The organism is Dactylosporangium sp. NPDC006015 (assembly GCF_040614215.1).
Lineage (GTDB): Bacteria > Actinomycetota > Actinomycetes > Mycobacteriales > Micromonosporaceae > Dactylosporangium > Dactylosporangium maewongense.
On sequence record NZ_JBEXUD010000011.1, the window covers coordinates 57463 to 115133 of the forward strand.

Here is a 57671-nt window from a genome sequence, read left to right on the forward strand (position 1 = left end):
CCGTAGATGACGACGGATGGTTCAAGCCCGAGCCGCTTGACGTACGCGCGAACGCCGTCGAGTTCGGGGCCGTCGCCGACCAGGTGCAGCTCCAGCTCGCCCACTACGGTCCTGGCCTTGGCGAAGGCCTCGAGCACGAGGTCCATCCGTTTGTGTGGCACGAGGCGACTGACGCAGACGATGCGCGGCTGGGCCGCCCGGCGTCCGATGTCCGGTACGACGGGGCGGTCCATCCCGCACGGGACGATGAAGACCTTCCCCTTGAGCCCGAGCTCCCGGCGAATCGCGTTCCGGGAGGAGGGCGAGACGGTCACGATCGCCCGGTGGCCGTAGACCAGTCCGGTGGCGGTCTTCTCCAGCCACCGGCCGATCCACCGCATCGGCCAGCCGAAGTACTCCGCGAACTGTCGCTGGTGGACGTGGTGGATCAGGAGGACCACCGGGACCCGACGCCCGACTGCGAGTGGGGCGAAGAACGGAATCCCGTTCTGGGAGTCGACGACACCGTCGATGTGCTTGCGGTGTCGCCAGAGCCACACCAGCACCGCGAGGTAGACCGTGAACGTCCCCCCCATGCGGACGATGCGAAAGCCGTGTCGCTCCTCGACGGCCGGGCGACCGGATACTCGAGCCGTCAGGTATGTGACCTTCACGCCCTGCCGCACAAGGTGCTGGGCAACCTGCTCGCAGTACAGTTCGGCGCCGCCGGCACGCGGGTGACTCCTGTCCCGCCAATTGAGCACAGCGACGTGCTGAACCGTCACCGCGTTTCCTCCCTGGGTCGAATGAACGAGTTTCTGTCAGCGGACGCAAATCATGGTTCGAGAAGCATTCGTTCCCGCTCCCGTGGCTGGGCGATAATTGCGGGTCGCAGCACCAGCGGGTCGCCGGGGCCGCTGCCGAGAATGCGGAGGCTGATCAATTCCAGATAGGCGCGGGCGCCGTCTCTGACCAGACGCAACGTCGAGCCTCCGCGCTCCGTCCAGTCGACCGGCAGTTCGGTGATCGGAATGTTCGCCCGGTGTGCCAGGGCGAGTAATTCGAGGTCGAACGCAAATCCTGACAGACGTGATTGCATGAACAGTTGCCGAGCGAGCGGCGCCTGGAAGAATTTGAAGCCGCACTGCGTGTCGGACAGGTCACCGACCATGCCCCGGCTCAGCGACCGGAATCCGATGCTGCCCATGCGCCGGATCAGGGGCTGGCGGACGAGGAGCCGGCCGCCACTGCAGTACCTGGATCCGACGATGATCCGGTGACCGGCGGACAGAAGTCCGACGACGCCTGGGATTAGATCGGCGGGTGTCGACGAGTCGGCGTCGCAGAACCCGACCCAACGCGCCCGCGAGGTCAGAATTCCGCGCCGGACGGCGGCTCCCTTCCCCTGGCGTGAGCAGCCGATCACGTGGACGCGCAGACCGTCGCAGGCGTGGTCGGCGACGTCCGCGGTCCGATCCGTGCTGCCGTTGTCGACGACCACGATGCCGACGCTCCACGGCAGCCGGGCGGTCTTGTTCGCCAGGTCCCGAAGCGTCGCGCCGAGACGGGTCTCCTCGTTGTATGCCGGGATGATGATTTCGAGGTCCACCGCGGGTCGCGCGACGTCGGAGATGAGGGATCCGCCGACAGCACGGGCCTCGACAGAACGTTCGGAATCTTCCTGACTTCCTCGTTGCTGCAGGCGCAATTTAACAACCTTACCTGTGCGGAATTCGATCGATGATTTGGTGCGACCTTCAATAGCCGAAGAATCGTTGATTCCCTTGCTGCCGGCTCTTGAATCGAGTCCGCATCCGACCAGGGCCTACGCCCAATTCTTGGGCTTTGTCGCCGAGCCTAGCAGCCTCCTGTACCCGCCTGCGGAAGAATGCGGAGTTCGCCTAGCCGGGAAGGCCGGCCGTCGGAGTGTTCAGCGACGGCGGAAGCGATGCCGAATACCTGCCGATAAGGCCCGCCGATGCGCCGCGGATCGGACCGGGGTCGTCGAGATAGTGATCCGGCATGAAGTTCCACGCGAAGAGCCCGTCGTTCGTCAGCGCCGCCATCGAGGAGTCCGTCAACACCGTCTCGGTGAACTTGGTGAAGGCTTTCACCTGGCATTCGGGGCTGCCCCACAGCTTGAAATGCGAAATCATGACCCGCTTGCCGTACGAGCCCAACTGTCGTACGGAAGTCTGGATCTGGGGAACCAGCGCGCTCTGCCCGTCGTGCTCGTAGTCGCAGGCGTGCATCTGCTGGACCGCGGTGAAGTCGCTCGCGGCGATCGCGTCGGACCAGAACGACAGGTCGCGGTCGCCCCAGCTGCCCCACAGGTAGCCGCCGAAGCCGAGTGCGACACGTGCGCCGGCGTATTCAGCGCGGACGGCAGCGGCCGCCTCGAGGTATGCCGCCTTCAGGCGGGCGGGGTACCCGGGGTCGGACGAGTAGGTCTCCCACTCGGTGAAGAGGACGACGTAGAGCGGCCCGAAGTGCGGCCCGCTGCCCTTCAACGCCGAGGTGACGACCTTGATGTCGCGTTGGAACTGTTCACTGACCGCGTACTCCGGGTGGTCCGCGAGCCACACCACCAGCTCGACCGCCTTGCCGGATCCGTAGAGATCAGAAATCGTCGACGGCCGGGCGTACCCGCTGATCCACGCCAGATCGCCGGGGCCGTTGTACCAGGTCGTGACCATGCCCATGCCAGTGTCGCGGTACAGCGGGGCCGCGACGGCGTCCCCGATTCCGGGTCCCAGGCCCCAGAGCACCCGGGCCTGTGCGCGCGGCGACGACGCCGGGTCCGACGTATCGAAGACGGCGCGGTCAAGGTGGAGGTTGCGATCGCACGCGTCGGTGGCGAGGTCGTTCGCGAAGCTCAGGGACAGCGTGTGCGCACCTGCTCCCCAAGAGCCGGCGATGGCGTAGTCGGCCCATGAGGACGCGTGCACCTGGACCGTCTCGACCAGCCGGCCGTCCACCTGTACCCGCATGGCCGGGGCGCCGGAGCACTGGTCGCCGCGAGCACGTACAACGAGCTGGGCCCCCGCCGGCACGGTGAGTTCCGCGCTTGCGGTCGCGTCCGTCCACATCTGCAGGGCTTTTCCGCCGTTGGCCTCGGGATCGCGGTACGTGCCGGCCGCGCCGGACGTCACCCGCATCGACTCCGCCTCCAGATCCACGGTGGTGAGACCGGTTCCCGTAGCGTGCACGAACAAGCCGTACCCCAGCAGCACGGTTGTGATGGACACATACTGGATCCACCGCATTCTCGTCATGTGCCTGTTCACGCCTGAGCGGCCCGTCGCTTCGGTCGCAACCGCCGCAGGAACGTCCGGACGCGGGCCACTTCGTCGTCCCGCAGCAGCCGCGCCTGGACGGCGGCGACCGCATAGAGGGCGAGGCCGACTGCGATCACCGCCAGGGCGGGCAGCTCCGGCACGACATCGGCCGCCGCGAGCAGTACCACCAGCGGCGCAAGGGTCAGCGGGTATCGCAAGGCGACCCTCCGGCTCGGCCAGGACGTGCCGTAGTGGCTGACGAAGAGTTGACCGAGCACTATCGCCCCGGTCCAACTCCCCACGGCGAAGGCGACAGCGGCGCCCGTCGTTCCCCACCGGGGCACGGCCACGGCGAGGGCGATCGCCTCGACCATCAGCGCGATGGGGACCCGCCGCGCCAACGACGCCGTCAGGCCGCGCGCGTAGAGCGTCTTGAGCAGCATGTCGGCGGTCAGCAGCCCCAGGGTGCCGACGGCAAGGATGCGCAGCAGGTCCGCGCCGCGTTCGTACGGTGCGGGAAAGAACAACGCCAGCGCGGTTTCCGGGGCGACCAGCAGGATCAACTGCAAGGGCACCAGCGCGAGCGGCACCCATCGGTAGGCGGCGAGAAACCAGGATCTCACCGCGGCCGCGGTCTCCGCCTTCGCGATGAAGGGGAACACGGCGCTGCTGAGGGTCTCGGCCACGAAGTACGGCGCCCGCGCGAGCACCGCCGCCGCCTGGTAGACCGCGATGTCGCCCGCGCTCACACCGTGCCGCTGGCCGATGAGGCTCAGGGCGACGACATCGGTCGTCAGGATCAGGCTGACCGCGGAGGTGGCGATGCCCATCGACACTGCTCGGGATGTGGTGGCGCGCCAGGCTATCGGGCCGGGCCGGGGCAGCCGGTCCCGCAGTGCCCAGGCGCCGACAACCGCCGCCGCGATCGCGCCACCAAGGAATCCGACGGCGGCCCCGCCGATCCGCAGCGGCATCAGGCTTACGAGCATCAGCGTCAACGCGACCTTCATGCCGATGCCCGTCGTCTGCATGAAGCCCAGGCCGTCGAAGCGCCGCTCTCCGTGCAACGCTCCCTGCAGGGTCGTGCTCACCGAGGCTATCGCGATCGTCGCCGCGATCACCGCTGCCGTCGCGACGGAGATGCCAGGCACCACGCCGCGAGTGATCTGCGCACCCACGAAGACGAGCGCGAGCAGGGCGCCGAAGCCGAGATTGCCCACCAGAGCAGCCCGATACGCCGCGTCGACGCCGAGGCGGCCGTCCGCCTGCGCGATGACGCCCGTGAGGGCCCAAGGGAAGCCGGCGGACAGCAGCGCGGAGCAGAGGAACTGGACATTCTGGAGGACACTGACGGAACCGAACTGCGACGGCGTCAGCATCCAGGCCAAGGCGACCCCGAGGCTGTAGTTGAGGACGGCGCCGACCCCGAACCGGAGCATGAGAACGACCCCGCTGGCCGCGGCCGAGCGTTGCCGGGTGAGACTAGGCATGGCGCGGGATCGATCCTTCGCGGGCCAGCACCCACCGGGCGCGACCACTGGCGGCGATGTACGCGACGGTCCGGTCGAGCACCTCGATGCGGTTCGATGTGCCGATGGTCCAGTCGTGGAAGTTGAGGTTGAAGTGCTCGCGGGCCTCGTCGAAGAGGCGGCAGAGGCTGTTCACCATGTGGTCGACCTCGCTCTGTAACGACGGCTTCGCGGGGTCGACGCGAGCGCTCAGGAAGTCGACGTCCAGGGGCGACAGTACGGGGATCTCGGTCAGCTGCCTGCGCCGGAACGGAGCCGGCCGCATGAGCCAGACGAGGTTGGCGACGCGGCTCGCGGAATGCCTCGTCCGATCGCGCCAGACGAGGTCCAGGTTGAGCAGGACGAACCCCGCCCGGCGCAGCAGCCGGACCCGGTCGAGACCGAGGCGGCTGATGAGCTTGCCGACCAGGCCGATGACGTCGCCACGGCCGATGACGAGGGGCGAGGTGGCTTCGTCGACGAAGCGGATCTCCCGGTTCGAGGCCCAGGCGTAGCCCCGGCGCTCGAAGATGTCGTACGTGGCGGCGTCGAAGAATCTCGGCGCGCCGAGGTGTGGCGAGCGAAAACCGACCGGACGGGTGCCGGTGAGCTCGACGATCCTGGCCTCCACGGCCGCCAGGTCGGCCTCGAACTGCCGGTTGTCGGCGGCGGTCATGTGTGCCGGGTTGGTGTGGTCATACCCGTGGATGGCGATCTCGTGCCCGGCGTCCGCGATGCGGGTGATCAGTTCCGGCTGCTCCTCCACGATCTTGCCGGTGGTGTTGAATACCGCTCTGGCGCCGTGGCGCCCGAGCACGCCGAGCAGGGCGGTGGTGGCGGAGGCCAGGTCGTAGGGCATCGCGGCGGGCATGCCCCACGTGCTCTCATAGTCGAAGAAGATTGTCGTGTTCACTGCTCGGTGGTGCATGACGCGATACCAAGTTCCTTGGTCGACGTGGCGATGTCCCAGGTGACGTCGGGTTTCCTACCGATGTGCACGCGGGTGTGGACGGTCAGGACGACGTATCCGACGAGCGCGAGGGGTCGTCTGCGCAGCTGCGTCAGGAAGGCGCGGACGAGGATGCCGCGGGGGACGCGGTACGACGTGGGGATGCTGAGGTCCGCGAGCGCCCGAGCCAGCTCGGCGCTCGAATGCTGGAAGCGCTCCGACTGGCGCAGGTGGTCGCGAATGGTGGCGGGGACCCGGAACCGCACCCGGATCTCGCGGGCGTACTTCGGTGTGTAGCCGAGCTGACGGGCGCAGAAGTAGACGTAGGCGTCGTTGCTGACGAGCGACGCCGGCAGCTCGAGCCGTCGGGCGAATTCCTGTCCCAGGACCAGGCATGCGCCCCGGAACGCCAGATAGTTCGAGCCACCGTCCCAGTGGGCGGCGGCCTGCTCGACCGCCGATGAGCCTGCGACCACGCACTTCTCGACAAGGGTGCGGCCAGCGAGCGGCACGGCGTTGACGGCCATCACCCCGTACTTGGGCCGGAAGTCTCGGGCGGCGCACGAGACGAAGTCCGGCGCGCCGACCGCCACGTCGGCGTCGAGGAGGATGAGGATGTCACCGTCGAAGTCCGACAGGAGCTGGTTCATGCGGGTCGTCTTGCCGAGCCGCTCCCGCGAGTCGCGGAGCTTGACGCGCTGGTCGGAAAAGCCCTGCACGATGGCGGCGGTGTCGTCTGATGAGCCGTCGGAGGCGACGACGATCTCGACGAGTTCGTAGCCGGTCTCGTCCTGCGCGAGGAGGCCGCGTACGAGGCGGCCGATGTTGGCGGCCTCGTTGTATGCGGGAATGCCGATGGAGACCCGTGGGGTCCGTAGCGAGGTCACCGGCTGCCCCCTGGACGGCCCGCATGTGATCGGAGCTTGGTGGAGGTCCGCGAGCGTCCGGCCAGCCGCAGCCGCACCCGGCGGTAGGCAGCGCGGGACACCGAGGCGACGGCCTGCCCGCCGAAGCGGAGCACCATCGCGAGCACCGGCAGCGGATCCGGCCCGCTCCCCTCGAGCCAGGCACCGTGGCTGCGAACACCCGGCGACGCGGCCGGCGCCGGCAGGCGGGCCAGCCGGTGCAGTACCTTGGCCGGGGCATAGAGATTTTCCACGATCAGCCGACGCGAGCAGTCCTGATCGCCTGCCGGCACGGTTCGGCCGGTCATGCCCAGGTGCAGGGCGCGCACCACATCGACGCCGTCCTCGGTCTGGCCGAACCTGAACTGCGCGCCGACGCGAGGGTTGAAGTCCACCAACTTGAGGCGGCCGTCGCGCCGGTCGTACCTCCAGTCGAGGTCATTCACCCCGCGGTAACCGATCTCCTTGCAGAACCTCTCGGTCAACGCGTTCAGCGCCGGGTTCCGGGCCGAGCGCGCGTCGGCGGTGCTCCCGCGTCCCGGCGGCCACGCGTACGCCTTCCGGCCGACGAAACTCAACACCGTCGCCGATCCCTCGTCACAGTAGGCGTGCACGAACCAGTCCTCGGCCTGCTCGTGCGGGATGTACTCCTGCAGCAGCACGCGTGAGAGGTCGTCGAACCCGGCGAAGCGGTTCAGGAGTTCATGAGCGCTGGACACGATGGTTGTCGTCGGCACCGCCGCCGCTCGCAGCCGCGTCCACGGCGCCACGTTCTTGGCGACCACCGGGAACGTCAGCTCGCCCGCGAGCCTGAGTAGGTCCTCGCGGGAGGTGGGAAAGACGGTGTGCGGCGTCGGGACGTCGTGGGCCGCGCACAGCTCGAACAGCCCGCGTTTGCTCGCCAGTCGCCTCGGCAGGGTCGGCGCCACCCGCGGCAGCAGGAAGTGCTCCCCGAGCGTGGCAGCGTGCTCTGCCAGCAGTACGGCGGCTTCGTCGTCGGTGGCCACCGGAACGACGGGCCGTCCAAGCGAGCGGCCGATCGCGCACAGGTTCTCGACCAGCTGCCCGGTGTCGTGCCACTGGCTGTCCGGCCACACGAAGCGACCGACGACGTAGCGCGAGAGCGCGATCGGGGTGAGGCGGTCTTCGGTGATCACGTACACCGGGACGCCGAGCCGGCCTAACGAGCGGACCACACCGAGCGTGCCGGCGTGTACCGGATAGTGGCCGATCCTGACGAGCAGGGCGGGTACTGAGGTATCGAGCCGCACTGCCGGCATGCGGTTTCTGTCGGGCATCACGAAGCTCCTGCTGGGGCACGGCCACGTCGCCTTTCCGGCGGTCGGGGCTCGTCAGGTGGTCGGCTCGGCGGCGCGCAGCGCCTCCGTACGGCGGACAGCCATCTGCCCAGAGCCGACCTCGCAAACCTCCATGCGTAGGTGAGAACAAGAGCGGGTGGGCAATCACCCGTCGCACTACAGCGCTCATCATCGACGCGATCGTCGCGGCGCTGAGCTACCTCGCTGTCAATCCGGTCTCGCTGTGCAACAGTGACGAAGTCTTCCCTCACGTACAGGTTTCTCGGACGCTCACGCTGTGGCCGGGCGCTGGTGTAGCCGTGCCGGCACCGGTACGCCGCCCGCCCGTGCGACCAGCACGGGTTCAGCACCCGCCCACACCGACCACACCACAGCAGACCGACCAACTCGTAGCGATGCACCGGACCGCCATCAGCGGCAGCCGCGGCGAGCTGCTGCTGTCCCACGACGGCGGCGGCACCTTCGCGGCATCCACATTGGACCTGGCCGGCGGGGGCGCGCGGGCGGCGCATTTCCGCGACGAACGGCAGGGATGGGTGGCCTCGACCGGGTCCGGCGGCATCGCGGTCGCGCGTACCCGCGACGGCGCCGCGACGTGGCGTACCACCACCATCCCGACGCGCTCCGAAATCGGCGCACTGCATCTCGCGTTCCGCGACGCGACGCACGGCGCCCTGCTCGCGCAGATCACCACCAGCAAGGCGTTCTCGCGGGCCGAGCTGTTCACCACCGCAGACGGCGGCGTCACCTGGACCGCACGTACCGCACCCGTGGCCGGCGACATCGCCGTCGACCCGGACGGCCGGCTCCGGCTCACCGGCGGCGTCGAGCACGACCAGGTGTACACCTCGAGCGACGACGGGCGGACCTGGAGCCGCGTCTTCCCGGTACGTGCCGAGGCCCCCGCCGCCTCGCGCACCTCTGCAGGATCAGGCCGCGGGACGGCGGCGCGCTGTCGGGCGCCCGCCGGTCAGTATCGAGGCCAAGACCAAGGTCGTTGCTCAGCAGGCCCGCCTCGCCCGGGCGCAGGCCGCGTTGCTACGACGCGGGAGGTACTGCGATACCTGAACGCGGCCGACTACCCGGCGGACAGGGAGGCGCTGCTGCGGGAGGCGGAACGGGAGGGCGCACCACCCGACGTCCTCGCGGCGATCCGCGGGATGCCACCGGTCGTGTATCGCAACAAGGAAGAGGTCGGGCGCTCCGCGAAGACCCCGATCGCCGAGGAGACGGCCGCGGAGAAGGCGGCGAAGGCCCGCGACCGCAAGCACCAGAACGTTGCTGAGTATCTGCGCCGGCCCGGGCCGTAACACCGCCGCGGCGTCCGGCGAGGTAGGGCGCCGCGGGACCGTTGCAGGCGACGACCGACCGAACTCTTCGCCGACCGCGGCTACGACCACGACAAGCACCGCAACGCCGTCCGCCCACATCGCCCGCCGCGGCACACCTCACGGCCCAGGCGTCGGCATCTACCGGTAGGCCGTCGAGCGAACCATCGCCCCCCGCCGCGACGGGCGGCGGGGGTGACAGGTGCACGCCCCCGCGCTCGCGTCGCGGCGTCGCGGTCGCGGACGATCGACGAGCTCATGCCCGGCGTGCAGCTCCGGCGGACGCCGGGGCTTTGGCGAACTCCTGCACGATGCGCTCGCAGAACGCGGGCAGGTCGTCGGGCGACCGGCTCGTGGTGATGTTGCCGTCGGTGACGACTTGCTCGTCGACCACCTCCGCACCGGCGTTGCGCAGGTCGGTGCGCACGCTCGGCCACGAGGTCAGCCGGCGACCCCGCGCGACGTCGGCCTCGACGAAGTTCCACGGGCCGTGGCAGATGGCAGCGACCGGCTTGCCCGACTGGACGAAGTCCCGGACGAACCGCACCGCGGCAGGTTCCATCCGCAGCTTGTCCGGGTTCACGGTCCCGCCCGGCAGGAGCAGCGCCTCGTAGTCGTCGATCGAAGTCGTGCCGACCAGTTGGTCGACCGTGAAGGTGCCGGCATCGTCGAGGTCGTGGTCGCGGGCCCGGATCTCGCCGGTGGCGATGGAGACGACGGCGGTGTGAGCGCCGGCGTCCTCCAGCGCCTGCCGCGGCCGCTCCAGCTCGACCCGCTCCACCCCGTCGGCCGCGAGGATGGCGACGCGGCGTCCGTTCAGCACTCCAGCCATGTCACGCACCCGCCCCTGCCATCGCCGGGTGCAGGACGACCTTCGTCCAGCCCTTGTCCCGCTTGTCGAAGTGCTCGTAGGCCTCCGGCGCGCGGTCGAGGGGCAGCTCGTGGCTGACGATGAAGGACGGCTCGGCCTTGCCCGCGACGATGAGGTCGCGCAGCTGGCGGTTGTACTTCTTGACCGGCGCCTGGCCGCTGCCGATGTGCTGGCCCTTGAACCAGAACATGCCGTAGTCGAAGGCGAGCTTGCCCTGCTTCGCCAGCTCGTCGTTGGCTCCGGGGTCCTGGGGTACGAAGACGCCGACGTTGCCGATCTTCCCGGTGAAGCGGACCGAGGCGACCAACCGGTTCATCGTCAGGTTGGCGTGTTCCTCGCCGTTGGGCTCGTGCGCCTGGTAGCCGACGCACTCGCAGCCGTTGTCGGCGCCCAGCCCCATCGTCTCGTCGAGAACGGCCTGCACCGGATCGACCTTCGAGTCGTCGATGGCGATCGCGCCGATCGACTCGGCCAGTCGCAGCCGGTCGGGATGCCGGTCGACGACCATCACCTTGCTCGCCCCGCGGATGGTCGCCGAGAGGGCCGCCATCAGCCCGACCGGGCCCGCGCCGTAGATGACCGTCTGGTCACCGGGCTGCACGCCGGCCATCTCGGTGGCGTGGTACCCGGTCGGGAAGATGTCGGCCAGCATCACGTAGTCCGTCTGGCGCTGTTCGGCGTCCTCACCCAGCCGCAGGCAGTTGAAGTCCCCCCAGGGCACGCGCAACAGCTCCGCCTGCCCGCCGCCGTACGGGCCCATGTCGGCGAAGCCGTACGCGGCGCCGGCCATGTTCGGCTCCGGCTGGGCGGTCAGGCAGTAGTTCGTCAGCTGCCGCTCGCAGTTCTTGCAGTGTCCGCACGAGATGTTGAACGGCAGGACGACCCAGTCGCCCACCCGAATCTTGTCGACGCCGGCGCCGACCTCGACCACCTGACCCAGGTTCTCGTGCCCGAACCAGCGGCCCCGCTCGAAATCGGTCCGGCCCTCGTACATGTGCAGGTCCGAGCCGCAGATGTTCGCCGAGGTGATGCGAACCAGGACGTCGGTCGGCCGCTCGATCCGCGCGTCCGGCACATCCTTGACGCTGACCTGCCGCGGCCCCTCGTACACTACTGCCTTCATTAGGCGTTCCCCGTTCGTCGATGCCTCCCTCGGCTCCGGACCTGGGCCGAGATCCTCAGTACATACTCGAAGCGAATCGCCCCGTGCCCGTATCGGCGTTTGTGCAACCGATCTGGCTGCGGTCCGGCGGCTCCGTGACCGTGCTGCAGGCCAATGGTGGCTCTGCGCCACGTCGAGGGCCTGACCTACAGCGAGTGAGCAGGGCGAACGTGCTCGGTTAGGTGACACCGCGGTGGGTATTGGTGGCTGGAATGACGCGCCCCGGCACATGGGTGACGCGGTGGACCGACGACGACCTGCGTCGGCTCAAGCCCTGACGGGCACCCGCGTTGGGCCGCCCGGCGAACGCGGCGGCCCAACGCGGCATCCGTCCGGCGCCGGCCCTGGGACTACGCGTCCTTCTCGTCCCGCCAGCCGCCGGGCTCGGGGTGGTAGCCGTACGCGGCGGCCCGCACCGTGTCCTCGTCCTCCAGCCCGGAGCCGATCGCGCCGCCGACGGTGGCCAGTGAGCTGATGATCCAGGCGAGTGTCAGATAGTCGGTGAGACCGACCGGCCGCTGCAGGGCCTGTCGCAGCACCGACGTGTCGATCAGGAGCCCCGCGGCGAGGACTGTGCCGGTGAACAGCACGAGGTAGGAGACCGTGGTGGCCAGGGTGAGCGTGATGACGGTGCCCAGGTTGAACAGCCGGGCCACCTCGGCCGGGGTCTGTTCGTCCGGTCGCTCCCACAGGTCGTGCGCGACGATCAGCCAGGTCACCAGCGCGGTCAGCCCGACCAGCATGATCACGGTGAGGCGGAGTCCGCCGAGTGCGTCGCCCATCTTCCAGATGGTGTTCGAGGCGAGCGCGAACGCGGCCGAGCCGAAGGCGCCGACCAGGAGTTTGGACAGGCCCAGCAGGGCGCGCCCGGGGCGGTTGGCCCGGACCATGCCGGACACCAGCCGGATTCGGCCGGTCAGCGGCGAAGCCAGGCAACTCAGCTCCGCGGTCTCCTCGCCCACCACGCGGCGGACGGCGGCAACCCGGCTGGTCAGTTCGGCCGGCGCCCAGCCGGCCGGCGACACCCGGTCGTCGGAGGCATCCGTGAGTAGCCGGCTCACGAGATCCGGGACGGCTGCGCGGACCGCGCGGAGCTGGCACAGTCCCAGCGCGGGCAAGGACACCGCCGCAACCCGTCGCCGAGCGGAGACGTGCGCGACAAGCGGCACCCGCTCGCTGTACAGCGGGAGGTCCGTCAGGCAGATCGCGACGTCCCACCGGGCATCGGCGCAACGGCGACCAAGATCGTCGATCAGGGCCTCGACGCCGCCGTCGCGGCGCGGCGCCACGTCACCCCACCCTTCCCGGACGGTCCAGAGCACCTCCGCGTCCACCCGCTCGGCGAGCCGATCGGCCAGCTCGGCGGCGAGCCGCGCAACCACCTGGGCCGGGTAGTCCGGCGGGGTCGCCACCAGGCCGACGACGATCTCCGGACGACGCCGAGCAATGGTGGCCATCGATACCCCTCACTCGTCTGCCGACCGAGATCACTCGTCCGACTACCCGGTCACGGGAGAGACATGCGGGGGCTGTCCACATTCACCGGCTGGTCTTGGTTGAGGTCTTGGACCGCATGGCGAAGGGCAAGCTCAAGACCGAGCACCTGGCGACTCACACCATGCCGCTGGAACAGGGTCCGACCGGCTACGACATCTTCAAGGACAAGAAGGACGGCTGCGTCCGGACCGTCTTCGTGCCGTGAGGCAAGCCGGTGAATGCGACCCCCGGCCCGTCCGGCGAACCCGGACGGCCCGGGCGGAGGACTTCCGCGTCAAGGGTCATCCGACAGGTCGCATGCGCGGAGGTGGACTATCTGGGTGAGTCTGTCGGCAGCCGGCTGAGCATCTCGCGGGCCTGGTCTGCCACGTCGGCGTCGACGGTGATGGTGTAGTTGTCGGCTTGCAGTGTGGGGGTGGAAGTGAAGTCGCGCTGTCCCCGGGTCATGGCGTGGGCGAGCGCGCCGAAGGCGGCGCCCCAGACCGCGCCGGCGACGACCGCGAAGACCAGGACCCGCCACCAGGCGCCGACGGCGAACGCGCCGAAGAGGATACCGATCAGCAGACCGAACCATGCGCCGGTGCCGGCGCCGGCGAGTGCCGCCCGGCCGGTCGTCATCCGGCCGTGGACCTGTTCGACCAGTCGGAGGTCGGAGCCGACGATCCGGACGCGGTCGACCGGGAATTGGCTGTCGGAGAGGAAGTCGACGGCGCGTTGTGCGCGGGCGTAGTCGGGGTAGCTGGCGACCGCTATGGTTGCCCGTCCGGTGCCGTCGCGCCTGTCAGCGGTGTTGTCGTCGTGGGTTGCCGGGCGGGTGCCTGACGGCCCCCGTGGCACGGTGTCGTTGTTGCGCAGGCTGGATGCGCTGCGGTTCGGGTAGGTCATGTCGTCCTCCTGCCGGTCCGGGGTTGAGCTCCGATCTCCTGAGCCCCCGTGCCCTATGGCTGGTCGGTCCGGATGGGACAGCCACGCTCTGTCAGCGTGGGGCGGCGCCGGTCAGCGTTACGGACGCGGCGGGAGCGGAAAGCGCAGTGCCGCCGCGACACGATGCGGGCGCAGCTGCGAGTTGTCCGCGACGTGTTCCACCGCGCCGCCCTCCTCGATGACGAATTCGGCCAGCTCGTCGAGGACGTCCGGGGTCTCCCGGGTGGGCTGCCCGCACAGCGGGCACTGCCGGCCGGTGGTACCCAGCCAGCCGGACTCGTCGCAGACCACGCCGGGAACGGCCGTACCCTCGTCGATCACGAGCTGTTGCACGGCGGCCACGGAGCCGGCCCAGAGGCACGGCTCCAGCCCGGTCGCGGCGGGCCGGCCTTCTGCGACCGCCTCGAAGATCTCGTCGACCAGCCGTTGCTCCTCTTGGCGCTCGTAGCGTTCCATGATGGCTTCGGCGCTGCGCCGGATGTCGGCTGCGGTCGCGGTGTCCGGGTCGACGGTGAAGGTTCCGGCCACCCGGGAGGCTACGTCGCGGGACAGGAACCCGGTGACGGCCGTCATCTCGTGCGGATGCCCGCCGAGGGCGACCACGTCGAATCCTTCGGTACGCAGCAGTTCGTCGAGCACGGAGCCGACCCGCCGGTAGTGGTGCTTGCTCAGTTCGTCGGCCTTGTTGCGGACCCGGTACTCCGCCCTGCCGGCGGCGAAGTTGGGTTTGCGCAGCGCCGGGTCCTTGATCTGGGTGACTTCCCGCATCTCGCCCAGGTAGAGTTCCCAGACCTGCGCCCAGGCCTTGTCCACCAGCACCACACACATGCGGTGGTACTCGTCGAGGACCGCCAGCATCGGGCGGACCCACGGCGTCGCGTCCACCACGATGCGGTCTCGGACCGGCCGGGGCAGCGAGACCTGCTCGAACAGTCCGTTGCCGCCGCTGGCGAAGATGCCGAGGCCGCCGGGTTGCAGCCGTTCCTCGTGGGCGAGCTCGTCGATGCGCTGCATATCGGCCCGTACCGACAGCCGTACGTCGTGTTCCAGCGCCATGTCCTCGCTCAGCGGCTTGATCTGGTGCAGCAGGCTCGCAACCTGGCTGGGAGCGGACTTGTCCGGCCCGATCCCGACATACATCGAGATCACCGGGAAGCGGCCACCCTGGAACCGGATGATGCGGTTGACGACGTCCTGGGAGATCATGCGAAGGTCCCTCCGGTGTGGGACAGCGCGGCATGGGTCGCGCGGGGAACTCGGCGCTGCTACCCGGATCGGCACCGCCTAACCGCGCCTGCGGCCGCGCACTGCGACGGAAGATCCGGGTCAGTTGTCGTGCGGCTTTCCAGCCCACGTCCGGAGCGCGGCGCGCCGGGTGGAGCGGCTCGCACCTCATGATTCCCGGACGTGCAATGGATGAGCGGCGCCGGGCGGCTGCGGTCAGCCGAGCGCGTCGGTGATGGGCGTGTCCGCGGGCATGGTCACGACCAGCTTCCGGTTGGCGAACTCCTTGAAGCCGACGGAGGACAGCTCCCGTCCGTACCCGGACAGCTTGATGCCGCCGAAGGGCAGGTGCGGCTCGGACGACGTCGGGTGGTTGATCCACACCATCCCGCTGTCGATCCGGTGTGCGACCGACCGGGCCCGCTCCAGATCGCTGCCGAACACGGCACCGCCGAGGCCGTAGGGCGAGTCGTTGGCGAGCGCGACCGCCTCGTCATCGCTGTCCACCTGATGGACAACGGCGACCGGACCGAACAGTTCCTCGTGGTAGGCGCGCATCGCCGGGGTGACACCGACGAGGACCGTGGGTTGCATGAATGCGCCGGGGCGATCGACCCGACCGCCACCGACGACCGCGATGGCGCCCTTGTCGAGGGCATCGAGGACCTGGTCCGACAGCTTGTCGGCGGCGCGATCCGAGGACAGCGGTGCCAGCGTGGTGGCCTCGTCCGCGGGATCGCCGGGCTGCAGCACGCGCATACGCTGGGCAAGCGCGGCCACGAACCGGTCGAACGCGCCTGACAGCACGATCAGCCGCTTGGCGCTCACGCAGCTCTGCCCCATGTTGTGCATGCGCCCCGCCATGGCCGCATCGACGGTGTGCTCGAGGTTGTCGCCGTCGAGGACGACGAACGGATCGCTGCCGCCCAGCTCCAGGACACTCTTCTTCGTGGCGCGCCCGGCTGCGGCCCCGACGCTGGCGCCGCCGCGCTCGCTGCCGGTCAGCGATGCGCCGCGCACCACGTCGAGTTCCACGACGCGATCGACCTCGGAGCCGGTGATCAACAGGTTGGTGTACACCCCCTGCGGTATCCCCGCGTCGGTGAACAGTCGCTCCATGGCCAGCGCCGACTGCGGGGTGTTGCTCGCGTGCTTGAGCAGGATCGTGTTGCCCAGCACCAGATTCGGTCCGGCGAACCGCACCACCTGGTACACCGGGAAGTTCCACGGCTGGGCGCCCACGATCACACCCAGGGGATCGTTGACGACGGCGGCCGACCCGCCGTCGAGCTCCAACGGCTCGTCGGCGAGCAGCCCGGGCCCTTCATCGGCGCAGTACTGCAGGATCCTCGCGGACAGGTCCATCTCGGCACGGCTGTGCCCGATGAGCTTGCCCATCTCCAGCGTCACCAGCTGGGCCAGCTCCTCGCCGCGCTCGCGGAGCAGCCGTGCGGCCCGGCCGACCAACGCGGCCCGTTCGTCGACGCCGACCCGGCGCCAGGACTGGAACGCGTGGTGGGCGCGCTGCGCCGCGTTGTCGACGGCCTCCCGGCTCATGGGCGGGAACTCACGGACGAGCTGGTTGTTGTAGGGGTTGACGGTGGCGATCGGGCTGTGCCGGACCGCCGAGGACGTAGACATGGGGTACTCCCTCGCGCAACGGGTCGGGGGACCATGACTGCTACCCTGCGAGCACCGTCTGAACCGGCTTGGGGTTTGCCTGCCCGGGGCCGAGGTAGTGCGCCGCAATGAAGACGTTGAGCACGCGGATGGTGGACCTGCCGGCCGGCGAACAGATTCCCGTGCTGGGACAGGGGACGTGGGGCCTCGGTGAGGACCCGATGCGCCGCGACGAGGAGCTCACCGCGCTGCGGCTGGGCCTCGACCTGGAGATGACCCTCATCGACACCGCCGAGATGTACGGCGACGGCGCCGCCGAACGCCTCGTCGGTGACGTGGTCTTCGACCGCCGCGACGAGGTGTTCCTGGTGACGAAGGTGCTGCCGGAGCACGCCGACCGGGCGGGCGCGATCGAGGCGTGCGACCGCAGCCTGCACCGGCTGCGGACCGATCACATCGACCTGTACCTGCTGCACTGGCCCGGCCCGGTACCCGTCGAGGAGACCGTCGAGGCGTTCACGACCCTGCAGCAGCAGGGCAAGATCCGGTTCTGGGGTGTCAGCAACTTCGACACCATCGACCTGCGAGAGGCCACCGCGGTGCCTGACGGCCACGCGGCGCAGACGGACCAGGTGCTGTACAACCTGGCCCGCCGCGGCATCGAGTGGGATCTGCTGCCGGCGTGCCAGCGGTCCGGGCTGACCGTCATGGCCTACGCGCCGTTCGACCACCGGGGAACCGTCCTGCGCCATCCGGCGGTCATCGCCGTCGCCGAGCGGCACGGCGTCACCCCGGGACAGGTGGCGCTGGCCTGGGTGATCCGCCAGGACGGGATCACCACGATCCCGAAGGCCGCCCATCCGGAACACACCGCGGAGAACCGTGCCGCCCTGGATGTGCGACTCACCGCCGACGACTTCGCCGATCTGGACCGCGCGTTCCCGCCGCCGGACGGCCCCACTCCGCTCGAGGTGCTCTGACCTCGACCACCGCGCCGGGCTTCCCGTGACGAGCACCCGGCCGGTCCTCGTTTCCCCAGGAGCCGTGACTGGCAGATCGTGCCGACGCGTGACCAGGCGAAACGTGTCGCCGTGCCGGGGATCTGACGTTGGCGCATACCTGCATGACCGCCACAACTCCGGGTAGGCCCCGCGCATGAGCGGTGAGATCGTCGTCTGCTCGCACTGCGGGCGCCGCAACCGCGTCCCCGCGGCGTCCCCCGGAGTCCCGCGGTGCGGCAACTGCCATCAGCCCCTGCCGTGGATCGCCGACGCGACCGACACCACGTTCGCCACAGTGGCCGAGCAGTCGGCCCTCCCGGTGGTGGTCGACCTGTGGGCGACCTGGTGCGGGCCTTGCCGCATGGTGACGCCCGCCCTGGAGCAGGTCGCCCGGGACCTCGCAGGCAACCTGAAGCTCGTCAAGGTCGACGTGGACGCCGCTCCGACGCTGTCCCGACGCTTCGACGTGAAGGCAGTGCCGACGCTGCTGATCATGCACGACGGCAAGGTCCTGGCGCGCAAGTCGGGCGCCGCGCCCGCGCCGGTGTTGCGGCAATGGGCCGACACGGCCCTTGCGGGCATCCGCTGATCACTCGGGTGGCCAGGTGCCCTGCAGGACGTGATGGACGTCGGTTTCGAGCACTGACCAGTGAACGGGCCGCGCGTCCTGGTCGTTCCTTTACTGGCATCGGGTCAGGCTGGCTTACCCGGCAGGTTCGGACGAGAGCTCGCCGTCGTCCACGGTGCGGGTCGGTCGCCCTGGGCGGACGCTCGTTGCCGCACGTTCGTGTACCGCTGGTGTGGCGGCGGGCCGCCCACCTCGAGAGGGTGATTCGGTGGCCCCGAAGCGCGCCGACGATTGTTGCCATGTCGAGGGGACGAGGGCTGCGGGGCGCCGCGAGGCGAACCAGGCGCGCCGAGATGAGCAGGAGGACGAGACGCCATGACAACGCCACTGCAGAGCGCGAGTGCCCGGCTCGTCGTGCCGGTCAGCGAACGCGATCACACGCTCGGCCCCGTCGACGCGCCGGTCACGCTCGTCGAGTACGGCGACTACCAGTGCCCGTACTGCGCGATGGCGCATCCGATCGTCGGTGAGCTGCTGCACCGGCGCCAGGGCGCGGTCCGGTTCGTGTATCGGCACTTCCCACTGACGAACGTCCACCCGTCCGCGGAGATGGCGGCGGAAGCCGCCGAGGCGGCCGGCAGCAAGCGCCGCTTCTGGCAGATGCACGACTGGCTCTTCGAACACCAGGACGAGCTCGACGCGATGACCATCCTCGCGGGCGCCGCGGCCATAGGGCTCGACGACGAGGCGATCGCCGGGGCGATCCGCAGCCACCAGTACCTGGACAAGATCCGTTCGGACTTCGTCGGCGGGGTCCACAGCGGGGTCAACGGCACGCCGACGTTCTTCATCAACGGCGACCGGCACGACGGCGGCTACTCACTGGAGGAACTGGAATTCGCCGTCGACGAGGCCGCCGCTGACGCCGAACGCTGACGCCGGCTGCGCCGGCCGCGGAGCGGAACCCACCGTGGAGTCACCGGTCCGGAGTGCGAGGTCAGATGGCGGCCATGCTGGATGAACGCGGGTATCGGTATGCCCGGCACGGGCAGGCCCGCCGCGACAACGCGAGGCTGACCCGGTGATCGTCGGGCTGGTCGCGTCACCCGGACCGGCCGCGAACCTGGCCGGCCAGGTCGTCGACCAGCTGCCGGACATGCTCGCCAGGAGTTCGCCGGGCGTTGCGTGGACCGTTCGCGTCATCATCGATCGGCTGGTCGATCGCCCGGCGGAGCTGTCACAGCTGATCGACGCCGCCCGCCGTCGCATGTTGCAGGAGGGTTGGCAGCTCACGGTGTGCTTGACCGATCTGCCGTTGCAGACGTCCCGGAGGCCGGTTGTCGCGCACGCCAGCGCAACCCATTCGGTCGCGGTACTGTCCGTTCCGGCGCTCGGTCCGATCGCGGTCGCCGGCCGTGCGCGCGAGACGATCGTCCGGCTCGTCACCGCCCTGCTCGCCGGTGACGACGAGCGCACCGCCCGCCAGTTCGGCGGGCCGCCACGGGCCGACCACGGCGGCATCGGTCTGGTCGCCGGTGTGGTGACCGGAAACCTGCGTCTCCTGCTCGGCATGCTGCGTGCCAATCGGCCGTGGCGGCTGACGATCGGGCTGTCGAGGGCGCTCGTCGCGGCGATCACCGCCGGGGTTTTCGCACTGGTCACCAGCGACATCTGGCGGCTCGCGGTGGAGTACAGCCGGGTGCGGCTGCTCCTGCTCAGCGCCGGTGCGGTGCTCGCGGTCGTGGTGACCATCATCGTGGGCGCCTCGCTGTGGGAGCGCACACCGTCGGGTGCGACGGGCAGGTCGCCCGCAGGTGAGCAGGTGATCCTGTTCAACATCGTCACCGTGCTGACCGTGGTGATCGGTGTGCTCGCACTGTATCTGGCGCTGTTCGTACTGGCGCTCGGCGGCGTCCTGCTGCTGGTCCCCGAGGCCGGCTTGACCGACGCGCTCGGCCGTCCGGCCGGCACTGGTGATTTCCTGGCCATCGCCTGGTTGGCGTGCTCGGTGGCCACGATCGGCGGCGCACTCGGCGCAGGCCTGGAGAGCGACGAGTCGGTCCGGGAGGCGGCGTACCTCTACCAGCCGGACGAGGTCATCGATGAGCGCCAGAGCTGAGCGGGCCGTGCCGACCGCATGGCCGTGTACCGGCCGGGTAGAGCACCCTCCTACCGGTTCCCCTCCGGGGAATCACCGCAGTCCACCGATGCGGTGTGCTGCTCGGCGAGTCGAGCCGCGGCAGGCACAGCCACTCCATATTTCCGCAGTGACCAACGGACTGCTTGCGATCGACGTGGCACTGCAGCGCTGAAGCGAGAGCGCAGAAGCGAACAGGAGGCCAGGACATGTCGTCACGCCCCGAGTACGACCGGAAGGCCCCGCGACCGGAGCTCTCGGTGAACCCGCTGTTCACCCGGGAGCCGGTCCGGATCCCGCGGGACCGGCTGCCGCACACCGAGCTCGACCCACAGGTCGCCTACCAGGTGGTCCACGACGAGCTGCTGCTCGACGGCAACCCGCGGCTCAACCTCGCCACGTTCGTCACCACCTGGATGGAGCCTGAGGCCACTCGGCTGGCGACCGAAAGCCTCACCAAGAACATGATCGACCGCGACGAGTACCCGCGCACCGCCGATCTCGAGACCCGTTGCGTACGGATGCTGGCCCGGCTCTGGCACGCCCCCGACGCAGGGCAGGCGCCCGGCTGTTCGACGTCCGGTTCGAGCGAGGCGTGCATGCTCGGTGGACTGGCCCTCAAGCGCCGCTGGCAGCGTACGCGCCAGGCCGCCGGACTGCCGACCGAGCGGCCGAACATCGTGATGGGCATCAACACCCAGGTCTGCTGGCAGAAGTTCGCCAACTACTGGGACGTGGACGCTCGGCTGGTACCGATGGAGGGGGATCGGTTCCATCTGTCGGGGCCCGCTGCGGTGGAGCACTGCGACGAGAACACCATCGGCGTGGTGGTGATCCTGGGCTCCACATTCGACGGCAGCTACGAGCCGGTCGCGGAAATCTGCGCCGCCTTGGACGAGTTGCACGGGCGCACCGGATGGGACATCCCGGTGCACGTCGACGCCGCGTCCGGCGGGATGATCGCGCCGTTCTGCGACCCGGACCTGGACTGGGACTTCCAGCTGCCCAGGGTCGCCTCGATCAACGTGTCCGGGCACAAGTACGGCCTCGTCTGTCCGGGCCTCGGCTGGGTGGTCTGGCGCGCCGCCGCCGCACTGCCGGAGGATCTGGTGTACCGGGTCAACTATCTGGGTGGCGAGACGCCGACGTTCGCGCTCACGTTCTCCCGTCCTGGCTCGCAGGTCGTCGCGCAGTACTACAACTTCCTGCGCCTCGGCTTCGAGGGGTATCGCAGAGTGCAGCTCTACAGCCGGGACATCGCGACGACCCTGGCGGACCGGATTGCCGGGCTGGGGCCGTTCCGGGTGCTCACCAGGGGTGACGAGCTGCCGGTGCTGGCGGTCACGCTGCGCAAGGACATCACCGCGTACAGCGTGTTCGACGTCTCATTGGCGCTGCGTGAGAGCGGCTGGATCGTGCCGGCGTACACGTTCCCCGAGCACCGCACCGACCTGGCGGTGCTGCGCATCGTGGTGCGCAACGGATTCAGCCACGATCTGGCCGGCCTGCTGCTGAGCGACCTGCGTCGGGCGCTGCGCCGGCTGGAGCGGCAGGCCGCCCCGGTCCACGGCCCGGAGTCGGTGTCGTTCGCGCACGGCGCCGGCCCCCATTGATCACGGATGGGAGCTTCCGGTAGGCCTCGATCGGGTTGCGGGCGTTCAGGACGTGAACAGAAGCCGGTAGGGGCTGACCAGCTCTGCTCGAGGCAGGTGAGGGCGTCTTGAGCCGATGACCTGCCGGCATGCGCGGCCCGATTGCGGGTAGCACCCGAGAACCCGACAGGACAGGAGGTACCGCGATGCCGGTGGTAGCCATTGATCGGTTTGAGCGCTTCTTCCGGGCGGCGGCGAGCCTGGACGTGGACAAGAGCGACCTCAAACGCTACGGAGACTTCGTCGATGAGAAGGTCTACGACCTGCTGCTGATCGCACAGGCGAAGGCGAAGGCGAACGGTCGTGACGTCATCGCGGCCCACGACATACCGGTGACGAAGGGCCTGCAGGAGTGCATCCACGAGTTCCGGCACCTGGACGAGGAGATCGAGCTGCGCCCCATCCTGGACACGCTCACCGCCCGGCCGCCGCTGGACCTGGCACTCGGCGAGGACGCCGAGCGCCGGCTGCCGGACATCGTCGGTGGCCTGAGCGTCGCGCTCGCGCGTACCTTCAAGATCATGGATCCGGATCTGAAGAACCCGCAGACCGCACACTGGGAGCGGGCGCTGCGGATATTCAACCTACTGCTCTGAACTACCGCACCGGGCCCCGGAGCTACGAGCGCTTCGACAAGCGCGAGCGCGGCAGGACCAAGGTGATCATGCACCCGGACCTCTGACGCGGGACGAGGGGTTCGCGGGCAAGGCTCCGGGTAGCTCGCATCCCTGCTTTGGGGGTGGTGGATGTGAACATGCTGGTCGAGACCCCGGACAACTATGGCGGCTACCCGTCCCTGGATGACACCCACATCGAGGCCCTGTCCTCGGAGGGGCAGCGTCATCAGACGCAGATGGGCGAGGTACTCATCCGGGAGGGCGAGGAACACTACGACTTCTTCGTGGTGCTCGCCGGCAAGGTGGCCGATGTCGACGGGTTCGGCGGCGACGAACGCGTCATCAGCGTGCACGGCCCCAAGCGGTTTCTTGGTGAGCTGAGCTTGATCACCGGTGAGGCGGCCTTCTGCACCTCGCAGGTGCGCGAGCCCGGCGAGGTCCTCAGGGTGCCGGTCGACCGTCTCAAGGCCGTTGTCGCACAGGACCCCACCCTGGGTGACCTGATCCTGAAGGCGTACCTGAGCCGCCGTTCCCTGCTCATCGGCCGCGGCACCGGGCTGCGGATCATCGGATCCCAGTTCTCGTCCGACAACCGGCGGCTGCGCGAGTTCGCGGCTCGCAACCGCATTCCCTACCAGTGGGTCAATCTGGAGAAGGATCAGGACGCCGAGACGCTGCTGCGCGAGCTGCACGTGCGACCGGAGCAGACCCCGGTGGTGATCTGCCCGGCCGGGCAGGTGCTGCGGAACCCCAGCAACGCGGATCTGGCACACGCGGTGGGCCTGCCCGCGCCCGGACCGGGCGTCACGGTGTGCGACCTTGCCGTCGTCGGGTCCGGTCCGGCCGGCCTCGCCGCCGCCGTCTACGGCGCCTCGGAAGGGCTGGTGACGGTCGCCCTCGACGAGTTCGCCACCGGCGGCCAGGCCGGCCGAACGTCGCGGATCGAGAACTATCCCGGCTTTCCCACCGGGATCTCCGGCGGCGAGCTGGCCGAACGGGCGGTCGTGCAGGCGGAGAAGTTCGGAGCCACGTTCAGTGTGCCTGCTCGGGCGTGCGGGCTCCGGGAACGGGAAGGCAACCTTGTCATCGAGCTCGACACCGGCGGTGAGGTCACGGCCCGGACCGTCCTGATCGCCACCGGCGTCCGGTATCGCAAACTCGACGTTCCGCGGTTCGAGGAGTTCGAAGCGAGCAGCATCTACTACGCGGCCACCCTGTCCGAGGCCTTGTTCTGCCGCGACGACCCGGTCGCGGTCGTGGGTGGTGGAAACTCGGCGGGCCAGGCGGCGCTGTTCCTGTCGAGGTACACGCGGGTCGTGCACCTGCTTGCCCGCAGGGACCTCGATGAGACCATGTCGCGCTACCTGGTTGACCGGATCGGGACGACACCGGGCATTGAGACGCACCTCGGCACCGAGGTGCGCGAACTGCTGGGCGGCGACTGCCTCGAAAGGCTCGTGGTGGAGGACAAGGGCACCGGCCAGCGCCGCGAACTTCCCGCCCGTGCGCTGTTCGTCTTCATCGGTGCGCGGCCGTGCACCGACTGGCTGGCCGGCGAGGTCACCACCGACGAGGACGGCTTCATCCTCACCGGCCCGGACAGCGACGAGCCGGACACGCAGCGCCGGCCGCTGCTGCAGACCAGCCTGCCCGGCGTGTTCGCCGCCGGTGACGTGCGCAGCGGGTCGATCAAGCGGGTCACCTCCGCCGTGGGCGAAGGCGCCACGGCAGTGCAACTGGTCTGGAAGTACCTGCAAAGCACCGGCCGCGCGGCCGACGACACCGCCGCCATCCTCCGGTAGTCGCCGGGGCCCGTGCCGACCCCCTCGCAGGGTCGCGGATCGCGCTTCCCGCTGTCGTGATGCCAATTGGGATTACCGCCCACCTCATTCTGTGCGGGTGGTACGGCGTTGGTCGGGTCGACGAACCGTTGAACGTGGTCCGACGGAAGGAGCAGCACCCGAGGAGCAGCACGGAAGGAGCAGGCATGAGTACCGCAACCTTCACGCGCGCAGACGCCGACATCGAGCGGGACGTGATCGAGGAACTGCGGTGGGATTCCCGCCTGCAGCCCAACGCCATAGCGGTCGGGGTGCACCACGGCGTGGTGACGTTGGCCGGATGGGTCGACAGCTACCAGAAGAAGTTGGCCGCCGAGCGTGCGGTGCACCGGATTCGCGGGGTGAAGGCGGTCGCCGACGACATCGAGGTCCGGTTGCCGATCGCGGCGCAACTGCCGGACTCCGAGATCGCCGCGTCAGCCGTCCGCGCGTTGGAGTGGGACGCGTTCATCCCGATCGAGCGCGTCGAGGTGACGGTATCGAAAGGCTGGGTCACGCTGCGTGGTGAGGTCGAATGGGAGCATCAGCGCAGGGCCGCGCAACGCGCGGTGGACAAGCTGCCCGGTGTGCGCGGAGTGACCAATCTGCTCTCGGTGCGTCCGCGTCCGCGGGTGCAGCCGTCACCGAAAGACCTGCGCACGCGGATCGAGGAGGCACTGGTACGCAGCGCCGAGACCGACGCCGAGCACGTGAACGTCGACGTGCAGAACGACAAGGTCGTGCTCACCGGTCAAGTCCGTTCGTGGGCCGAGCGGGAGGAAGCCGAACGCGTCGCCTGGTCGGCGCCGGGCGTGACCGCCGTCGAGAACCGCATCGTCATCGCCCCGTGAGGTGGATCGCCGCAGCCGCGGTCGTGGCTCGCGATGCAGACCGCGACTCATCGAGTCCAGCAAGGTCGGTGATGCCTGACGACACTCGTCGAAGCACCGACCCGGCGGTCGTCCGGGGGCAGGGAAGTGGATTCACCTGAGTCCGGACAACGGTTGGGGAAATGCCAGAGTTCGCGCTCGGAAAGGAAACCGATCACGATGACACTCGCACCCTTCTCGTCCCGGCAGCGCCGCGGCGGGCTGCTGGTTGGCACGCCGGCGTACCGCTGGGACCCGCGCCGCGAGGTGGACGAGCTCAACAGCAGGTTCGGTCAACTCATCCAGTCGCTCATCAGCGGTGAAGCCGGGATCGGCGGATCGGCCGACTGGTCGCCGCCGGTCGACGTGGAGGAGACCGAGGACGCCTTTGTCGTCGACGTCGACCTGCCAAACGTGAACCCGGAGGACGTCAATCTCGAGATGCGCGGCGAGGAGCTGCGGATCTCCGGCGCGTTCCAGGAGCGCAGCCGCGGTGGCGTCGTGCGCCGCCAGGGGCGTCGGACCGGTGAGTTCGAGTACATGATCGACCTGCCCAGCGACATCGACAGCGACCAGGTGCAGGCCGCCTACAGCAACGGCGTGCTCACGGTGACGGTTCCGAAGGCCAGGAACGCGCAGCCACGCCGGATCGAGATCCAGGCGCAGGGCGACCAGCAGGGCCGCCAGCGACTGAGCCAGCAGCAGACGGGCCAGCAGCAGACAGGCCAGTCCGCCACGGGACAGCAGCAGGGCACCCAGCGGTCCGGATCGCAGCAGTCCGGCGGCCCGCAGCGAAGCGGTCAGAACCCAGGCCAGCGGAGCTGACCGGGCCGTGCCGCCGACGTGCATCGACATGGTGTAAGGCACGGCGCGAGGGCGCCCTGGCCAACGTGGCGCGACGTCACGCAGCCGGGGTGCTCACGGGCCGCAGCCGGGCCGAGGCGCCCGTCGGCGACCTCAGACCCGCGCAGCGAGCCGTGCCCGCGCGGCGGATGGGTCAGAGCATCAGTCATCTGCGTCGGAGGAAGTCGCCCCGACTGCGAGAACGACAGGCTTTCGGCGACGCACCAGCCCCATTCCGAGAGGAGCCGGTCATGGCCAGAGCTGTAGGTATCGATCTCGGCACGACCAATTCGGTGATCGCCGCGTTCGAGGGTGGCCAGCCGACCGTCATGCCGAATGCGGAGGGCAGCCGGACCACGCCGTCGGTCGTCGCGTACACCGACACCGGTGAGCGGCTCGTCGGTCAGCTCGCCAGACGGCAGTCGGTGCTGAACCCCAAGGGCACCGTGTACTCCGCGAAGCGGTTCATCGGCCGGAAGTTCGACGAGATCACCGAAGAGGCCAGGACGGTCACGTACGACGTCGTGCCCGGGCCCGACGGGGCGGTCCGGTTCGACATCCGCGGCAAGCAGGTCTCGCCGGAGGAGGTCTCCGCACAGATCCTGCGCAAGCTCGCCGACGACGCCGCGAAGTACCTCGGCGAGAAGGTCACCGAAGCCGTCATCACCGTCCCGGCCTACTTCAACGACGCTCAACGGCAGGCGACCAAGGACGCCGGCCGGATCGCCGGCCTCGAAGTCCTGCGGATCATCAACGAGCCCACCGCGGCCGCCCTCGCCTACGGCCTGGACAAGAAGGGCCACGAGACGGTCCTCGTCTTCGACCTGGGTGGCGGCACGTTCGACGTGAGCATCCTCGACGTCGGCGACGGCGTGGTCGAGGTCCGGGCCACGGCCGGCGACACGCACCTCGGCGGCGACAACTTCGACCACCGCCTGGTCGACCACCTCGCCGATACGTTCCGCAAGGAGCAGGGCATCGACCTGCGTCAGGACCCGCAGGCGCTGCAGCGGCTCACCGAGGCCGCCGAACGGGCGAAGATCGAGCTGTCGTCGGTGACGCAGACCCAGGTGAACCTGCCGTTCATCACCGCCGACGCGTCCGGCCCGAAGCACCTCACGGCGACCGTCACCCGCTCGACGTTCGAGGGGCTCACCCACGACCTGCTGGAGCGCACCAACGGCCCGGTGCGGCAGGCCATGAGCGACGCCGGCGTCAAGGCCGACGACCTCGACGAGGTGATCCTCGTCGGCGGCGCGACCCGGATGCCGGCGGTGCAGGCACTGGTCCGCCGGCTCACCGGCGGCAAGGACCCCAACATGACGGTGAACCCGGACGAGGTCGTCGCGCTCGGCGCCGCGATCCAGGCCGGCGTGCTCAAGGGCGACGTCCGCGACGTCGTGCTGCTCGACGTCACTCCGCTGTCGCTGGGCGTGGAGACCCTCGGCGGGCTCATGACGAAGGTCATCGACCGGAACACGACGATCCCGACCCGCCGCACCGAGACGTTCTCCACGGCGCAGGACAACCAGCCCGCCGTCGACGTGGTGGTGCTGCAGGGCGAGCGGGAACGCGCCGCCGACAACCGGGTCCTGGGCCGCATGCGGCTGGAGAACATCCGCCCGGCGCCGCGCGGCGAACCACAGATCGAGGTCACCTACGACATCGACGCCAACGGCATCCTCAACGTGTCCGCACGCGACAAGGACACCGGCGCCGAGCAGAAGATCACCGTCACCGAGAGCGGCACGCTGGACAAGGGCGAGGTCGAGCGGATGGTCCGCGAAGCCGAGCAGCACCGCGCCGCGGACCAGCGGGCGCGTCAGGAGATCGACGCCCGCAACGAGCTCGACAGCGTCGCCCACCAGGTGCAGCGCCGCCTCGACGAACTCGGCGATCAGGTCCCCGAACATGAGCGGGCCCGCGCCGACATGCTCGTGCAGGAAGCCCGGCAGGCCGTCGACGGGCAGGCACCGATGGATCGGGTGCAGAACCTCACCAACGACCTCCGGCAGGTCCTGTTCGCGCTGCAGTCCGCCGAGCAGCAGCCGGCCGGTGGGGGACAGCCCACGGGCCGGGAAGCAGGGCAGGCCGCTGGGCGGCCCGGCGGGTCGGCTCCGGCCGATGACGTCATCGACGCCGACTTCAGCGGAGGGTGAGCCATGGCTGAGCCGAACGGCGAGAGGATCCACGCCGCCACCGATGACCCGGCCCGACAGGCGAACCGGCCCGAGACCGAGTCGGCGGCCCGGCCGGAGGACCCGGCGCTCGCCGAGGTGCGGGAGCGGGCGCAGCGGGCGATCGCCGACGCCGACAACGCCCGCAAGCGGGCCGAGCGGACGGCCGCCGACCGGGTCACCGCCGAGCGGCAGCGGGTCGCCGCGGCGTGGCTTCCCGTGCTGGACAACCTCGACCTCGCGCTGCGCCACGCCGGCGCGGACCCCGAGGCGATCGTGCAGGGAGTGGCACAGGTCAGGGAACAGGCCGCGGACATCCTGGCCCGGCTCGGCTTCGGCCCGGTCGGTGCGGTCGGCGAGCCGTTCGACCCGGCCCGGCACGAGGCGGCCGAAGCGGTTGAGGAGCCGGACGTACCGGCCGGCACGATCGTGCGGGTCATCCGCCCGGGCTACGGCGGCGACACGCTCCTGCTGCGCCCGGCCGTCGTAGCCGTGGCCCGCGCAGGCGGCGGGCGTGCCGAGGGGGCGGACGCGGAGCGGGGATCCGATGGCGGCTGACCGGCGCGACTTCTACGCGGTCCTCGGCGTCCCGCGGACTGCGACGGCGGAGGAGATCCAGCGCGCGTACCGCACGCTGGCCCGCCGCAACCATCCGGACGTCAACAAGGAGCCGGGCGCCGAGGACCGGTTCAAAGACATCACCGAGGCCTACGATGTGCTCTCGGATCCGAAGAGCCGCCGCAAGTACGACCGGTTCGGCGCCCAGTGGCGGCAGGTGCCCGACGACGTCGAGCAGCGGGCCGGGGCCCGGCAGCGTGCGTCGGCCGGCGCCGGGTTCCCCGGTCAGGGCGCCGGCTTCGGCGGTCGGGGCGGCATCGGCGAGGAAGTCGACCTCGAGGACCTGCTCGGCAGCATCTTCGGCGGGCGACCGAGCGGTGCCGGCGACCGTTTCGGACGTGGGCCGGTGCCCGGCGCCGACACCGAGGCCGAGATCACCATCAGTGTCGAGGACGCCTACCACGGCGGCCGGCGCCAGATCACGCTGCCCGGCGCCCCCGGCGGCCGCACCCGCGAGTACGAGGTCAACGTCCCGGCCGGGGTCACCGAGGGGCAGCGGATCCGGCTCGCGGGCCAAGGCTCCGGCGGCGCCCGCGGCGGCCCGCCCGGCGACCTGTACCTGGTGGTGCACATCGCGCCGCACCCCCGATACAAGCTCAGCGGCCGCGACATCACGGTGGAGACCCCGGTGGCGCCGTGGGAGGCGGCCCTGGGCGCCACAGTGCCGGTCGAGACGCCCGGTGGCACCCTGCGGGTCGACGTCCCAGCAGGCACACCGTCAGGGCGGCGGCTGCGGCTGCGCGGCCGGGGCCTGCCGAACCCGCGCGGCGCCCCCGGCGACTTCTACGCCGAGATCAGGATCATGGTGCCGGCGCAGTTGAGCGACGCCGAACGGCGACTGTTCGAGGAACTTGCGACGGTGTCGTCGTACAACCCGCGAGGTGACCGATGACCTACGCCCTGATGCGCCGCCCCTACCTGTCCACGGAGGCGTTCGCCGCCGCCGCCGGCCTGCACCCGGACCTGATCTCCCGGCTGGTCGCGCTCGGCCTGCTGGAGCCGCACATCGACGAGCTCGGCAACCGCTGGTTCGCCCGGGCGCAACTCATCCGGCTCGCCCGGATCCGCCGGCTGCACGCTGGACTGCCGCTGAACTACGCGGCAGTCGGCATCGTGCTCGACCTGCTCACCCGCATCGACGAACTTGAGGCGCAACTCAGGAGGCGGACATGGACCTGAACCGACTCACCGAGAAGTCCCAGCAGGCGCTGCACGACGCCCAGACGAAGGCGATGCGGCACGGCCACACCGAAGTCGACGGCGAGCACCTGCTGCTCGGCCTGCTCGACCAGCCTGACGGTGTCACGGTGCGGCTGCTCACCGGCCTGGGCGTCGACATCGAACAGCTGCGCGATCGCGTCGAACGCGACCTGCAGCGCCGGCCGAGCGTGACCGGGCCCGGCGCGCAGCCCGGCCAGGTGACGGTCACCCGCCGGCTCGCCGCGGACCTCGACGCCGCCGAACGTGAGGCCGGCCGGCTCAAGGACGAGTACATCTCCGTCGAGCACCTGCTCCTGGCGCTCGTCGACGAGGGCGCCTCCACCGACGCCGGCCGGGCCCTGCACGACCTCGGCGTCACCCGGGAACGGCTGCTCAACCAGCTCACGCAGGTGCGCGGGGCGCAGCGGGTCACCTCCGCGAACCCGGAGGCCGCCTACGAGGCCCTCACCAAGTACGGCCGGGACCTCGTCGCCGACGCCCGCGCCGGCCGGCTCGACCCCGTCATCGGGCGCGACGAGGAGATCCGCCGCGTCGTGCAGATCGTGTCGCGCAAGACGAAGAACAACCCCGTCCTCATCGGCGACCCGGGTGTGGGCAAGACCGCGATCGTCGAGGGCCTCGCCCAGCGGATCGTCAACAACGACGTGCCGGAAGGGCTGCGCGACAAGACGGTCTTCGCGCTGGACATGGGCTCCCTGGTGGCCGGGGCGAAGTACCGCGGCGAGTTCGAGGAGCGGCTCAAGGCCGTGCTCGCCGAGGTGACCGCCGCGCAGGGCCGGATCCTGGTGTTCGTCGACGAGCTGCACACCGTGCTGGGCGCCGGGGCCGCCGAGGGGTCGATGGACGCCGGGAACATGCTCAAGCCGATGCTCGCCCGCGGCGAGCTGCGCATGATCGGGGCGACCACCCTCGACGAGTACCGCAAGCACATCGAGAAGGACGCCGCGTTCGAACGCCGGGTCCAGCCCATCCTGGTGCCGGAACCCAGCCCGGACGACGCGGTCACCATCCTGCGCGGGCTGCGGGAACGCCTCGAGGTGTTCCACGGCGTGCGCATCCAGGACGGCGCCCTCATCGCCGCGGTCCAGCTGTCCCACCGGTACATCGCCGACCGGTTCCTGCCGGACAAGGCCATCGACCTCGTCGACGAGGCCTGCGCGATGCTACGCACCGAGATCGACTCACAGCCGGCCGAGCTCGACGAGGCCGCCCGGCGCCTGCTGCGGCTGGAGATGGAGGATGCCGCACTGTCCAAGGAGGACGACCCGGCCAGCACCGCCCGGCTGGACCAGATCCGGCGGGAGATCACCGACCTGCGCGGCGAGGTCGATGCGATGCGCGCCCAGTGGAACGCCGAACGCCAGGCGATCCGCAAGGTGCAGAGCCTGCGCGAGGAGATCGAGCGGATCCGGCGGGAGGCGGAGGCGGCCGAACGCGGCTACGACCTGGACCGCGCCGCGGAGCTGCGCCTGGGCAGGCTGCCGGAGCTGGAGCGGCGGCTGCGCGCCGAGGAGGAGCGGCTCACCGCCAAGCAGAGCGGGCACCGGCTGCTGCGCGAGGTCGTCACGCCCGACGAGATCGCCGGGATCGTGGCCCGCTGGACCGGCATCCCCGTCAACCGGCTGCTGGAGGGCGAACGGGACAAGCTGCTGCGCCTGGAGGACATCCTGCACGAGCGGGTCGTCGGCCAGGACGAGGCCGTCCAGGTCGTCGCCGACGCTGTCATCCGCGCCCGCTCCGGTATCAAGGACCCGCGCCGCCCGATCGGTTCGTTCCTGTTCCTGGGCCCCACCGGCGTCGGCAAGACCGAACTGGCCAAGACCCTCGCCGCAGCACTGTTCGACACCGAAGACAACATGGTCCGGCTCGACATGAGCGAATACCAGGAACGGCACACCGTCTCCCGGCTCGTCGGCGCGCCGCCCGGCTACGTCGGCTACGAGGAGGGCGGACAGCTGACCGAGGCGGTGCGTCGCAAGCCCTACTCGGTCGTCCTGCTCGACGAGATCGAGAAGGCCCACCCCGACGTGTTCAACACCCTGCTGCAGCTGCTCGACGACGGACGACTCACCGACGCCCAAGGGCGCACCGTCGACTTCCGCAACACCGTCGTCATCATGACCAGCAACCTCGGATCGCAGCACCTCCTGCAGGGCGTCACCCCGGACGGACAGCTCACCGACCAGGCCCGCACCGCGGTCATGACGGCACTGCGCGAATACTTCCGCCCGGAGTTCCTCAACCGCATCGACGAGACGGTGCTGTTCAAGCCGCTGACCCTGCCGGAGATCGAGCGGATCGTCGACCTGCTCCTCGACGACCTCCGCGCCCGCCTCGCCGACCGGCGGATCACCGTCGAGGTCACCGAAGCAGCCCGACGCTTCATCGCCGAAGCGGGGTTCGACCCGGTCTTCGGCGCCCGGCCACTGCGCCGCTTCCTGCAGCGGGAGATCGAGACCCGCATCGCCCGCACGCTCCTGACCGGCGACGTCCTCGACGGAGCCACCATCACCGTCGACCGGGCGCCCGACGGGATCGCCATCGACTGGAGCAACGAGCCGGCGACCGTCACGGCAGCCGCATAGCCGCTCAGCTTGACGGCCCCGATGAGCAGCCTTCGCGAGCTTCAGCCGCGCAAGGTCTGTGACGGCGGGACGCCGTACCGGGCGCGGTAGGCGGCGGCGAACCGGCCCAGGTGAGCGAAACCGGCGGCGTAGGCGACCTGCGCGACGGTGGTCTCCTCCGGCCCGGCGCGGTGCAGCTCCCGGTGTGCGTTGGCCAGCCGCAGCTCGCGCAGGTACGTCATCGGTGGTGCCCCGACGTGACGGTGGAACGCGTCCTGAAGCGCGCGGGCGCCGACGCCGGCGATCTCGGCGAGCGCGGCCATCGTGAACGGGTACGCGGGACGGGCGTGCATCGCCTCGATGACGCGCTTGACGGTGCGGGGCGCCCAGCCGCGGATGGCCGGCCCAGCCGCTTCTCGGTATTGCGGCGACGCCAGCGCCAGCAGGCCGGCGATCACGCTCTGCTGGAGGTGTTCGGCCGGCCCGGCTTGACCGAGCAGACTGTCGGAGCTGCGGGACTCCGTTGCGAGGACCCGCACCAGCCCCGCCCAGGTGCGGCCAGGGCCGGACGATACGTCGAACTCGGTGTCCAGGGCGACCGGGGTTCGGACGGGGGCGTCGAGCAGGCTCGCGAGCTGCGTTTGCAGGACCCATCGGTCGATCTTGACGGCCAGCAGCCGGCAGTCCGCATGCCACCGCTCGAGAATGGTGTCACCCACGGGCTGGAATACCGCTGCGGTGGACGGCGTGGCGACCGCCGGCCGCCGGCCCTGCCGCCACCACAGCTCGCCGGTCAGCGGCAGGTCGACGTGGTATGCGCCCAGTTCGCCGAACCGCATACCCACGTCGACGCCGAAGTGCATGTCGCCGATCGTTACCGGCCCAGACGCCACCAGGTCGAACCGGGCCGACAGATCGGTGGCGGGCCCAAGCACGTCGAGGAAGGTCGGGTAGAAATATGTGCTGATGGTGACCCGCGCCTCGTCGACGTCGGCGGTGGTCATTGAGCGCGTGCTGATCGGCCGCTCCGCACGATCTACGACATACATTGTTGAGCAGGGTACCTGGTACTGATGGATGCCGGGCAGTGTTGCATCAACGGCTCAGTTCGGACGCACGGACGGCCACCTGGCGTAGGTCGCGCGGTGCCCCGTCCCATCCGATCTCGACCGCTTCGACCATTACCCACGTGTCATTGTCGTGGACGAACCGGCGGGTGGACACGCGCTCGACGCGGAGCCGCAAGGTCCCGGCGCCGAACATGTAGTCGCGTTCGGCGAGGATCAGCGTCTGGGTATCGACGATGGGCACGGGCCGGATCCAATCTGTTCGGGCGGTCGTCGCGCAGTCAACGATCGCTTGGCGGCGCATGCGCTGCGAGCCGGTTTACGCAGACGTGAGCCGGTTGGCGTGGTTGCGGGCAGGTCGATCCGGTCCGACGACGGGTCGACTGGCGGACGTCACCACGGACCGGTTCCTGCTGATCGCCCGCAGCCGCATCGCCAGGTGGGCAATCGCATCCGACCCGACATGCACGCACCGCTGCACTGCGGACGTGTTCAAGGCTTCGCTAGACCACGGGGGTGGCCGCCGGCGGGTTGCGCGAGCGGGTGTGGCTGGCCGGTCATCGCGGCCAGGGCAGCGGCGACCGCCCGCAGGTCGGCGCGGATGTAGGTGGTGGTGGCTGGTCCGGTGGTGTCGGTGTGGCCGGCGTAGGCGCGGGCGGTGCCGTAGCCGAAGTGGCGTTCGACCCAGGTCAGGGTGGTGTGGCGCAGCCAGTGGGCGGTGATGCCCTGGGCAGCGACCCAGGGCAGATGGGCGTCGATGCGGCGCCACAGCTCGTCGTAGCGGCGGCCGGTGAGGGCGGTGCCGTTGCGGTATCGCAGCAGCGGATCGGTGGGCAGGACCGCGCCGCGGACGGCGGCGTGCTGGGCGAGACTGGTGGCGAGCTGGGCGCTGATGGGCTGCCAGCGGACCGTGCCGCCCTTCTCGCGCAGTTGCAGGAGGCCGCGTTCGACGTCGAGGTCTTGGAGTCGCAGCCGCAGGGTGCCGCCTCGTCGGCACGCGGTTCGGTGTGCAGGCGTAGCAGGAGCGCGTCAAGGATGGTGTCGTTGCCGGTGGTGCGGGCGACCAGGTTGATCTCGGTCAGTTCGGCCGGCGTCAGCGCCCGCCGAGTGCTGGGCAGCCGTCGGGGTTCGCGGACTCGGTGGGCTGGGCTGTCCGCGGCCGGGATGAGGGCGTCGGCGATGGCCTGGTTGTAGAAGGCGCGGGCGGCGGCGATGAGCAGCTCGCCGGCGTGGCGGCCGCCGCGGCTGTTGCGGCGGATCCGGGCGCTGCCAACGACCTGACGCTGGAGCGCTTGGATGTCGTCATGCGCGCCCAGTAGCTGCGGTAGGCGCGCAGCGCGCCGGGGCCGGCCGCGGCGAGCACCTGCGGAAGGTAGTCGTCGAAGGTCGGCAGCGCTGGTCGGGCGTCGCGCTGTAGGTCGGCGAGGGTGACGCCGAGCTCGTCGAGAGCGGTCCAGGCGGCGTCGAGCCGTTCGCGGTCAGGTGCCATCGTCCGCGGCGAACCGCTCGGCTAACTAGGAACTGTGCGACGGTTCGGGCCGGGTGGATGGGTAGCAGGTCACGGCCGGGGTCGGCGAGCAGGACGACCGCGTCGCCGGCGGTGAGGTGACACAGCTGCTGGATCGCTGAAGGGATGGCGAGGAGGCCAGTCGCGCCGATGGTGTGGCGCTCCGCCGGGCCGGAGGTCGCCGTGATGACGCTGCGCGTGGTGTCGAACGTGACGCGGTGCCCGGGTGGCCAGCCCAGCAGGTGCAGCAGCAGGCGGGCCGAGATCCGGCCGGACGGGTCGAGCCGGCCGAGGTTGAGGTGCGGCTCGACCTGGTCAGGTCCTGCGGGCAGGGCGGGCAGGTGGGGGAGCGGCGGTCGTGGCGGGTGGGCACGGGGGAGCGGCGCGGGGATGAGTGCCGCGATCATCTGCGTCGAACCTGTCGGCATCCGGCCTCAGCCCGGCTCTGGGAGGTTCAGCGCGGACAGTTCGGTGCGGCCCTCGTCGGCGCGCTCGGGTAGGAGCAGAAGGGTGCAGGCCCGTTCGAACCGTGCGCCGATACGCTCCCAGCTCTCGATCGCGGCGGCGAGAGCGGACCTGTCGCGGTGCAGCCGGCCGGCGGCGCGTGCGAGGCAGGCGGCCGCCCAGTCGTTCTCCGCCGCGGCCGGGGTAGCGGCGGCCAGCCATGCCGTGGCGTCGGGCAGCCCGGCGACGACAGCGAGTTCAGCGCCGGTGGCGCGAGCGTACGTTTCGTAGCGGCTCAGCCCGACCGGTGCGCCGGCCATGGCGTTCTCGACCAGGGTGGCGGCGCCGGCCAGGTCGCCGTTCTGGATGGCGAGTCGCGCGTCGATGAAGGCGGCGATCGGCGAAAGCCGGCCGGTGCCGACGTTCGCTGCCCCGGCGACCTCCGCCACCCTGGCGCGCCACAGGGCGTGCTTGCCGGCGTCGCGACGTAGGCCGTGAGCGAGCGCGATCGCCCACACCGCCGGCCACATCCACCCTGCGTGGGGACGGCCGGCCTGCGTCCAGTCGTCCCACAACAGGACCGAGTATCGCAGCGCGCGGTCGACATCGCCGGAGAGGACCAGGCCGGGGATCATCCGACTCGCCGCGATCTGTGACTGGTCGCCGAGTAGTTCGTCCGCCAACGCCTGCTGGGCGACGGAGATTGCGGCGGGCAGGTCTCCGGTCATGATGGCGTCGGCCACCGCTGCGCCGAAAATGTCCATGATCTCGGGAGCCGCGCGTGGATCGTCGCGCCGCATGGCGGAAACCAGGTCGAATCGCTGCCGGGTCAGACGGTGTGCCTCCCGCAGCCGGCCCTGCCTCATCGCCGCCACACCCGTCGCATCGATGGCGGCGCTGACAAGGACGGGATCGGTGGTGTCGCGTGCGGCGAGCATCGCGGCCTCGGACAGCACGGGATCCGGGTCGTACTTGGCGGGGTTGGCGGTCCACGCCGCAGCGACGGCCAGGCGTGCCGCGACGACGGTGTCGGTGGAGTCGCCAACCGCGACGGCCTCGTCGACCAACCGACGCAGCCGCTCGTACGGGATCTCGACAGGAAACCTGGCCGGGAACCGGCAGGCCAGCTCCGCAGCGTGGGACAGGGCCTCTGCCTGAGCGTTGCCGTCGCCCGCGGCCCGCGCCTCCTGCGCGGCGGACAGCAGCAGCTCATACACGTGGAGACCGGACATGTTGCTCGCATGGGCACAGTCCGCCGCGGTGTGCAGGTCGTGTGCCGCCGCCGCCGGCTCGGTGGCGCGCGTCGCCGCCTGCTGGAAGTGACCGAGTGACTCTTTCAGGAAGCGCCGGGCGAAGGTGAGGTGGCCCAGCGAGCGGGCCAGTTGGTGAGGCACCCGGCCCGGTCCGGGCGTGGCGTTCGTGAGTGCCGCCCGGAGGTCGTCGACGACCGCGTCGAACGCCTCGTGCCATGGGCCGTCGAGCCGAGCCTCCAACGCTGCCGCGCGCGTCGCGGCCCAACACAGGTACCGGTCCTGGATGTCGGTGCGGTCGTCGTCCGCCTTCAGTTGGTCCAGGGCGAAGGCCCGGACGGTTTCGAACAGCCGCCACCTGCCCGTGGTCCGCTGGTGGACGACCAGGCTCTTGTCGACCAGACGGCCGAGCACGTCGGCGACGGCGGCCCGGTCACCGATGTGGGTCACCGCCAGCACGGCGTCCAGGTCGAAGCTGCCGGCGAACACGGCGAGGTGACGGAACAACGTGCGCTCCTCCTCGTCGAGGAGGTCGTAGCTCCACCTGATGACCGTGCGCAGTGAGCGGTGCCGCACGTCCTGTCGGCGACCGCCGACCAGCAGGCGGAGTGCGTCGTCAAGGGCGGCCAGCAGACCGTGTGCACCCAGTGAAGCGGCCCGGGCCGCGGCCAGCTCGATCGCCAACGGCATGCCGTCGAGCCGGGCGCAGAGGTCGGCGATCACATCCGGGTCGGCCGTGAACTCCGGATCGGCCGCGGTCGCGCGGTCACGGAAGAGTGCCTCCGCGTCGGAGGCCAGCGGCAACGGCTCCACGACGACCAACCGTTCGCCCGGCAGGCCGAGGCGGGCTCGGCTGGTCACCAGCACCCGTATGCCGGGACAGGTGGCCAGCAGTCGTTCGACGAACCCGGCCGCGGCGTCGAGGACGTGCTCACAGTTGTCCAGGATCAACATCGACCGGCTCGTACTCAGACGGTCGGCGATGGCCTCCTCCAGCTGGCGTTGAGGGCTCTCCGCCACACCGAGTACCGACGCCACGGCTTGGGCCACGAAGGCGTCACGCACCGGGACCAGATCGACGAACGCGCCACCATTGGGGAACATCGACGCGGAGGCATCGGCCAGCACCACCGCGAGTCGCGTCTTGCCGACGCCGCCCGGTCCCAGCAGCGTCACCAGCCGGGTGCTGGCCAGGGCCGCGATGACGGCGTCGTGCTCGCGGTCCCGACCGATGAACGTCGTCCAGGCCGCCGGCAGACCTACGATCCGGCCGGCCGGCGACGCGCCGGCCTGCGACGGAATGACGCGGTCGGCGAGCGCTCTGCGGTCGGTGGCCCCGAGCTTCCGCAGCAACGACGACACGTGGCTTTCCACGGTGCGGACCGAGATGTAGAGCTTGTCCGCGATCTCAGCGTTCGACATCCGTGCGGCCAACGCGTCGAGAACCTCGGCTTCCCGCTTCGAGATCTCGTTGATTCCGATCATCGCCACCCCGCCGTTGCCGTCGTCACGGATCTTGTCCAAAGCCTTCTCCGTGACGGACTCCGTGGTCGGGTCCGTGGTTGCACGGATGCCAGGACGCTCGTCGTCGGTGGATGCTGCTCGCCGAGTCCGACAGACTTACTGAGGAGGCGACTCACCTTGAACACCGTGATCTCCCGCGACGGCACCGCCATCGCGTACGACCGGGCCGGTGCGGGTCCGGCGGTCATCCTGGTCGGCGGCGGGCCGACCGACCGATCGAGCAATGCATCGGTGGTCGATGCGCTCGCACCGTTCTTCACCGTCTACAACTACGACCGGCGTGGCCGTGGTGACAGCGCGGACACGGCCCCGTACGCCGTCGTCCGCGAGTACGAGGACCTGGACGCGGTCATCGTCGAGGCCGGCGGATCCGCACACGTCTACGGCACTTCCGGCGGCGGGATCCTGGCTCTGAGGGCGGCCGCACACGGCCTCGCCATCACCAGACTGGCCGTGTGGGAAACCCCCTACATCGTCGACGACAGCCGCCCGGCCGTGCCCGCCGACTACCGCGAGCAACTGATCAAGCTGTTGTCCGAGGGACGCCGCGGCGACATGCTCGAGCTGTTTTTCGTCAAGGCCGTCAACCTTCCTGTCGAATTCGTCGCCCCGATGCGGCAGTCGCCGTTCTGGCCGGCGATGGAGAAGACCGCCCACACACTCGTCTACGACGCGACCGTCACCGGTGACTTCTCCCTGCCGATCGATCAGATGGCCGCCGTCACGATGCCGACCCTCGTCGTCGACGGTGGCACCACGCCGTGGCTCAGTAGCACCGCCGAGGCCCTCGCGGCGGCCCTGCCGAACGCGCGCCGCCGCACCTTGCCCGGCCAGCCGCACAACGTGGACGCGGCCGCCATCGCACCCGCACTCGCCGAGTTCTTCGGCGCGTAGCCGTCCGGGCGGGCGCCGGTCTACGGAGCATCGGCGCCCGCCCGCCCGCCAACGCCGCTGTCGCGGGCATCGGCACCATCCGCACCCATCACCTCCGAGGAGCTCTCTTGACCAAGATCGTCGCTCAGTGCTTCATATCCGTGGACGGCGTCGTCGAGTCGCCCGAGCAATGGCATTTTCCCTACTATGACACCGCCATGGAGTCGGCGGTCGCCGCGCAACTGCACCAGGCGGACATGTTGCTGCTCGGGCGTGCGACCTACGAGGTGTTCGCCGACCACTGGCCCCACCAGGGCAACGATGTGCTGTTCGCGAAGCGCCTCAACAGCATGCCGAAGCTGGTCGTTTCCACCACCTTGAACACCGTCGAATGGCAGAACTCGACCCTGATCCGCGACCTCGGGCAGCTCGCGGCGGTCACGATTGCCCCCGACAGGCACATCACGGTCAGCGGCAGCGCCACCCTGGTGCGTTCGCTACTGGACCACGATTTGCTCGACGAGTTGGAGCTGCTCGTACACCCGCTGGTAGTGGGTCATGGCGCGCGCCTGTTCGACAAGGGCGGCAAGCACCGGCCGTTGAACCTGGTCCGATCCACCACCTTCGACACCGGCGTGCTCCACCTCGTCTACGAACCCATCTGACTTCAGGAGGCACGACAGGCGCGAGCATCATCAACTTGCCGACCGGCAACCGGAAGCGCTACCGCAACCGGCCGGCGACGACGTCGCGCACCTCGGCAGCAGTGGGCCGCTCGCGTCCGGGCCCGGCGGCTTCCATGAGCGTGGTGCGGATCTCCGCGCCGTGGCGGCGGCGGTAAGCGCCGGGGTCGCCAGCAGCAGCCGGCGGTACGGGCGGCGCAGCCCGGACGAAACGGGCCGATTCGCGGTCATGCCGTCACCCCGCCGAAGGCGGGACCGATACCCGGCTGGACGCGGCGGTGCAACCGGGTGACCACAGCCGACGCGTTGCATTGCAACCGATCGTGGAGCGCCCGATGCGCGGAGGCGTGCACGTCGGGTGCGGCGGGCGGGCCGGGGAACCCACCGTGAGCAATCACGGCAGGGCGCCCCGGTCCGACCTAACCCGCACTCGACGGCGTGGCGCTGCTTGTACAGCTCAGGGTCGAAGGCATGTGGGCGGGTGGTCGCTGAAGGCTGCCTCGATCGCCTTGCCGGTGCCCGGCATGCGTCGGTGCAGTTGCAGCAGATGAGTGGCCGGCTTACCCGCGAGCGCAGCAGCGGTGTCCTGCCCCGTTACAGGTCGTACAACAGTCTGCCGGTCAGCGGATCCTGTCCGTAACGTTGGCATAGCTCGGCGAGCACGTCCTCGTACGCGAGGCCGACGTTCATCACCGTGTCGTTGCCGGCGTAGGAGATGACGATCGTGCCGTCGGGGCGGCGGACCAGGCCACAGGAGAAGACGACGTTCGGCATAGCAGCACGGTCCGGTCCGCCAACGCCACCGCGCCGGCGTTGTGCACCGTCACCACCTGCAGGTGTGGCTCCTGCCATACAGCGTTGGACCTGGTGCGCCGTCAAGATCGGGTTGGCCGGATACCGCAGGACGGGCATGTTGGGGCCTTGACCCCTGATCTTGGACACGGGGCTTGCGCGGCTTGGGCAAGCGTAGTCGATGCCGTGCGGGTGTTCTTCTCGTAGTTGATCGGGGACTGTTGTCCGAGCCGGGAGTGGCGCCGGACGGTGTTGTAGCGGTGTAGCCAGCGGAATGCGGTGAGCCGGGCTTCGCGTTCGTCGGTGAACGCGCGGCGACCTTGCAGGGTTTCGCGTTTGAAGGTGGCGTTGAACGATTCGGCGAGGGCGTTGTCGGCGCTGCTGCCGACCTTGCTCATGGACTGGCGGATCCCGGCCGCTGTGCAGGCTTCGGCGAAGGACTTCGACGTGTACTGGGCTCCGTGATCGGTGTGCATGATCGCCCCGTCCAGGCTGCCGCGGGTCCGCTGGGCGGCGTGCAGGGCGTCGACGACGAGGTCGGTTCGCATGTGCTCGGCGATCGCCCACCCGACCAGGCGGCGGGAGTGCAGGTCGATGACGGTGGCCAGGTAGAGGAATCCGCGTTCGCCGACGGGCAGGTAGGTGATGTCGCCGACATAGCGCTGGTTGACCGCACCGGCGGTGAAGTCCCGGCCGATCAGGTCCGGGGCCTTGGCCGCGGCCGGGTCCGCGGTCGTGGTCTGCACCCGCCGTCGCAGCCGCAGCGCTCGGATCCGGTGCCGGCGCATCACCCGGGCGACCTTCTTGTGGTTGACCACCACACCGTCATCGCGGAGTTCGGCGGTGATCCGCGGCGCGCCGTAGGTGCCGTTGTGCGCGGCTTGCACAGCCCGGATCCTCACGGCCAGGACCGCGTCGGCAGCCTCACGCGCGGCCCGGGCCGCGGCGGTGGACCGCCAGTAGTAGAAACTCGACCGGGCCACGCCCAGCAGCTGACACAACCGATTCACGCCGTAGCGCTGCTGGTGGTCGGCGACGAACCGGGGAGCGGTTCACCAGCGCGTCTCCCCGGCGAAATACCGGGCCGCCTTGCGCAGGATGTCGCGCTCCTCCTCCAACTCGCGGATCCGGCGACGCAGGTCGGCGTTCTCTTCCTCGACCGAACCGGCCGGCTGCGACCTTCCCGGTGCGGCCGGACCGACAGCCCCGCCGCGCCGCTGGTCATCGAGCCGAACCCAGCTCCGCAACGTCTCTCGATTGACGCCCAGATCATCGGCGATCTGCGCGATCGTCGCGCCCGGCCGAGACCGGTACAACGCCACCGCATCAGCCTTGAACTCGGGCGGATAGTGCTTGTTCACCATGGTGTTCCAGAACTCCTGATCTCCAGGATCAACAAAGATCCCAGGTTCAAGTGTCCAAGATCAGGGGGTAACTCCCGGCTTTGCCTTGGCCATCTGGGCGATCGCCACTGGCGTGACCGCTCCAGGAAGGGACGCCGTTGAGGGCTCTCCCGATTCATTCCAACCTGATCCCGCGAGCAGCGATGGCACCGCACAGCTGTGGAACCCGCCGACTTGGGAAAGCCGCACGCCGGAAGCAATTTGCCACACCGTCAATCGCGACCTCAGCCAGCAGGAGTGGAACCTGTACTTGCCGTCCCTGCCCTACGAGCGCACATGCGCGGCCAACTGAGCGTCATCGGACCGACCCTTCGGTGCGCCGGCGTCGCGCCATGGGCAACCAGAAGGACCTGCGGTCAGGCTCGCTCATGCGACTGATGTGTGTGCGCCTCCTGCGCCCCGGCGCTTTCCCGACGCCGGGCTGGGATCAGCAGCGCCAGTAGCGCGCTGAGAAGCGCGATGCCGGCTCCGACCCACATGACTGTTTGCACGCCGGACATGAACGCGTGTTCGGTTGCGCGTGTGATCGCGGCCGTGGCGAGATCGTCCGTCTGCGCAGAGTGGTTCAGGTGCGCGTCGAGAGGAGCAATTCCCTGTTCGGCCAGGCCCTTGTGGGCGAGGACTTGATCCGCGACGGCATCGGGGACGCCTGCGCGGTGGAGTTGCGCCGGCAGTGTCCGTGCGACGATCGTGGCGATCACCGTCCCGAACACGGTCGTGCCGAGCACGCCACCGAGTTGGTTCGCGGTGGTCTGCAGGCCTCCCGCGACCCCGCTGTGCTGTACGGGAGCCGTCCCGACGATAGCCTCGGTCCCGGCGACCACAATGATCCCCATGCCCGCCCCAAGCAGGATCAGCCAGGGCCACTGCCGGCTGTACGGGGAGTTCGTGGACAGGCCGGCCAGCCCGAAGAAGCTGGCCGCGAGCAGCGCCATCCCGAGGGCCAGCGGCCAACGCGAACCCAGCCGCTCGGTCAGGCGACCGCCCAGCGGCGAGCTGACCATGAACACCGCCATCAGCGGCAGCAGGCGAACACCCGTCTCCAGCGGCGAGTAGCCGTTCACGTTCTGCATGTACAGGCCGATGGAGAACAGCACTCCGTACAGCGCGATGTTCCCGGTCACGATCAGGAGGACACCCACCGACAAGGCCCGGGAACGAAACAGTGACAGCGGAAGGAGTGGCGCGGGGAAACGGCGCTGTCGAATCACAAACCCTGCGAAGAGGACTGACGCCACGACCACACCCGTCGCCAAGTACCACCACGCACGGCCGGTGCTGGTCAGCGCCCAAACCGACACGAACAACGCCCCGGCCAGCGTACCTGCGCCGACCAGGTCGAACCGATCGGCGCGGCCCGGGGCACGACTCTCGTCGACCCACCGGTGGGCCAGCGCGCCGGCGGCCAGTCCGATTGGGGCGTTGAGCACGAAGATCGCCGGCCAGGACAGGTACTCCACCAACGTTCCACCGACAATCGGGCCGGCGGCAGCGGCGAACGCAGATGCCGCACCCCACGTCCCGATGGCCCGGTTCAACTCGGCCGGCGGGAACGTCGATCGCAGGATCGCGAGGGTGTTCGGCACCAGGCATGCCCCGGCGAGTCCTTGCAGCACACGGAAGGCGATCAGTGCCGAGGTCGACGGTGACAGGGCGCACCCGAGGGACGCGAGCGCGAAACCGGCGACTCCGAGCACGAAGACGCGGCGCCGGCCGAACCTGTCGCCGAGCTTGCCACCGACGATCAACGTCACGGCCAGTGCGAGAAGGTAGCCGTTGGTCACCCACTGCAGACCGGTCATCGACGCGCCGAGGTCGCGGGCGATCGTCGGGTTGGCGATATGCACGACGGTTCCGTCCAGACTGACCATCACCACGCCCAACGCCACCGCGACGAGTGTCATCCGTTGCTTGCGCCTGGACCGGCTGGTGTCTGCTGCGTCGATCCCACTCACACGTCCTCCAAGTGAAACAAGCTGTATCAGTTGGAACACGTTGTACCATTTATCGAGTGGGCGACGCTAGTGACCTCAACGTGACTGAACCCGACCGGCGGTTGGACGCCCGGCGCAACCGGGACGCGGTGATCGCCGCGGCGATCCGGATCCTTGCGACCGACCCGGAGGCGAGCATGCGCCGGATCGCCGAGGAGTCCGGCGTGGCGCGCATTACCGTCTATCGACATTTTCCGACGCGCGAACACCTCATCCAGGTGCTCATCGACTTCGTCGTCGAGGAGGAGAGAGCCGTTGTCGCGACCGCGATCACACCGGACGCCACCGCCGCGGCGGTCTTCGATCGCCTCGGCCCCGGGATCATCCGGGTCGGCGAACGCTACCGGTTTCTCGATAACCGTCCCGACCGGGGCGCCGAGGCGCCGCTGCGCCGCCCCGACGCCAATGAGCCGCTGCTGATGTGGCTGACCGAAGCCGCCGGGAGGGGCGAACTCCGCACCGATCTGTCCCCCGAGTGGATGTACGCGATGATCCATGGGCTCGGTCGCGCCGCCAACGAGGAAGTCCTGGTCGGGCGCAGAACCGCCGATGAAGCCGGTCGATTGCTCTCCCGCACCCTGACGCACGCTTTCGTCGCCCGCCGTGACGGTTGAGCGAAATCCTACTTGTCCAATAGCGCGAGGAGTTCCGGGAGTCCGAGATCGTCCAGGTGCAGCATGTCGGCGTCGCTGAGGTGCGTGGAGTCTGGCTCCGTGTCGTCCGTGAAGGTTCCAGTTGCGTTCGGTGTCGGTGACCGGGAACGGGTCGCCTGACCATGGTTGGTGCAGCGCCGCTGTCCTGGTGAACAGCTGCCCGGGCTTGAGGTGTGGCTCGGCGACCTGCAGTCCCGGCGCGCTGACGCGGCCGGGTGCGGCGCGTTGATCGGGCCGGTCCAGGACCTGGCCGCCATCATCGGGGAGGAGCGCCGGGAAGGAGCCGGGGTGCGGGAGAGGCCCGGGGCGTGGTTGGTGGCGTCGGTTCAGCGGGCCGTCCGCCGATGATAGGCGGCTCAGCTATGCGGCCCAGCACTTGTGTGACGGCTTGCGGACGCGCTTGCGGGAGAGGATCCACAGCGCTTCGACGCCGTCCTTCCAGGTGATCTTCTTGCCTTCTTCGCGGGTGCGGGCGCGGTAGCTGATCGGCACCTCGTAGGGCCGGTGCCGGTTGCGCAGCAGCTTGCCGGTGACCTCGGCCTCCATGCCGAATCCATCGGTCTTGTCGTGGCTGTGCGCTTTGGCGTACTTGGTGCAAAAGTCAGCAGGGCTCTCGTAGAGCATCGGAACCTCCTCCTTGGTCCTGCCTCAAGTTGGACCGTTGACGCTGACGGGCGAGGGTCGGCCGTAGGCCGTGATGATTCCGCCTTGTCGTGCAACACGGGTGGCGCGCAGCTTCGTGTTAGGGGTGAGCAGGGAGGCGAGTTGACATTCGAGGAGTACGTGGCGGCGCGGTTGCCGGCGCTGCTGCGGCAGGCGACGGTGCTGGCCGGCGATCCGCACGTGGCTGAGGATGTCGTCCAGGACGTCCTCATCAAGGCGCAGCCGAAGTGGGCGCGGATCTGCGAGTTGGACGCACCGGACGCGTACCTGCGCAAGATGATCGTGAATGAGCTGCTGTCCGCCCGGCGGCGGGTAGCTGCCGCCCTCCGCCGGGAACGGGCCCAATGGCCGGCACCGGCCCAGAATGACGTCGACGTGATCGTGCTGCGTGAGGCGATCCTGCAGGTGATCCGTACCCTCCCGGTCCGTCAGCGCCTCGTGATCGCGCTGCGCTTCTACGAGGACATGTCCGACGCCGACATTGCCGCGTTACTGGACTGCACCGAGGGGACGGTGCGTAGTCAAGCGTCGCGTGCGCTGGCCAAACTGCGTGAGATGGCGGCGACGCAACCAGTACTGGAGGACCAATGATCGACGCCGATGCCATCCGAAGCGCCTTCGCCGCCCTCGCCGACGAGGCCCCACCACCGGAGCGGATCCACGCTTCGCTGGCCGTCCGCGCGCGCCGGCACCGCCAGCGCCGGCTGGTCCTGCGGCTCGCCGGCGCCGGTACGGTCGCGGCCGCCACCGGCGTCGCGGCGGCTGGAGTGTGGCGCTTCACCCGGCCGCCGGAGTCGAGGTTTCCGGTGCTGTACGCCGGTCCCGGCGGCGGCTGGCTGGAGGTTCCCCTGCGCTTCCGTCCGACATGGCTGCCCCGTGGGTACGGCGAAGGGCAACGTGGCGTCGTCGTGGATGGGACGCAGGCACCCGTGGTCTCGCGGGGCTGGCAGACAGGCGACATGAGCCAGGGGATCTCGTTGATGGTCGGCTGGCACTCATCGCTCGATCCCGACCGGCCGAACGGTCCACTGACAACGATCGACGTCAATGGAGTGTCGGGTCGGCTCGTCCAGGTCGGCGATCAGACTCTCGGCACGTTCCTCACCTGGCAGCCGCCTGGCCAGCCGCAGCTGTTGATCAGCGTACACACCGATGATGGCGCGGACGCCCAACAGAACCTGGCCGTCCGGGTCGCGCGCTCACTGCGGCCGGATCCGGGAGTCACCTCGGTCGGCCCGCGCTTCGGCTGGCTGCCGCTCGACCTTGCTGCCGCGCCCTGGCGGCTGGCACACGGATTTGCAGGCACCGACTGGGTCCAGGATGTGAGGATGAGCGGCACCGGCGGACGGCAGCTCATCATCAGCATGGGGACCAGCGCCGAGATGCGCCTGGCGAACACGTTCACCAGCGAACCGGTCCGCATCCGCGACTGGAGCGGCTGGCAGGTGCCGGCGATGGGACAGCTCTTCCTGGTGCTGCCCGACGGCATCGAGGTGTCCGCCCAACTCGACGATGGACCCGGCGGCGAACAGGTCATGCCCACCCTGATCCGGATCATCGAGGAGTTTGAATTCGGACCATGGCCGGACATGAGCTGGATCGGTGGACGTTGAGGTTCAGGCCCGACCACCCGGCGGGCACGTGGCCCTACCGGAAACACGTCCGCGAACCGCATGGCCGCGGCCTTGGCCCAGGTGGAGAGCGGCGTACCGCTGATGCTCCGCACCGAACTGGCCGGCTCGACCGCGCTGGTCGGCGGTCTCTACGCCGTCGCCACGGCCGTGGTCCTGATCGGGTAGTTGCCGGTGTCGCGCTGGGTGGAGCGGGCGCACAAGACGCGGGCCCTGATCGCCATGGGGAAGGTGCGGGCGGTGGCCTGGCTGGTGGGCTACACCGCCGGAGCGCTCACCGGCGGCCCCCGGGTCGCGCTCCTGGTGGTCATGATGGTCACGTTCGCGCTGGGGGAGTGCGCGTACAGCCCGGCGTTCTACACCATCGTCGAGCGGATCGCGCCGAAGGGCACGCTCGGCCGCTCGTCCGGCGCGGCGTGGGCGGTGTTCCAGGTCGGCAACACCATCGGCCCGTCGATCGCGGTGTTCCTGGTCGGCGGTGACGTGCCGTTCTGGCTCGTACTGGCGACGGCCGCGGTGGCCGCCGCGGCGCTGGTGCTGATCGTCGACCGGCGGATGCACGCGGCACCCGAGCCGGCGCTCGCCGCGCGGTGACGCCGGCCGCCCGGCCGAGCCCGTTCCTGACGCTGCCGGGGGAGACACATCGTGGCCGCGCGACACGCCGTGCGCAGCCACGATGTGCTCCCTCGAGCACCGTCGCGGGTCAGTAACCGAGCCGGTCGAGGATCCGGGCCGCCACCTCGAGGGTGTCCCCCTCCGGTACGGCGGAATAGCCCCCGACCGCCCTGCGCCAGGCCTCCTCGTGCGCGACGACGCGGGCCCGCAGGTCGTCGACGTCCGGCGATTCCCCCGCCGTCGCCGCCCGCGCCAACCAGGTCGCCCACAACTCCCACCGAGGCAGGTAGTAGTCCCGGATCAGCCCGGCCCAGTGGCGTCCGGAGTAGTCGTGCAGCCCGCTCGTCTGGTGCCCCCAGACGGAGACGAGGCTTCGAGCGTCCCGCTCCATGACGTCGGCCTCGGCCGGCGACCCGCCCCACGCGCGGGCGTCGGCGATCCACCGGCCGACGCGCGAGTCCGAGCGGGTGCCGGCGAGTTCGTCGAGGTCGAGCAGGTCCACCCGGAACCGGGCCAGGTGCTCGAGGATCCCGTCCCGGTCGCCCTTCGCGAAGGCCGCCATCATGCCGCGGATGTGCACCCGGCACCCCTGCGCCACCACATGACCGACCAGATCGGCGACGTCCCGCTCCAGCGGTTCCCGAGCCCCCGCGTCCGCCGCCCGCCGCAGGAGCAGCCGCGTGGCGGCGGCGATCCGCGGCAGGGCGCCGAGCACCATCGGGTCGTTCTCGGCGTCGATGTTCGCCGACTGCCGCTGCGGCTCCGCTTCCCGCGGGACGAACTCCCCGGCCAGACGCTGCGCGGCGAAGGGCGTTCCGGTCGACCACGGCCGGGCGATGACCGGCGACGGGATCGACCGGGTGCGGCCCGGCCCGTAGAGCGTGTCCGCCAGCAGCCGCCAGGCCTCGACGACATCGTCGTGCCCGGAAACGTAGCGCTGCCGCGCGAACGAGTCCAGCCACTCGTCGACCTCCGCGGTGCCCCAGGCGAGGTCGGTGGCCAGCTCGTAGAAGACGGTGTTGTTCTCGATCGCCTCCGGCGCGAGGCCGATCCCGGTGAGCCGGGCCGGCCGGGTGCGCCGCAGTTCCTCGACATCGCGGCGCAGGCCACGCAGGTCGCCGAAGAGCGCGAAGCGACCGCCGAAGTTGTGCACCGCGCACCACACCCAACGCCGCTCGAACATGCCGTCTCGGCGCCACATGGGTGCGTGCTCACCCCACAGGTCGAGCAGGACGAGCCGCTCCTCCGGCACGCCGGCGAGGTACGCGCGGACCCGCTCCGGGCGCCAGAAGTCGCGGTGGTAGTGGAACGGCCAGCCGGCGAGCACCCAGGTCGCCGCCGGGTCGTTGTCGGCCATCGCCCGGTAGACGGCCCGGCCCGCGGACTCCAGGTAGTCGGGGTCACCGGACGGCGGCACCGACTCGATGTACGGATCGACGGCGTAGTGGTGGTCGGTGCCGAACAGCTCCCGTTGGACGCTCATGAACTGCGCGGCCAGCGAGCGGTACCGCTCGCTGCCGGGGCCGAGGATCCGGGTGCGCCAGCCCTGCCACTCGAGCTCGCCGTCCGACGGGCCGGCCAGTTCCGGCGGTACATGTCCGCCGAACATCGGCAGGACCGGCGTCATGCCCAGCGAGCGCTGCCGTTCGAGGATCCGCTGCGCCAGCTCGACGTGCCGGCTGACCCAGGTCGACGGCAGCGGCCCGCCGAACGAGTTGGTGTTGCCCATCCACGTCCACGGGAAGTGCGCCGCGCTGCCGATCCACTCGTCGATCCGGGCCTGGTCGAGCCCGGCCCGCCGGAACATCTCCGCCAGCACCGCCTCGTGCCCCACCTGCATGAGCGGGTGGGTGACACCGTGCAGCGCCATCCAGTCGATCTCCCGCTCCCAGCGGTCCCAGTCCCAGAACGCCGAGGAGTAGCCGTAGGTCACCGCGTTGAGGTAGTAGCGGATCGGGAACGGGCTCGCCAGCCGGGTCCGCGGGGCCGCGGGCCATGACTCCAGCGGCGGCTGGAGCCTCGGCTGGTCCCAGGTCACCTGGCGGCCGGTGACCGCCTTCAGGTACTGAGCGAACGCGGACGCCGCGGCGACGGGGTCCGAGCCGCGCAGGGTCAGTACGCCGTCACGGCACTCGTACTCGCCGGCGGCGGCGTCAGCGCCCGCCGGAATCGTCTCGACCCGCACGTCGCCGCCGGCCACGCGGGCCGCAAGGGCTCGAACCGTATCCAACGCTCACACCTCCTCGAGGGTGCGGTTCAGCCGGGATCGCTCGGCGGCGAAGGCGACGAAGTGGCTCTCCATGCTCTCCTCCAGCGAGGTCGGGGCCGCCCCGACGTCCGCACCGGCGAGCCGTCCCCGGACCCGTCCGGTGAAGTCGCTCATCAGCCCGGCGTCCCCGCCGCCGTGTCCGGTGAAGGCCTCGATGACCTCGTCGACGATGCCGGGCGATCCGGCACCGACCTCCAGCGTCGAGTCGGGTCGTTGCCCGTCCACGTGGGGTGGCGCCTCCAGGAAGGGCGTGACCGTGATCCGCCCGGAGCGCATGTCGGCGCTGATCTGCCCGTGGCTGCCCATCATGACGAGCGTCCGGGTGTTCTCGGCGGTGAACGCGGAGACCACCAGCGACGCGGTGACGCCGTTACCGAACCGCAGTGCGGTCGTCTGGTGGTCGACGACGTCGTTGTCCATCCGGTAGACGCACCGTCCGTAGTCGGTCAGTCGCAGGGCACGCTGGCGGCCTGCCGGACTCGTGTCGTTCGTGACGACGGTGACCGGCGGGCCGTTGATGCCGGCGAGTTGCTCGACGTAGAGGCGTTCGGCGTTGTACGGGCAGGTGTCGGCGACGGCGCAGCCGTCGACGCAGCGCTCCGTCGACCCCTTCGGCGCGCGTTCGACCCGGAAGTGACGGCGTTCGCCGAACGAGGCGACCGCGGTGATCGGTGCCCCGACCAGCCACCGGAGGATGTCGATGTCGTGGCACGCCTTGGCTAGCAGCATCGGGCTCGACCTGTCCGCGCGGTGCCAGTTGCCGCGGACGTAGCTGTGCGCGAAGTGCCAGTAGGCGATGTTCTCGACGTGGGAGATGCCCTGGAGTTCGCCGATCCGGCCTTCGTCGAGCAGGCGGCGCAGGGTGCGGAAGAACGGGGTGTAGCGGAGCACGTGGGCGACGGTGACCGTGCCGGGGCTGCCGTCGGCGGCGGCCGTCAGTCTCCGCAACTCCTCGGGCGTCGGCGCGATGGGCTTCTCGAGCAGGACGTGGTAACCCAGTTCGAGGGCCCGCAGGGTGGGATCGACGTGATCGCGGTCCGGGGTCGCGACGATGACCGCGTCCCATGGGCCGGGTGTCGCCAGCGCCTGGCGCCAGTCGGTGTACCGCTGGGTGGCCGGAACGGCATGGGCGTCGCCCACGCGGTCGCGGCGCTCCGCGTCGGGGTCGGCGACCGCGACGACCCGGCCCTCGTCCGGGTGCTCCAGGCACCACTGGGCGTACGCGTGCGCGCCGCGACCTCCCGCACCGAGCACGAGGAGTCGCACTGGACCTGTTCCCGATGACACGGGGGCCGTCACGTCGATCATCAACCTTTCTGGGTTCATCGGTCCGCTCCCGAGGTCAGGCCGGCGACGATGTAGCGCTGAGCGAGGAAGAAGATGGCGATGACCGGTGCGGTCACCGCGATGGAACCGGCCAGGAGCACGGTCACCGGCACCTGCTGGTCGGTGAGCTGGGCGAGACCGAGCGGTGCCGTCCACAGCGAACGGTCCTGGACCAGGAAGAGCAACGCGTAGAAGTACTCGTTCCACGCGATCATGAAGACGTAGATGGCGGTCGCCATGACACCGGGCAGCGCGATCGGCAGGACGACCTTGCGCAGCATCGTCGGCAACGAGCACCCGTCGAGCAGGGCCGCCTCCTCGACGCTCTCCGGCAGGGCGAGGAAGTAGTTGCGCATCATGTACAGCGCGACCGGGATCGTGGCGGCGACGTAGATGATGAGCAGTCCGTACAGCGATCCGGTCAGGCCCATCCGGCTCAGGATGACGAACTCCGGCACCGCGATCACGATGCCTGGGAACAGGTACACGGCGAGGATGATCGCGCTCGTGAACCGGCGCCCCCGGTACCGCAGGCGCGCCACCGCGTACGCCCCGAAGACGCACCCGATGATCGACAGTACGACGGCGGCGACGGCGACCAGCAACGAGTTGATCACGAACCGGCCGAGCCCGAAGCCTCCCGCCGACGGGTCCTTCATGGCTGTGGTGTAGCTGGACAGGTCGATCTCGGACAGCCCGGGCACGACGTCGAGCGGGTCCAGCAGCACGGCGGAGTACGGGCGCAGTGAGAGCAGCACGCCGTAGAGCACCGGCCCGACGCTGCACATGAGCGCGACGATGATGAACGCCCACCGCAGGGCGGCGACCGGGCGGGAGGAGCGCATCGGTGAACTCACATCGTCTCCTTCCGCCTGGAGAGCAGCACGTATCCGGCGAGCAGCACGCAGAGGATCACCGACATCAACATTCCGTAGGCGGCGGCGCCACCGATGTCGGCCCGGTTGATCAGCTGGGTGTAGACCTTGATCGCCATGACCTGAGTGCCCCCCGCGCCCCCGGTCAGCAGGTAGATGTCGTTGAAGCTCTGGAACGACCAGATGAACCGCAGCAGTACCAGGAGCAGGACCACTCCCCGCAGTTGCGGAAGGACGATGTGGCGCAGGCTCTGCCAGCCGGACGCGCCGTCCAGCGCCCCCGCCTCCTCGATCGCACCGGGAACGCTCTGCAGGCGGGCGGTGACGAAGAGGAAGGCGAGCGGGAACGACTTCCAGACCTCGAAGCAGACGACGACCAGCAGGGACACCGGCACCGGCAGGCCCGCCAGGTCCATCGAGGTGGTGCTGAGAAAGCCGATCGGAGTGTCCCAGCCGAGGTACTCCTGACCGAACGCGTTGACGATGCCGTACTGCGGGTTGAGCATCGTCCGCCAGATCATCGCCGAAGCGATGACCGGCAGCACGTACGGGATCAGCAGCAGTACCCGGACCAGGCCCCGACCCCGGAAGGGGCGGCGCAGGGCAAAGGCGAGGGCGAGGCCGACGCCGACGGCCCCGATCGTGGTCAGCGCCGAGTAGGCGATGGTGGTCCACAGCGCGCCCCAGAACGCGTCCGACCCCATGGCGTCCCGGTAGTTGTCGAGGGTCCACTCGACGGAGGATGGCGACAACCGCGGGATGTCGATCAGCCGTATGTCGGAGAACGAGAAGACCACGGACAGGACGAACGGGATCAGGATGACCAGGGTGATCAGCACCAGCGACGGGCCGGTGAGTAACTGGCCGTTGAGGTTCTCCCGCTGGGCACGGCTGAGCCGTTCCCAGCGGGAGACCCGGGTCGTCGGAGTACTCACAGTTCCGCTTGGATCTTCTTGACCCGCTCGGCCATGTCCTTGGTCACCTGCGCGGGCGGCGTGCCGTTGTAGAGACGGTCGAGGAATTCCGCGAGCGCCCCCTGCGAGGTGACCGCGCCCGCGAGGGCCGAGTCTTTCGTCCCCATGCCCCACAGGTGCACGGCGTTGATGCCGTCACGGATCGCGGTGACCATCTCCGGGCCGTACAGCTCGGTGACGGAGCTCTTCCGCTCGGGCCCGATGCCGAGCTTGGCCCACGCCTCGATGTAGGCGTTCGGCTCGCTCGACGTCCCGTTGCGCAGCGGGATCCGCCCCTCGGTCGCCGAGGCGAGCGTGTCCTTGTAGCCCTCGTCCAGCACGTACTTGATGAACGACTTCGCCTCGTTGGTGTGGGCACCCCGCGGGATGCCGTAGCCGAGCGTCGCGCCGTACTGCGCCGGGTGGTCGCGGTCCAGCACAGTGATGAAGCCGGAGTTCTTCGCGAGGAACGCCGGGTCGTCCTTGCACTGCGGGCAGGTCGCCGGGTTCGCCTTGTCCAGGCCGGCCAGCTCGTCGAGGATGTGGGTGGAGAAGAGCAGCATCGAGGACTTCCCGGCGAGGTAGGCCGCTCGCGCGCTGGTCACGTCGAAGTCTCCCTGCACGCTCGAGTCGCGCAGCACCTTGAACAGTTCGGCCGCCCGGGTGCACTCCGGCGAGTCGATCGCGACCTTGCCGTCCTTCACGAGTTCACACCCGGCGCTCTGCCAGATCGAGTAGACGGCCTCGGTGCCCGAGGGGGTGCTGGACTGCGTGCCGAGGGCGATGCCGGTCACCCCGGTCTTCTTCATCTCGGTGGCGGCCTTCGCCAGTTCCTCGAGATTGGTGGGCGCCGCGACCCCGGCGGCCTGGAACAGATCCTTGCGGTAGACCAGCAGGTGCACCCAGCCGTCGCTCGGCACCGCGCCGAGCTCGCCGTCCTGGCTGAACGACTGCAGGGCGTTCTTGTTGAACGTGCCGGCACCGAGGTCGTCGACGACCTGCTTGGCGGCCTTCGTGTCCAGCAGCCCCTGCGACCGCCAGTTGGCCGTCGTCGCGGCGCTGTGCAGCATGACGTCGGGTACCTTCCCGGACGCCGCGCCCGTCACCAGCGCCTGCCGCTGGTCGGCCTCGCTCAGCGGGACGACCTTCACGGCGATGCCGGTCTTCTCCTTGAACTTGGCCGCGATCGCCTCCTGCGCCGCGACCCGGTCCGGGGTCGTCTGCGGCGTCCAGAAGGTGATCTCGTCGGCCTTCTTCGACTCTGGATCAGCGGACCCGCCGCAGGCGGCGAGTAAGGTGAGCGCGGCCGTAGCGGCAGCTGCCGCCACGGTCCAGCGCCTGATCGCGTGGGCCATGTTCGATATCTCCTCGATCTGTTCGTACTCAGTGCCGCTCGATGACGCCGCGCATGACGTTGCCGACCGAGGTCGACGGCGGCTGCGCGCCGAGCAGGGGGCTGATGGTGGCGGCCACGTCCACGAGGCCGGCGTCGCACAGCGGGGCACCAGCCCGGATCCCGGCGCCGGAGGGCACCGGCGGGACCTGCGCCTCGGCCGGCCCGCCGGGTGCGGCACTCGGGACGTCGTCACGGACCCGGCCCATCGTTCCGCCTCCCTCCATATAGCGGGATCGTGAGCGACAGTCTGCGAATCTACGAGGAAGACTGTCAACAACGAGGGCTGAAGTGCAAGAATCCAGCATGCAACGCCACCTGTCTGATGGGAACAGCGGATCCTTGGACGAACTCGACCGGCGGGTCATCGGCGCGCTGCTCGCCCATCCCCGCGCCACTCACGCGCAGATCAGCGAGGCGGTCTTCACCTCCGAGGCGACCGTCTCCCGGCGGGTTCCCCGGCTGCTGCGCAGCGGCGCGGTGCGGGTCATCGGGGTCATGGACAACGAGACGACCCGCCGGGCACGATCGCTCTTCGTCCGGCTGCGCTGCCGCCCGGACGCCGCCAACCGGTCGGCCGATCATCTGGCCCGGTGGCAGGAGAGCGGGTCGGTCAAGCTGGTCACCGGCAGCGTCGACTGCGTGGCCGAGGTGTCCTATGCCTCCAACGAGCACCTGCTCCAGGTGATGTTCGAGCAGTTGCCCGGCCTCGACGGCGTCCTCGCCGTCTGGAGCAACCAGGTGATCCGCAGGTTCTCCACGCCGCACAACTGGAACCCGAGCCTCCTGCCGGCGGACGTGGTCGACCGGCTGCGGTCGCAACGGATCGACCGGTGGGACGAGCAGGCGCCCGTCGACGCTCCGCCGCGGCTGAGCCCGCTCGACGAGATGATCATCGCCAGCCTCGCGGTGGACGGCCGCCTGGGTTGGCAGCCGCTGGCCGATCGGTGCGGCGCGACGCCGGCCACCGTCCGGCGGCGCACCGAGGCGATGATGGCGGCCGGCCTGCTGCGAATGCGGACCGTCGTCGAGCCCAGCGTTGTCGGGCTTCCGGTGAACGCGTTCATCTCACTCAACGTCAACCCGACGCAACTCGGCCAGGCGGGTGCACTGCTCGCCGCCCATCCCGCCGTGCTCATGATCGCCGCGACCACCGGCGACCGGAACCTCTGCGGCGAGGTCGCGCTGGAGAGCGACCGGGCGCTGTACGACTTCCTGTCCGCCACCATCGGTCAGCTGCCCGGCCTCCAGCACGCCGACGTGGCGATCGCACTGCGTTCCGTCAAGCGGGCGGGGAAGGTCCTGCCGCCGATCTCGATCGACGGTGCGCTCGGGCGCGATCCGGCGGATGCGGACCTCTAGGCCGTCAGGAATGGAGCCGGTGGCATCACGCGCGTGACGGGGGGCGGAGTGTCCGCGGGATGGCCGATAACCAGCATGAGAGCGCTCTCGGTCGTGGGATTCTTGCGCTGCATTGCCAATCGTTGACAGTCTGCATCGCCCGTGTCGAGACTCCTGGCAATTCTCGACAGTCTCGTCACCGAGGAGAGGGCATCATGATCCACCGGACCAAACCACTGTTTGCGACCGCCGCCCTACATAGAGTTCGAGCCCGGTCGCGTGCCGTCGGCCTGCTCGCGTCCAGCCTCTGCCTTGCGCTCGCCGGCAGCCTCAGCCCGTCGCCGGCCTTCGCCGCCGGCCCGGCGGCCGGAGCCCACCGACCGGCGCCGTCCGACCACATCGTGCTGCTCGCGTTGGACGGCTTCGACGTCGAATACCTCGACAAAGTCCCGATGCCGAACCTCCAGCACCTGCTGACCCGGGGCACCCTCACCACCTCCACCGGCGTGATGCCCTCCATCACCAACCCGTCGTGGTCGTCCATCGCGACCGGCGCCTGGCCGGAGGCGCACCAGAACACGGCCTACTGGTACAACCCCGCGACGGGGGTGGCCGTCGGCCAGCAGCGGGACCTGGCCGTGCCGACCATCGCGCAGGCGATCCGTGCGCAGGGCGGCACGGTGCTGTCCTCGCAGTGGTTCGTCGTCCAGAACTACGGCACGGCGTTCGGCGACCCCGACGGCATTTACACCCAGCCGGGCGGGGACTGCCCCCGTCGGGTCGACGACGCCGTCGCGGTGCTCGGCGGCAAGCCGGTGAGCAGCGGCGGAAAGCTGGTCACCGCACCGAAGATTCCCGACCTGATCGCGGTCTACTGCGACGTGCTCGACGCGCTCGGGCACGCCGACGGCGACATCGCCCCCGGCATCCCGGACGCCCTGCGGCAGATCGACGCGCAGATCGGCCGGCTGGTGGATGCCGTCAAGGACGCCGACATCTACGGTCGTACGACGTTCGTCATCACCGGTGACCACGGCATGTCCACGTTCACCCAGGGCACCGACACCGCGATGCTCGCCGCCATCGCCGGCGCGGGCTACAAGGCACAGATCCTCAACGCCGGCCAGTCGCCGGCCGCTGACACGGATGCGGTGATCGTCATCGGTGGCGTCGGCAGCCTCCACCTGGTCGGGGACGCCGCCAACGACCCGGCCGCCGCCGAGCGGATCAAGGCCGCGCTCCTCACCCTCCCGCACGTGCGCGCGGTGTACGGCAAGGACGCGCAGCGCGCCATGCACATGAGCCCCAAGTTCGGCGAGCTGGTCATCGAGCCGGAGTCCGGATGGTCGCTGGGCGCGACACCGGCCGGGCCGCGCGGAGTGCACGGCCTGACCGAGACGCTCTCCGTGCCACTGGTGCTCGCCGGCGCCGGCGTGCGGCCGAACACGCCGCCCCAGTCGCCCCGGCACGTCGACCTCGCCCCGACGATGGCGGCCCTGCTCGGTATCGAACCGCCGTCCGGCAGCCAGGGGCGCGTCCTGACAGAGTCGATCCGTGTCAAGTGAGCGGAAGGACCACACCGTGACGTCCCAGCCGGCCTCCCCGCACGTACAGTTCCCGGTGGATCGGCGCCGCCTGCTCACCCTCGGAGCCGGTGCGCTCGTCGGAGCGGCCACCGGCGTCATCGCGAGCGGCTCGCCGGGCACCGCGGCACCGCCGGCACCGTCCGGTTTCGCGCTCCTCGGCGACACCCAGATCGACGTC

52 protein-coding genes and 4 pseudogenes (2 of these 56 only partly in view) are annotated in these 57671 nt (G+C 69.9%); 27 read left to right on the forward strand and 29 right to left on the reverse strand.

The window, feature by feature from the left end; all coding sequences use genetic code 11:
* From ABZ321_RS21200 to ABZ321_RS21235, 8 genes are all read right to left on the reverse strand, one after another.
* Window positions 1-764 carry the 5' portion of a glycosyltransferase family 4 protein gene (locus ABZ321_RS21200; RefSeq protein WP_354893625.1) on the reverse strand. The gene continues 628 nt to the left of window position 1, outside the view, so 764 of the gene's 1392 nt are visible here — the first part of the coding sequence; the start codon lies at window positions 762-764; its stop codon lies beyond the left edge, outside the window.
* Between the two features lie 50 nt (window positions 765-814).
* On the reverse strand, window positions 815-1687 hold the full coding sequence (locus tag ABZ321_RS21205) for a glycosyltransferase (protein ID WP_344515035.1): 873 nt from the start codon (window positions 1685-1687) through the stop codon (window positions 815-817).
* A gap of 193 nt (window positions 1688-1880) precedes the next feature.
* A complete protein-coding gene (locus ABZ321_RS21210) occupies window positions 1881-3212 on the reverse strand; it encodes a carbohydrate-binding domain-containing protein (RefSeq protein WP_354893628.1) in 1332 nt (443 codons plus the stop codon).
* A gap of 50 nt (window positions 3213-3262) precedes the next feature.
* Window positions 3263-4696: an oligosaccharide flippase family protein gene (locus ABZ321_RS21215; RefSeq protein ID WP_354893631.1), complete on the reverse strand. Its 1434-nt coding sequence runs from the start codon at window positions 4694-4696 to the stop codon at window positions 3263-3265.
* 43 nt (window positions 4697-4739) lie between these two features.
* On the reverse strand, window positions 4740-5678 hold the full coding sequence (locus tag ABZ321_RS21220; protein ID WP_344515041.1) for a polysaccharide deacetylase family protein: 939 nt from the start codon (window positions 5676-5678) through the stop codon (window positions 4740-4742).
* Window positions 5675-6601, reverse strand: coding sequence for a glycosyltransferase (locus ABZ321_RS21225; RefSeq protein ID WP_354893634.1), 927 nt, complete (start codon window positions 6599-6601; stop codon window positions 5675-5677). Before ABZ321_RS21225 ends, ABZ321_RS21220 begins: the two co-directional genes overlap by 4 nt.
* Window positions 6598-7917: a hypothetical protein gene (locus ABZ321_RS21230; RefSeq protein ID WP_344515045.1), complete on the reverse strand. Its 1320-nt coding sequence runs from the start codon at window positions 7915-7917 to the stop codon at window positions 6598-6600. The genes ABZ321_RS21225 and ABZ321_RS21230 overlap by 4 nt, the downstream gene beginning before the upstream one ends.
* The gene (locus ABZ321_RS21235; protein WP_354893637.1) at window positions 7917-8450 is read right to left on the reverse strand and encodes a zinc ribbon domain-containing protein; all 534 of its coding nucleotides are present in this window, start codon (window positions 8448-8450) and stop codon (window positions 7917-7919) included. Before ABZ321_RS21235 ends, ABZ321_RS21230 begins: the two co-directional genes overlap by 1 nt.
* Here ABZ321_RS21235 and ABZ321_RS21240 point away from each other — a divergent pair.
* Together ABZ321_RS21240 and ABZ321_RS21245 are read left to right on the forward strand one after the other, a co-directional pair.
* Window positions 8334-9248, forward strand: a complete 915-nt coding sequence (locus ABZ321_RS21240; RefSeq protein ID WP_354893640.1) for a DUF2795 domain-containing protein — start codon at window positions 8334-8336, stop codon at window positions 9246-9248. The two genes, ABZ321_RS21235 and ABZ321_RS21240, sit on opposite strands and share 117 nt — an antisense overlap.
* Before the next feature lie 33 nt (window positions 9249-9281).
* Window positions 9282-9414 (forward strand): annotated as a pseudogene (locus ABZ321_RS21245) (IS5/IS1182 family transposase); the annotation flags it as partial.
* A 108-nt stretch (window positions 9415-9522) separates the two neighbouring features.
* Here ABZ321_RS21245 and ABZ321_RS21250 read toward each other — a convergent pair.
* The 3 genes from ABZ321_RS21250 to ABZ321_RS21260 all read right to left on the reverse strand — a co-directional run bounded on the left by ABZ321_RS21250 (window position 9523) and on the right by ABZ321_RS21260 (window position 12756).
* Window positions 9523-10098, reverse strand: coding sequence for a type 1 glutamine amidotransferase domain-containing protein (locus ABZ321_RS21250; protein ID WP_344513421.1), 576 nt, complete (start codon window positions 10096-10098; stop codon window positions 9523-9525).
* Between the two features lies 1 nt (window position 10099).
* Window positions 10100-11260, reverse strand: coding sequence for a glutathione-independent formaldehyde dehydrogenase (locus ABZ321_RS21255; RefSeq protein ID WP_354893643.1), 1161 nt, complete (start codon window positions 11258-11260; stop codon window positions 10100-10102).
* 389 nt (window positions 11261-11649) lie between these two features.
* Window positions 11650-12756 (reverse strand): hypothetical protein, encoded by a 1107-nt coding sequence (locus tag ABZ321_RS21260; protein ID WP_354893647.1) that lies wholly within the window; start codon window positions 12754-12756, stop codon window positions 11650-11652.
* A gap of 107 nt (window positions 12757-12863) precedes the next feature.
* Between ABZ321_RS21260 and ABZ321_RS21265 the strand changes: the two are divergent.
* Window positions 12864-13001: pseudogene (locus ABZ321_RS21265) on the forward strand (glutathione-dependent formaldehyde dehydrogenase); the annotation flags it as partial.
* Window positions 13002-13108: 107 nt separating this feature from the next.
* Here ABZ321_RS21265 and ABZ321_RS21270 read toward each other — a convergent pair.
* The 3 genes from ABZ321_RS21270 to ABZ321_RS21280 all read right to left on the reverse strand — a co-directional run bounded on the left by ABZ321_RS21270 (window position 13109) and on the right by ABZ321_RS21280 (window position 16585).
* The gene (locus ABZ321_RS21270; protein ID WP_344513415.1) at window positions 13109-13681 is read right to left on the reverse strand and encodes a general stress protein; all 573 of its coding nucleotides are present in this window, start codon (window positions 13679-13681) and stop codon (window positions 13109-13111) included.
* 117 nt (window positions 13682-13798) lie between these two features.
* Window positions 13799-14926 (reverse strand): hypothetical protein, encoded by a 1128-nt coding sequence (locus ABZ321_RS21275; RefSeq protein ID WP_354893650.1) that lies wholly within the window; start codon window positions 14924-14926, stop codon window positions 13799-13801.
* Window positions 14927-15160: 234 nt separating this feature from the next.
* A complete protein-coding gene (locus tag ABZ321_RS21280; protein WP_344513411.1) occupies window positions 15161-16585 on the reverse strand; it encodes an NAD-dependent succinate-semialdehyde dehydrogenase in 1425 nt (474 codons plus the stop codon).
* A 107-nt stretch (window positions 16586-16692) separates the two neighbouring features.
* Here ABZ321_RS21280 and ABZ321_RS21285 point away from each other — a divergent pair, with 107 nt between their 5' ends.
* The 14 genes from ABZ321_RS21285 (at window position 16693) to clpB (ending at window position 32672) form a co-directional block, all read left to right on the forward strand.
* Window positions 16693-17544 carry an aldo/keto reductase gene (locus ABZ321_RS21285; RefSeq protein ID WP_354893653.1) on the forward strand — a complete coding sequence of 284 codons (852 nt, stop codon included), beginning with the start codon at window positions 16693-16695 and terminating at the stop codon, window positions 17542-17544.
* A 175-nt stretch (window positions 17545-17719) separates the two neighbouring features.
* On the forward strand, window positions 17720-18154 hold the full coding sequence (gene trxA, locus ABZ321_RS21290; protein WP_344513407.1) for a thioredoxin: 435 nt from the start codon (window positions 17720-17722) through the stop codon (window positions 18152-18154).
* Window positions 18155-18508: 354 nt separating this feature from the next.
* A complete protein-coding gene (locus tag ABZ321_RS21295; RefSeq protein WP_354893657.1) occupies window positions 18509-19069 on the forward strand; it encodes a DsbA family protein in 561 nt (186 codons plus the stop codon).
* 145 nt (window positions 19070-19214) lie between these two features.
* Window positions 19215-20252: a hypothetical protein gene (locus ABZ321_RS21300; protein WP_344513404.1), complete on the forward strand. Its 1038-nt coding sequence runs from the start codon at window positions 19215-19217 to the stop codon at window positions 20250-20252.
* Window positions 20253-20479: 227 nt separating this feature from the next.
* A complete protein-coding gene (locus ABZ321_RS21305; RefSeq protein WP_354893660.1) occupies window positions 20480-21883 on the forward strand; it encodes a glutamate decarboxylase in 1404 nt (467 codons plus the stop codon).
* Between the two features lie 185 nt (window positions 21884-22068).
* Entirely contained in the window at window positions 22069-22518 is a 450-nt protein-coding gene (locus ABZ321_RS21310; RefSeq protein ID WP_354893663.1) for a DUF1931 family protein, read from the forward strand.
* A 158-nt stretch (window positions 22519-22676) separates the two neighbouring features.
* Window positions 22677-24341 carry an FAD-dependent oxidoreductase gene (locus ABZ321_RS21315; RefSeq protein ID WP_354893666.1) on the forward strand — a complete coding sequence of 555 codons (1665 nt, stop codon included), beginning with the start codon at window positions 22677-22679 and terminating at the stop codon, window positions 24339-24341.
* Window positions 24342-24526: 185 nt separating this feature from the next.
* Window positions 24527-25210 (forward strand): BON domain-containing protein, encoded by a 684-nt coding sequence (locus ABZ321_RS21320; protein ID WP_344513477.1) that lies wholly within the window; start codon window positions 24527-24529, stop codon window positions 25208-25210.
* Window positions 25211-25408: 198 nt separating this feature from the next.
* Entirely contained in the window at window positions 25409-26053 is a 645-nt protein-coding gene (locus ABZ321_RS21325) for an Hsp20/alpha crystallin family protein (protein ID WP_344513398.1), read from the forward strand.
* A gap of 269 nt (window positions 26054-26322) precedes the next feature.
* Window positions 26323-28230 carry a molecular chaperone DnaK gene (gene dnaK, locus ABZ321_RS21330; RefSeq protein ID WP_344513396.1) on the forward strand — a complete coding sequence of 636 codons (1908 nt, stop codon included), beginning with the start codon at window positions 26323-26325 and terminating at the stop codon, window positions 28228-28230.
* Between the two features lie 3 nt (window positions 28231-28233).
* Complete coding sequence (locus ABZ321_RS21335; protein ID WP_344513394.1) at window positions 28234-28806, forward strand: nucleotide exchange factor GrpE; 573 nt, start codon at window positions 28234-28236, stop codon at window positions 28804-28806.
* Window positions 28796-29758, forward strand: a complete 963-nt coding sequence (locus tag ABZ321_RS21340) for a J domain-containing protein (protein WP_344513392.1) — start codon at window positions 28796-28798, stop codon at window positions 29756-29758. The genes ABZ321_RS21335 and ABZ321_RS21340 overlap by 11 nt, the downstream gene beginning before the upstream one ends.
* A complete protein-coding gene (locus tag ABZ321_RS21345; RefSeq protein ID WP_344513391.1) occupies window positions 29755-30045 on the forward strand; it encodes a chaperone modulator CbpM in 291 nt (96 codons plus the stop codon). The genes ABZ321_RS21340 and ABZ321_RS21345 overlap by 4 nt, the downstream gene beginning before the upstream one ends.
* A complete protein-coding gene (gene clpB / locus ABZ321_RS21350; protein ID WP_354893672.1) occupies window positions 30036-32672 on the forward strand; it encodes an ATP-dependent chaperone ClpB in 2637 nt (878 codons plus the stop codon). The genes ABZ321_RS21345 and clpB overlap by 10 nt, the downstream gene beginning before the upstream one ends.
* A gap of 41 nt (window positions 32673-32713) precedes the next feature.
* Here the strand turns inward: clpB and ABZ321_RS21355 are convergent, their stop codons facing one another.
* The 5 genes from ABZ321_RS21355 to ABZ321_RS21375 form a co-directional block, all read right to left on the reverse strand.
* Window positions 32714-33655, reverse strand: a complete 942-nt coding sequence (locus ABZ321_RS21355; RefSeq protein WP_354893675.1) for an AraC family transcriptional regulator — start codon at window positions 33653-33655, stop codon at window positions 32714-32716.
* 91 nt (window positions 33656-33746) lie between these two features.
* Window positions 33747-33962 (reverse strand): hypothetical protein, encoded by a 216-nt coding sequence (locus tag ABZ321_RS21360; protein ID WP_354893678.1) that lies wholly within the window; start codon window positions 33960-33962, stop codon window positions 33747-33749.
* A 248-nt stretch (window positions 33963-34210) separates the two neighbouring features.
* A complete protein-coding gene (locus tag ABZ321_RS21365; RefSeq protein ID WP_354894120.1) occupies window positions 34211-34696 on the reverse strand; it encodes a site-specific integrase in 486 nt (161 codons plus the stop codon).
* Between the two features lie 324 nt (window positions 34697-35020).
* Window positions 35021-35632 (reverse strand): hypothetical protein, encoded by a 612-nt coding sequence (locus ABZ321_RS21370; protein WP_354893681.1) that lies wholly within the window; start codon window positions 35630-35632, stop codon window positions 35021-35023.
* Window positions 35633-35659: 27 nt separating this feature from the next.
* Window positions 35660-38443 carry a LuxR C-terminal-related transcriptional regulator gene (locus tag ABZ321_RS21375; RefSeq protein ID WP_354893684.1) on the reverse strand — a complete coding sequence of 928 codons (2784 nt, stop codon included), beginning with the start codon at window positions 38441-38443 and terminating at the stop codon, window positions 35660-35662.
* Window positions 38444-38569: 126 nt separating this feature from the next.
* Here ABZ321_RS21375 and ABZ321_RS21380 point away from each other — a divergent pair, with 126 nt between their 5' ends.
* Together ABZ321_RS21380 and ABZ321_RS21385 are read left to right on the forward strand one after the other, a co-directional pair.
* A complete protein-coding gene (locus ABZ321_RS21380) occupies window positions 38570-39337 on the forward strand; it encodes an alpha/beta hydrolase (protein WP_344513473.1) in 768 nt (255 codons plus the stop codon).
* Window positions 39338-39444: 107 nt separating this feature from the next.
* Window positions 39445-39981, forward strand: coding sequence for a dihydrofolate reductase family protein (locus tag ABZ321_RS21385; protein ID WP_344513384.1), 537 nt, complete (start codon window positions 39445-39447; stop codon window positions 39979-39981).
* A 612-nt stretch (window positions 39982-40593) separates the two neighbouring features.
* On the opposite strand, the gene ABZ321_RS21390 is transcribed toward ABZ321_RS21385, so the two are convergent.
* The 3 genes and pseudogenes from ABZ321_RS21390 to ABZ321_RS21400 form a co-directional block, all read right to left on the reverse strand.
* Entirely contained in the window at window positions 40594-40773 is a 180-nt protein-coding gene (locus ABZ321_RS21390) for a hypothetical protein (protein ID WP_354893687.1), read from the reverse strand.
* Window positions 40774-40988: 215 nt separating this feature from the next.
* A pseudogene (locus ABZ321_RS21395) lies at window positions 40989-42155 on the reverse strand (IS3 family transposase); the annotation flags it as partial.
* A 395-nt stretch (window positions 42156-42550) separates the two neighbouring features.
* A complete protein-coding gene (locus tag ABZ321_RS21400; RefSeq protein ID WP_354893690.1) occupies window positions 42551-44149 on the reverse strand; it encodes an MFS transporter in 1599 nt (532 codons plus the stop codon).
* Between the two features lie 56 nt (window positions 44150-44205).
* On the opposite strand from ABZ321_RS21400, the gene ABZ321_RS21405 reads away from it, so the two are divergent.
* Window positions 44206-44802, forward strand: a complete 597-nt coding sequence (locus tag ABZ321_RS21405; protein WP_354893693.1) for a helix-turn-helix domain-containing protein — start codon at window positions 44206-44208, stop codon at window positions 44800-44802.
* 399 nt (window positions 44803-45201) lie between these two features.
* Here ABZ321_RS21405 and ABZ321_RS21410 read toward each other — a convergent pair.
* Window positions 45202-45396, reverse strand: a pseudogene (locus ABZ321_RS21410) (glycosyltransferase family 2 protein); the annotation flags it as partial.
* A gap of 210 nt (window positions 45397-45606) precedes the next feature.
* Here ABZ321_RS21410 and ABZ321_RS21415 point away from each other — a divergent pair.
* From ABZ321_RS21415 to ABZ321_RS21430, 4 genes are read left to right on the forward strand one after another with little or no spacing between them, the layout of a single operon-like run.
* Window positions 45607-46095, forward strand: a complete 489-nt coding sequence (locus ABZ321_RS21415) for a SigE family RNA polymerase sigma factor (RefSeq protein ID WP_344513377.1) — start codon at window positions 45607-45609, stop codon at window positions 46093-46095.
* A complete protein-coding gene (locus tag ABZ321_RS21420; RefSeq protein WP_354893697.1) occupies window positions 46092-47117 on the forward strand; it encodes a hypothetical protein in 1026 nt (341 codons plus the stop codon). Before ABZ321_RS21415 ends, ABZ321_RS21420 begins: the two co-directional genes overlap by 4 nt.
* Before the next feature lie 60 nt (window positions 47118-47177).
* The gene (locus tag ABZ321_RS21425) at window positions 47178-47303 is read left to right on the forward strand and encodes a hypothetical protein (RefSeq protein ID WP_354893700.1); all 126 of its coding nucleotides are present in this window, start codon (window positions 47178-47180) and stop codon (window positions 47301-47303) included.
* Window positions 47304-47309: 6 nt separating this feature from the next.
* Entirely contained in the window at window positions 47310-47729 is a 420-nt protein-coding gene (locus ABZ321_RS21430) for an MFS transporter (protein WP_354893703.1), read from the forward strand.
* Window positions 47730-47838: 109 nt separating this feature from the next.
* On the opposite strand, the gene ABZ321_RS21435 is transcribed toward ABZ321_RS21430, so the two are convergent.
* The 6 genes from ABZ321_RS21435 to ABZ321_RS21460 are packed head-to-tail and all read right to left on the reverse strand — an operon-like array spanning window position 47839 to window position 54775.
* On the reverse strand, window positions 47839-49980 hold the full coding sequence (locus ABZ321_RS21435) for an alpha-N-acetylglucosaminidase TIM-barrel domain-containing protein (protein ID WP_354893706.1): 2142 nt from the start codon (window positions 49978-49980) through the stop codon (window positions 47839-47841).
* Between the two features lie 3 nt (window positions 49981-49983).
* The gene (locus tag ABZ321_RS21440; RefSeq protein WP_354893709.1) at window positions 49984-51285 is read right to left on the reverse strand and encodes a Gfo/Idh/MocA family oxidoreductase; all 1302 of its coding nucleotides are present in this window, start codon (window positions 51283-51285) and stop codon (window positions 49984-49986) included.
* Window positions 51286-51341: 56 nt separating this feature from the next.
* On the reverse strand, window positions 51342-52202 hold the full coding sequence (locus tag ABZ321_RS21445) for a carbohydrate ABC transporter permease (RefSeq protein ID WP_344513370.1): 861 nt from the start codon (window positions 52200-52202) through the stop codon (window positions 51342-51344).
* Window positions 52199-53155, reverse strand: a complete 957-nt coding sequence (locus ABZ321_RS21450; RefSeq protein ID WP_344513368.1) for a sugar ABC transporter permease — start codon at window positions 53153-53155, stop codon at window positions 52199-52201. The genes ABZ321_RS21445 and ABZ321_RS21450 overlap by 4 nt, the downstream gene beginning before the upstream one ends.
* On the reverse strand, window positions 53152-54528 hold the full coding sequence (locus ABZ321_RS21455) for an extracellular solute-binding protein (RefSeq protein WP_344513366.1): 1377 nt from the start codon (window positions 54526-54528) through the stop codon (window positions 53152-53154). The genes ABZ321_RS21450 and ABZ321_RS21455 overlap by 4 nt, the downstream gene beginning before the upstream one ends.
* Window positions 54529-54556: 28 nt before the next feature.
* The gene (locus ABZ321_RS21460) at window positions 54557-54775 is read right to left on the reverse strand and encodes a hypothetical protein (RefSeq protein WP_344513364.1); all 219 of its coding nucleotides are present in this window, start codon (window positions 54773-54775) and stop codon (window positions 54557-54559) included.
* Between the two features lie 133 nt (window positions 54776-54908).
* On the opposite strand from ABZ321_RS21460, the gene ABZ321_RS21465 reads away from it, so the two are divergent.
* The 3 genes from ABZ321_RS21465 to ABZ321_RS21475 all read left to right on the forward strand — a co-directional run.
* A complete protein-coding gene (locus tag ABZ321_RS21465) occupies window positions 54909-55928 on the forward strand; it encodes an Lrp/AsnC family transcriptional regulator (protein WP_344513362.1) in 1020 nt (339 codons plus the stop codon).
* 194 nt (window positions 55929-56122) lie between these two features.
* Window positions 56123-57472 carry an alkaline phosphatase family protein gene (locus ABZ321_RS21470; protein WP_344513360.1) on the forward strand — a complete coding sequence of 450 codons (1350 nt, stop codon included), beginning with the start codon at window positions 56123-56125 and terminating at the stop codon, window positions 57470-57472.
* A 16-nt stretch (window positions 57473-57488) separates the two neighbouring features.
* Window positions 57489-57671 carry the 5' portion of a PQQ-binding-like beta-propeller repeat protein gene (locus ABZ321_RS21475; protein WP_354893715.1) on the forward strand. It continues 2028 nt past the right edge of the window, so 183 of the gene's 2211 nt are visible here — the first part of the coding sequence; the start codon lies at window positions 57489-57491; its stop codon lies beyond the right edge, outside the window.

Bases quoted from the DNA above. Each gene is read 5' to 3' on its own strand.
- ABZ321_RS21455 (WP_344513366.1), bottom strand. From the start codon at position 54,528: ATGGCCCACGCGATCAGGCGCTGGACCGTGGCGGCAGCTGCCGCTACG.
- ABZ321_RS21255 (WP_354893643.1), bottom strand. From the start codon at position 11,260: ATGAAGGCAGTAGTGTACGAGGGGCCGCGGCAGGTCAGCGTCAAGGAT.
- ABZ321_RS21335 (WP_344513394.1), top strand. From the start codon at position 28,234: ATGGCTGAGCCGAACGGCGAGAGGATCCACGCCGCCACCGATGACCCG.
- ABZ321_RS21420 (WP_354893697.1), top strand. From the start codon at position 46,092: ATGATCGACGCCGATGCCATCCGAAGCGCCTTCGCCGCCCTCGCCGAC.
- trxA (WP_344513407.1), top strand. From the start codon at position 17,720: ATGAGCGGTGAGATCGTCGTCTGCTCGCACTGCGGGCGCCGCAACCGC.
- ABZ321_RS21315 (WP_354893666.1), top strand. From the start codon at position 22,677: ATGCTGGTCGAGACCCCGGACAACTATGGCGGCTACCCGTCCCTGGAT.
- ABZ321_RS21280 (WP_344513411.1), bottom strand. From the start codon at position 16,585: ATGTCTACGTCCTCGGCGGTCCGGCACAGCCCGATCGCCACCGTCAAC.
- ABZ321_RS21425 (WP_354893700.1), top strand. From the start codon at position 47,178: ATGGCCGCGGCCTTGGCCCAGGTGGAGAGCGGCGTACCGCTGATGCTC.
- ABZ321_RS21235 (WP_354893637.1), bottom strand. From the start codon at position 8,450: ATGCGCCGCCCGCGCGCCCCCGCCGGCCAGGTCCAATGTGGATGCCGC.
- dnaK (WP_344513396.1), top strand. From the start codon at position 26,323: ATGGCCAGAGCTGTAGGTATCGATCTCGGCACGACCAATTCGGTGATC.
- ABZ321_RS21275 (WP_354893650.1), bottom strand. From the start codon at position 14,926: ATGATCTCCCAGGACGTCGTCAACCGCATCATCCGGTTCCAGGGTGGC.
- ABZ321_RS21260 (WP_354893647.1), bottom strand. From the start codon at position 12,756: ATGGCCACCATTGCTCGGCGTCGTCCGGAGATCGTCGTCGGCCTGGTG.
- ABZ321_RS21240 (WP_354893640.1), top strand. From the start codon at position 8,334: ATGCACCGGACCGCCATCAGCGGCAGCCGCGGCGAGCTGCTGCTGTCC.
- ABZ321_RS21305 (WP_354893660.1), top strand. From the start codon at position 20,480: ATGTCGTCACGCCCCGAGTACGACCGGAAGGCCCCGCGACCGGAGCTC.
- ABZ321_RS21345 (WP_344513391.1), top strand. From the start codon at position 29,755: ATGACCTACGCCCTGATGCGCCGCCCCTACCTGTCCACGGAGGCGTTC.
- ABZ321_RS21340 (WP_344513392.1), top strand. From the start codon at position 28,796: ATGGCGGCTGACCGGCGCGACTTCTACGCGGTCCTCGGCGTCCCGCGG.
- ABZ321_RS21460 (WP_344513364.1), bottom strand. From the start codon at position 54,775: ATGGGCCGGGTCCGTGACGACGTCCCGAGTGCCGCACCCGGCGGGCCG.
- ABZ321_RS21250 (WP_344513421.1), bottom strand. From the start codon at position 10,098: ATGGCTGGAGTGCTGAACGGACGCCGCGTCGCCATCCTCGCGGCCGAC.
- ABZ321_RS21370 (WP_354893681.1), bottom strand. From the start codon at position 35,632: ATGATCGCGGCACTCATCCCCGCGCCGCTCCCCCGTGCCCACCCGCCA.
- ABZ321_RS21270 (WP_344513415.1), bottom strand. From the start codon at position 13,681: ATGACCTACCCGAACCGCAGCGCATCCAGCCTGCGCAACAACGACACC.
- ABZ321_RS21310 (WP_354893663.1), top strand. From the start codon at position 22,069: ATGCCGGTGGTAGCCATTGATCGGTTTGAGCGCTTCTTCCGGGCGGCG.
- ABZ321_RS21355 (WP_354893675.1), bottom strand. From the start codon at position 33,655: ATGACCACCGCCGACGTCGACGAGGCGCGGGTCACCATCAGCACATAT.
- clpB (WP_354893672.1), top strand. From the start codon at position 30,036: ATGGACCTGAACCGACTCACCGAGAAGTCCCAGCAGGCGCTGCACGAC.
- ABZ321_RS21325 (WP_344513398.1), top strand. From the start codon at position 25,409: ATGACACTCGCACCCTTCTCGTCCCGGCAGCGCCGCGGCGGGCTGCTG.
- ABZ321_RS21390 (WP_354893687.1), bottom strand. From the start codon at position 40,773: ATGCCGAACGTCGTCTTCTCCTGTGGCCTGGTCCGCCGCCCCGACGGC.
- ABZ321_RS21320 (WP_344513477.1), top strand. From the start codon at position 24,527: ATGAGTACCGCAACCTTCACGCGCGCAGACGCCGACATCGAGCGGGAC.
- ABZ321_RS21295 (WP_354893657.1), top strand. From the start codon at position 18,509: ATGACAACGCCACTGCAGAGCGCGAGTGCCCGGCTCGTCGTGCCGGTC.
- ABZ321_RS21215 (WP_354893631.1), bottom strand. From the start codon at position 4,696: ATGCTCCGGTTCGGGGTCGGCGCCGTCCTCAACTACAGCCTCGGGGTC.
- ABZ321_RS21470 (WP_344513360.1), top strand. From the start codon at position 56,123: ATGATCCACCGGACCAAACCACTGTTTGCGACCGCCGCCCTACATAGA.
- ABZ321_RS21285 (WP_354893653.1), top strand. From the start codon at position 16,693: ATGAAGACGTTGAGCACGCGGATGGTGGACCTGCCGGCCGGCGAACAG.
- ABZ321_RS21230 (WP_344515045.1), bottom strand. From the start codon at position 7,917: ATGCCCGACAGAAACCGCATGCCGGCAGTGCGGCTCGATACCTCAGTA.